Annotated in this window: 61 protein-coding genes and 2 tRNA genes (2 of these 63 only partly in view); 28 read left to right on the top strand and 35 right to left on the bottom strand. The window is 62.1% G+C overall.

What is annotated here, in order from left to right; genetic code table 11:
* The 4 genes from BUS06_RS38535 to BUS06_RS14265 form a co-directional block, all read left to right on the top strand.
* On the top strand, nt 1–21 hold the 3' portion of the coding sequence (locus tag BUS06_RS38535) for a hypothetical protein (protein ID WP_302050851.1). The gene continues 111 nt to the left of window position 1, outside the view; 21 of the gene's 132 nt are visible here — the last part of the coding sequence; its start codon lies beyond the left edge, outside the window; the stop codon is at nt 19–21.
* A 103-nt stretch (nt 22–124) separates the two neighbouring features.
* Complete coding sequence (locus tag BUS06_RS14255; RefSeq protein ID WP_074264847.1) at nt 125–1,981, top strand: PhoH family protein; 1,857 nt, start codon at nt 125–127, stop codon at nt 1,979–1,981.
* A 250-nt stretch (nt 1,982–2,231) separates the two neighbouring features.
* Nucleotides 2,232–3,464: a C40 family peptidase gene (locus BUS06_RS14260; protein ID WP_074264848.1), complete on the top strand. Its 1,233-nt coding sequence runs from the start codon at nt 2,232–2,234 to the stop codon at nt 3,462–3,464.
* Nucleotides 3,465–3,584: 120 nt separating this feature from the next.
* Nucleotides 3,585–4,391 (top strand): SDR family NAD(P)-dependent oxidoreductase, encoded by an 807-nt coding sequence (locus tag BUS06_RS14265; RefSeq protein ID WP_074264849.1) that lies wholly within the window; start codon nt 3,585–3,587, stop codon nt 4,389–4,391.
* A gap of 39 nt (nt 4,392–4,430) precedes the next feature.
* On the opposite strand, the gene BUS06_RS14270 is transcribed toward BUS06_RS14265, so the two are convergent.
* The 8 genes from BUS06_RS14270 to BUS06_RS14305 form a co-directional block, all read right to left on the bottom strand.
* On the bottom strand, nt 4,431–5,441 hold the full coding sequence (locus BUS06_RS14270; protein WP_074264850.1) for an inorganic phosphate transporter: 1,011 nt from the start codon (nt 5,439–5,441) through the stop codon (nt 4,431–4,433).
* Nucleotides 5,441–6,067: a DUF47 domain-containing protein gene (locus BUS06_RS14275; RefSeq protein WP_074264851.1), complete on the bottom strand. Its 627-nt coding sequence runs from the start codon at nt 6,065–6,067 to the stop codon at nt 5,441–5,443. Before BUS06_RS14275 ends, BUS06_RS14270 begins: the two co-directional genes overlap by 1 nt.
* Before the next feature lie 116 nt (nt 6,068–6,183).
* The gene (locus BUS06_RS14280; RefSeq protein WP_074264852.1) at nt 6,184–7,569 is read right to left on the bottom strand and encodes a replicative DNA helicase; all 1,386 of its coding nucleotides are present in this window, start codon (nt 7,567–7,569) and stop codon (nt 6,184–6,186) included.
* A gap of 193 nt (nt 7,570–7,762) precedes the next feature.
* Nucleotides 7,763–8,215 (bottom strand): 50S ribosomal protein L9, encoded by a 453-nt coding sequence (rplI, locus tag BUS06_RS14285; RefSeq protein ID WP_074264853.1) that lies wholly within the window; start codon nt 8,213–8,215, stop codon nt 7,763–7,765.
* A gap of 27 nt (nt 8,216–8,242) precedes the next feature.
* Entirely contained in the window at nt 8,243–8,518 is a 276-nt protein-coding gene (rpsR, locus tag BUS06_RS14290; protein ID WP_074264854.1) for a 30S ribosomal protein S18, read from the bottom strand.
* Between the two features lie 2 nt (nt 8,519–8,520).
* Nucleotides 8,521–8,820 (bottom strand): primosomal replication protein N, encoded by a 300-nt coding sequence (gene priB / locus BUS06_RS14295; protein WP_074264855.1) that lies wholly within the window; start codon nt 8,818–8,820, stop codon nt 8,521–8,523.
* A gap of 52 nt (nt 8,821–8,872) precedes the next feature.
* Nucleotides 8,873–9,250 carry a 30S ribosomal protein S6 gene (gene rpsF, locus BUS06_RS14300; RefSeq protein ID WP_074264856.1) on the bottom strand — a complete coding sequence of 126 codons (378 nt, stop codon included), beginning with the start codon at nt 9,248–9,250 and terminating at the stop codon, nt 8,873–8,875.
* A 201-nt stretch (nt 9,251–9,451) separates the two neighbouring features.
* On the bottom strand, nt 9,452–10,363 hold the full coding sequence (locus BUS06_RS14305; RefSeq protein WP_074264857.1) for a LysR family transcriptional regulator: 912 nt from the start codon (nt 10,361–10,363) through the stop codon (nt 9,452–9,454).
* A 166-nt stretch (nt 10,364–10,529) separates the two neighbouring features.
* Here BUS06_RS14305 and gcl point away from each other — a divergent pair, with 166 nt between their 5' ends.
* The 3 genes from gcl to BUS06_RS14320 all read left to right on the top strand — a co-directional run bounded on the left by gcl (nt 10,530) and on the right by BUS06_RS14320 (nt 14,185).
* On the top strand, nt 10,530–12,305 hold the full coding sequence (gcl, locus tag BUS06_RS14310; protein WP_074264858.1) for a glyoxylate carboligase: 1,776 nt from the start codon (nt 10,530–10,532) through the stop codon (nt 12,303–12,305).
* Nucleotides 12,306–12,409: 104 nt separating this feature from the next.
* Nucleotides 12,410–13,219 (top strand): 2-oxo-tetronate isomerase, encoded by an 810-nt coding sequence (gene otnI / locus BUS06_RS14315; protein ID WP_074266095.1) that lies wholly within the window; start codon nt 12,410–12,412, stop codon nt 13,217–13,219.
* A gap of 57 nt (nt 13,220–13,276) precedes the next feature.
* A complete protein-coding gene (locus BUS06_RS14320; RefSeq protein ID WP_074264859.1) occupies nt 13,277–14,185 on the top strand; it encodes a 2-hydroxy-3-oxopropionate reductase in 909 nt (302 codons plus the stop codon).
* Between the two features lie 437 nt (nt 14,186–14,622).
* Here BUS06_RS14320 and BUS06_RS14325 read toward each other — a convergent pair whose 3' ends face one another.
* The 6 genes from BUS06_RS14325 to BUS06_RS14350 form a co-directional block, all read right to left on the bottom strand.
* Nucleotides 14,623–15,717 carry an asparaginase gene (locus BUS06_RS14325; protein ID WP_143787517.1) on the bottom strand — a complete coding sequence of 365 codons (1,095 nt, stop codon included), beginning with the start codon at nt 15,715–15,717 and terminating at the stop codon, nt 14,623–14,625.
* 41 nt (nt 15,718–15,758) lie between these two features.
* Nucleotides 15,759–16,685, bottom strand: coding sequence for a CysB family HTH-type transcriptional regulator (locus BUS06_RS14330; RefSeq protein WP_074264860.1), 927 nt, complete (start codon nt 16,683–16,685; stop codon nt 15,759–15,761).
* 60 nt (nt 16,686–16,745) lie between these two features.
* Nucleotides 16,746–17,804, bottom strand: a complete 1,059-nt coding sequence (locus BUS06_RS14335) for a sulfate/molybdate ABC transporter ATP-binding protein (protein WP_074264861.1) — start codon at nt 17,802–17,804, stop codon at nt 16,746–16,748.
* A 26-nt stretch (nt 17,805–17,830) separates the two neighbouring features.
* Nucleotides 17,831–18,799: a sulfate ABC transporter permease subunit CysW gene (cysW, locus tag BUS06_RS14340; RefSeq protein ID WP_074264862.1), complete on the bottom strand. Its 969-nt coding sequence runs from the start codon at nt 18,797–18,799 to the stop codon at nt 17,831–17,833.
* Nucleotides 18,796–19,704 (bottom strand): sulfate ABC transporter permease subunit CysT, encoded by a 909-nt coding sequence (cysT, locus tag BUS06_RS14345; RefSeq protein WP_074264863.1) that lies wholly within the window; start codon nt 19,702–19,704, stop codon nt 18,796–18,798. The genes cysW and cysT overlap by 4 nt, the downstream gene beginning before the upstream one ends.
* A gap of 118 nt (nt 19,705–19,822) precedes the next feature.
* Nucleotides 19,823–20,863 (bottom strand): sulfate ABC transporter substrate-binding protein, encoded by a 1,041-nt coding sequence (locus tag BUS06_RS14350; RefSeq protein ID WP_074264864.1) that lies wholly within the window; start codon nt 20,861–20,863, stop codon nt 19,823–19,825.
* Nucleotides 20,864–21,193: 330 nt separating this feature from the next.
* Between BUS06_RS14350 and lexA the strand changes: the two genes are divergently transcribed.
* From lexA to BUS06_RS14365, 3 genes are all read left to right on the top strand, one after another.
* Nucleotides 21,194–21,847 carry a transcriptional repressor LexA gene (lexA, locus tag BUS06_RS14355; RefSeq protein WP_074264865.1) on the top strand — a complete coding sequence of 218 codons (654 nt, stop codon included), beginning with the start codon at nt 21,194–21,196 and terminating at the stop codon, nt 21,845–21,847.
* A 30-nt stretch (nt 21,848–21,877) separates the two neighbouring features.
* Nucleotides 21,878–22,222, top strand: coding sequence for a hypothetical protein (locus BUS06_RS14360; RefSeq protein WP_074264866.1), 345 nt, complete (start codon nt 21,878–21,880; stop codon nt 22,220–22,222).
* 182 nt (nt 22,223–22,404) lie between these two features.
* The gene (locus BUS06_RS14365) at nt 22,405–23,058 is read left to right on the top strand and encodes a DUF2939 domain-containing protein (protein WP_074264867.1); all 654 of its coding nucleotides are present in this window, start codon (nt 22,405–22,407) and stop codon (nt 23,056–23,058) included.
* A 121-nt stretch (nt 23,059–23,179) separates the two neighbouring features.
* Here BUS06_RS14365 and BUS06_RS14370 read toward each other — a convergent pair whose 3' ends face one another.
* Nucleotides 23,180–23,671 carry a universal stress protein gene (locus BUS06_RS14370; RefSeq protein ID WP_074264868.1) on the bottom strand — a complete coding sequence of 164 codons (492 nt, stop codon included), beginning with the start codon at nt 23,669–23,671 and terminating at the stop codon, nt 23,180–23,182.
* 212 nt (nt 23,672–23,883) lie between these two features.
* Here BUS06_RS14370 and nodI point away from each other — a divergent pair, with 212 nt between their 5' ends.
* Complete coding sequence (gene nodI / locus BUS06_RS14375; RefSeq protein WP_302050852.1) at nt 23,884–24,846, top strand: nodulation factor ABC transporter ATP-binding protein NodI; 963 nt, start codon at nt 23,884–23,886, stop codon at nt 24,844–24,846.
* 87 nt (nt 24,847–24,933) lie between these two features.
* Nucleotides 24,934–25,761, top strand: a complete 828-nt coding sequence (locus BUS06_RS14380) for an ABC transporter permease (protein WP_074264870.1) — start codon at nt 24,934–24,936, stop codon at nt 25,759–25,761.
* A gap of 18 nt (nt 25,762–25,779) precedes the next feature.
* On the opposite strand, the gene BUS06_RS14385 is transcribed toward BUS06_RS14380, so the two are convergent.
* From BUS06_RS14385 to mnmH, 3 genes are all read right to left on the bottom strand, one after another.
* Entirely contained in the window at nt 25,780–26,202 is a 423-nt protein-coding gene (locus tag BUS06_RS14385; protein WP_074264871.1) for a hypothetical protein, read from the bottom strand.
* Nucleotides 26,203–26,451: 249 nt separating this feature from the next.
* Complete coding sequence (locus tag BUS06_RS14390; RefSeq protein ID WP_074264872.1) at nt 26,452–27,510, bottom strand: permease; 1,059 nt, start codon at nt 27,508–27,510, stop codon at nt 26,452–26,454.
* A gap of 64 nt (nt 27,511–27,574) precedes the next feature.
* Nucleotides 27,575–28,816 carry a tRNA 2-selenouridine(34) synthase MnmH gene (gene mnmH / locus BUS06_RS14395; protein ID WP_083611519.1) on the bottom strand — a complete coding sequence of 414 codons (1,242 nt, stop codon included), beginning with the start codon at nt 28,814–28,816 and terminating at the stop codon, nt 27,575–27,577.
* A gap of 256 nt (nt 28,817–29,072) precedes the next feature.
* On the opposite strand from mnmH, the gene BUS06_RS14400 reads away from it, so the two are divergent.
* Entirely contained in the window at nt 29,073–30,473 is a 1,401-nt protein-coding gene (locus BUS06_RS14400) for a M20 family metallopeptidase (protein WP_074264873.1), read from the top strand.
* Between the two features lie 137 nt (nt 30,474–30,610).
* Here the strand turns inward: BUS06_RS14400 and BUS06_RS14405 are convergent, their stop codons facing one another.
* Entirely contained in the window at nt 30,611–31,663 is a 1,053-nt protein-coding gene (locus BUS06_RS14405) for an NADP(H)-dependent aldo-keto reductase (protein WP_074264874.1), read from the bottom strand.
* A gap of 126 nt (nt 31,664–31,789) precedes the next feature.
* Here BUS06_RS14405 and BUS06_RS14410 point away from each other — a divergent pair, with 126 nt between their 5' ends.
* The 3 genes from BUS06_RS14410 (at nt 31,790) to BUS06_RS14420 (ending at nt 33,270) form a co-directional block, all read left to right on the top strand.
* Nucleotides 31,790–32,002 (top strand): DUF3820 family protein, encoded by a 213-nt coding sequence (locus BUS06_RS14410; protein ID WP_074264875.1) that lies wholly within the window; start codon nt 31,790–31,792, stop codon nt 32,000–32,002.
* Between the two features lie 187 nt (nt 32,003–32,189).
* Nucleotides 32,190–32,456, top strand: a complete 267-nt coding sequence (locus BUS06_RS14415; protein ID WP_074264876.1) for a hypothetical protein — start codon at nt 32,190–32,192, stop codon at nt 32,454–32,456.
* A 121-nt stretch (nt 32,457–32,577) separates the two neighbouring features.
* The gene (locus BUS06_RS14420) at nt 32,578–33,270 is read left to right on the top strand and encodes a carbonic anhydrase (protein ID WP_074264877.1); all 693 of its coding nucleotides are present in this window, start codon (nt 32,578–32,580) and stop codon (nt 33,268–33,270) included.
* Nucleotides 33,271–33,329: 59 nt separating this feature from the next.
* Here BUS06_RS14420 and BUS06_RS14425 read toward each other — a convergent pair whose 3' ends face one another.
* The 3 genes from BUS06_RS14425 to BUS06_RS14435 form a co-directional block, all read right to left on the bottom strand.
* Nucleotides 33,330–33,980, bottom strand: a complete 651-nt coding sequence (locus BUS06_RS14425) for a trimeric intracellular cation channel family protein (protein ID WP_074264878.1) — start codon at nt 33,978–33,980, stop codon at nt 33,330–33,332.
* Between the two features lie 96 nt (nt 33,981–34,076).
* The gene (locus BUS06_RS14430; protein WP_074264879.1) at nt 34,077–35,603 is read right to left on the bottom strand and encodes a tetratricopeptide repeat-containing sulfotransferase family protein; all 1,527 of its coding nucleotides are present in this window, start codon (nt 35,601–35,603) and stop codon (nt 34,077–34,079) included.
* Nucleotides 35,604–35,902: 299 nt separating this feature from the next.
* Complete coding sequence (locus BUS06_RS14435; protein ID WP_074264880.1) at nt 35,903–36,157, bottom strand: hypothetical protein; 255 nt, start codon at nt 36,155–36,157, stop codon at nt 35,903–35,905.
* Between the two features lie 355 nt (nt 36,158–36,512).
* On the opposite strand from BUS06_RS14435, the gene dusA reads away from it, so the two are divergent.
* Both dusA and BUS06_RS14445 read left to right on the top strand, forming a co-directional pair.
* Nucleotides 36,513–37,514: a tRNA dihydrouridine(20/20a) synthase DusA gene (gene dusA, locus BUS06_RS14440; protein ID WP_074264881.1), complete on the top strand. Its 1,002-nt coding sequence runs from the start codon at nt 36,513–36,515 to the stop codon at nt 37,512–37,514.
* 88 nt (nt 37,515–37,602) lie between these two features.
* Nucleotides 37,603–37,678 (top strand) — tRNA-His (locus tag BUS06_RS14445).
* Between the two features lie 356 nt (nt 37,679–38,034).
* Here the strand turns inward: BUS06_RS14445 and BUS06_RS14450 are convergent.
* A complete protein-coding gene (locus tag BUS06_RS14450; RefSeq protein WP_074264882.1) occupies nt 38,035–38,862 on the bottom strand; it encodes an SH3 domain-containing protein in 828 nt (275 codons plus the stop codon).
* Between the two features lie 585 nt (nt 38,863–39,447).
* Between BUS06_RS14450 and BUS06_RS14455 the strand changes: the two genes are divergently transcribed.
* The gene (locus BUS06_RS14455) at nt 39,448–39,819 is read left to right on the top strand and encodes a hypothetical protein (RefSeq protein WP_074264883.1); all 372 of its coding nucleotides are present in this window, start codon (nt 39,448–39,450) and stop codon (nt 39,817–39,819) included.
* Between the two features lie 252 nt (nt 39,820–40,071).
* The gene (locus tag BUS06_RS14460) at nt 40,072–40,317 is read left to right on the top strand and encodes a hypothetical protein (RefSeq protein ID WP_074264884.1); all 246 of its coding nucleotides are present in this window, start codon (nt 40,072–40,074) and stop codon (nt 40,315–40,317) included.
* Between the two features lie 77 nt (nt 40,318–40,394).
* On the opposite strand, the gene BUS06_RS14465 is transcribed toward BUS06_RS14460, so the two are convergent.
* Genes BUS06_RS14465 through ssuD form a run of 4 tightly spaced genes read right to left on the bottom strand, consistent with a single transcriptional unit; the run spans nt 40,395 to nt 43,568 of the window.
* Complete coding sequence (locus BUS06_RS14465) at nt 40,395–40,610, bottom strand: TOBE domain-containing protein (protein WP_074264885.1); 216 nt, start codon at nt 40,608–40,610, stop codon at nt 40,395–40,397.
* A gap of 54 nt (nt 40,611–40,664) precedes the next feature.
* The gene (locus BUS06_RS14470; RefSeq protein ID WP_074264886.1) at nt 40,665–41,558 is read right to left on the bottom strand and encodes an ATP-binding cassette domain-containing protein; all 894 of its coding nucleotides are present in this window, start codon (nt 41,556–41,558) and stop codon (nt 40,665–40,667) included.
* Nucleotides 41,555–42,361 (bottom strand): aliphatic sulfonate ABC transporter permease SsuC, encoded by an 807-nt coding sequence (gene ssuC / locus BUS06_RS14475; protein WP_074264887.1) that lies wholly within the window; start codon nt 42,359–42,361, stop codon nt 41,555–41,557. Before ssuC ends, BUS06_RS14470 begins: the two co-directional genes overlap by 4 nt.
* Before the next feature lie 49 nt (nt 42,362–42,410).
* Nucleotides 42,411–43,568, bottom strand: a complete 1,158-nt coding sequence (gene ssuD, locus BUS06_RS14480) for an FMNH2-dependent alkanesulfonate monooxygenase (protein WP_074264888.1) — start codon at nt 43,566–43,568, stop codon at nt 42,411–42,413.
* A gap of 580 nt (nt 43,569–44,148) precedes the next feature.
* On the opposite strand from ssuD, the gene BUS06_RS14485 reads away from it, so the two are divergent.
* Complete coding sequence (locus BUS06_RS14485) at nt 44,149–44,574, top strand: hypothetical protein (protein WP_074264889.1); 426 nt, start codon at nt 44,149–44,151, stop codon at nt 44,572–44,574.
* A gap of 63 nt (nt 44,575–44,637) precedes the next feature.
* Here BUS06_RS14485 and BUS06_RS14490 read toward each other — a convergent pair whose 3' ends face one another.
* Complete coding sequence (locus BUS06_RS14490; protein ID WP_074264890.1) at nt 44,638–45,771, bottom strand: enoyl-CoA hydratase/isomerase family protein; 1,134 nt, start codon at nt 45,769–45,771, stop codon at nt 44,638–44,640.
* A 45-nt stretch (nt 45,772–45,816) separates the two neighbouring features.
* Nucleotides 45,817–46,695, bottom strand: a complete 879-nt coding sequence (locus tag BUS06_RS14495; protein WP_074264891.1) for a TetR/AcrR family transcriptional regulator — start codon at nt 46,693–46,695, stop codon at nt 45,817–45,819.
* Between the two features lie 130 nt (nt 46,696–46,825).
* Here BUS06_RS14495 and BUS06_RS14500 point away from each other — a divergent pair, with 130 nt between their 5' ends.
* Nucleotides 46,826–47,797 carry an NAD-dependent epimerase/dehydratase family protein gene (locus BUS06_RS14500; RefSeq protein ID WP_074264892.1) on the top strand — a complete coding sequence of 324 codons (972 nt, stop codon included), beginning with the start codon at nt 46,826–46,828 and terminating at the stop codon, nt 47,795–47,797.
* Nucleotides 47,798–47,828: 31 nt separating this feature from the next.
* On the opposite strand, the gene BUS06_RS14505 is transcribed toward BUS06_RS14500, so the two are convergent.
* Both BUS06_RS14505 and BUS06_RS14510 read right to left on the bottom strand, forming a co-directional pair.
* Nucleotides 47,829–48,116: a DUF1488 family protein gene (locus BUS06_RS14505; RefSeq protein WP_074264893.1), complete on the bottom strand. Its 288-nt coding sequence runs from the start codon at nt 48,114–48,116 to the stop codon at nt 47,829–47,831.
* Between the two features lie 137 nt (nt 48,117–48,253).
* A complete protein-coding gene (locus BUS06_RS14510) occupies nt 48,254–48,526 on the bottom strand; it encodes a hypothetical protein (protein WP_074264894.1) in 273 nt (90 codons plus the stop codon).
* 291 nt (nt 48,527–48,817) lie between these two features.
* Here BUS06_RS14510 and BUS06_RS14515 point away from each other — a divergent pair, with 291 nt between their 5' ends.
* Nucleotides 48,818–49,204: a hypothetical protein gene (locus BUS06_RS14515; RefSeq protein ID WP_074264895.1), complete on the top strand. Its 387-nt coding sequence runs from the start codon at nt 48,818–48,820 to the stop codon at nt 49,202–49,204.
* A gap of 11 nt (nt 49,205–49,215) precedes the next feature.
* Here BUS06_RS14515 and BUS06_RS14520 read toward each other — a convergent pair whose 3' ends face one another.
* The gene (locus BUS06_RS14520; RefSeq protein WP_074264896.1) at nt 49,216–49,554 is read right to left on the bottom strand and encodes a DMT family transporter; all 339 of its coding nucleotides are present in this window, start codon (nt 49,552–49,554) and stop codon (nt 49,216–49,218) included.
* Between the two features lie 4 nt (nt 49,555–49,558).
* Complete coding sequence (locus BUS06_RS14525; RefSeq protein WP_074264897.1) at nt 49,559–50,056, bottom strand: heme-degrading domain-containing protein; 498 nt, start codon at nt 50,054–50,056, stop codon at nt 49,559–49,561.
* Nucleotides 50,057–50,272: 216 nt separating this feature from the next.
* On the opposite strand from BUS06_RS14525, the gene BUS06_RS14530 reads away from it, so the two are divergent.
* Nucleotides 50,273–50,349, top strand: a tRNA-Met gene (locus BUS06_RS14530).
* Nucleotides 50,350–50,476: 127 nt separating this feature from the next.
* Here the strand turns inward: BUS06_RS14530 and BUS06_RS14535 are convergent.
* Both BUS06_RS14535 and BUS06_RS37840 read right to left on the bottom strand, forming a co-directional pair.
* On the bottom strand, nt 50,477–50,818 hold the full coding sequence (locus tag BUS06_RS14535) for a hypothetical protein (RefSeq protein WP_143787518.1): 342 nt from the start codon (nt 50,816–50,818) through the stop codon (nt 50,477–50,479).
* Between the two features lie 2 nt (nt 50,819–50,820).
* The gene (locus tag BUS06_RS37840; RefSeq protein WP_167379388.1) at nt 50,821–50,994 is read right to left on the bottom strand and encodes a hypothetical protein; all 174 of its coding nucleotides are present in this window, start codon (nt 50,992–50,994) and stop codon (nt 50,821–50,823) included.
* A gap of 226 nt (nt 50,995–51,220) precedes the next feature.
* On the opposite strand from BUS06_RS37840, the gene BUS06_RS14545 reads away from it, so the two are divergent.
* The 4 genes from BUS06_RS14545 to BUS06_RS14560 form a co-directional block, all read left to right on the top strand.
* Entirely contained in the window at nt 51,221–51,766 is a 546-nt protein-coding gene (locus BUS06_RS14545; protein WP_074264900.1) for an NUDIX hydrolase, read from the top strand.
* Nucleotides 51,767–51,776: 10 nt separating this feature from the next.
* The gene (aat, locus tag BUS06_RS14550; protein ID WP_074264901.1) at nt 51,777–52,514 is read left to right on the top strand and encodes a leucyl/phenylalanyl-tRNA--protein transferase; all 738 of its coding nucleotides are present in this window, start codon (nt 51,777–51,779) and stop codon (nt 52,512–52,514) included.
* A gap of 70 nt (nt 52,515–52,584) precedes the next feature.
* Nucleotides 52,585–53,412 carry an arginyltransferase gene (locus tag BUS06_RS14555; protein WP_074264902.1) on the top strand — a complete coding sequence of 276 codons (828 nt, stop codon included), beginning with the start codon at nt 52,585–52,587 and terminating at the stop codon, nt 53,410–53,412.
* A 112-nt stretch (nt 53,413–53,524) separates the two neighbouring features.
* Nucleotides 53,525–54,443, top strand: partial view of a quinone-dependent dihydroorotate dehydrogenase gene (locus tag BUS06_RS14560; protein WP_074264903.1) — the 5' portion only. 104 nt of this gene lie beyond the right edge of the window; the window shows 919 of its 1,023 coding nt (coding positions 1–919); the start codon lies at nt 53,525–53,527; its stop codon lies off the right edge, out of view.

The following is a 54,443-nucleotide window of genomic DNA, read 5'->3' on the forward strand; positions in this document are numbered from 1 at the left end:
CAGGCGAACCGGCATTTTTAGACCGAAGCGCGCCTCCGGGCGCAAACTGCGTGGGCCTTTTGGCACACCAGCAGAATGCGACAGGCGGCGCACGATATGTGACCCGATTATTTCGAGGGAAACCATGCCTTTGCCTACCGCACCCAGCAAGCTCGGCAATCTCTTACCGGCTGACGAATACAAGGCTAAAGCCACGCCGGCCCGGTCCGCCAAAAAACAGGCGGTTGACGGGGAGCAAGCAGAGTCGGCCGATTTCGGCCAAGCCAACGTCGCGACGCCGATGGCGCGCGCCGCCAATGCCGCTACCACCTTGCGGCCGGTTCCTGCGTCTTCTTCTGCCGATAGCGCCGCTGGACAGGCTGCACCCGCACGCAGCCGGAAAAGCAAACAAACCGCCGCGTTGCTGCAACCGGTGCCGGCGCCTGCCGCCCGTCAGCAGCCCGCGCAGGGCGAGCCTGAGCAACCCGCCACCGCGGAACCCGTGGTGGCGCGCGCCGGCAAGCAGCCTGCGGCCAATACGGCGGCCACGCCGGCGGCAGCGACCCGCGGCAGCGCCAAGAAGCGCGGCGGCGCAGCCGAACAGGTCGAAACCCGCAAGCTGTTCGTGCTCGATACGAACGTGCTGATGCACGATCCGACTTGCCTGTTCCGTTTCGAGGAACACGACGTCTATCTGCCGATGATGACGTTGGAAGAACTCGACAACCACAAGAAGGGCATGTCGGAAGTCGCGCGCAATGCGCGTCAGGTCAGCCGTACGCTGGACGCGCTGGTCGCCAACGGCGGCAATATGTCGGACGGCATTTCGCTGTCGCGCCTGGGCAGCCGGGAGGCTGCGGGACGTCTGTTTTTCCAGACCAAGCTGACGGATATCGAACCGGTCGAAGGCCTGCCGCAGGGCAAGGCGGACAACCAGATTCTCGGTGTCGTGCGGGCCCTGCAACGCGACCGCATGGACCGCCAGGTCGTGCTGGTGTCGAAAGACATCAACATGCGGATCAAGGCGCATGCGCTGGGTCTGCCTGCCGAGGATTACTTCAACGACCAGGTTCTCGAAGACAAGGATCTGCTCTATTCCGGTATTCGCGCGCTGCCGCAGGACTTCTGGACCAAGCATGCCAAGGGCATGGAAAGCTGGCAGGACACCAAGACGGGCACCACGTATTACCGCGTGACCGGACCGCTGTGCGCCTCGATGCTGGTCAACGAGTTCGTGTATCTGGAGCCGCAAAACGGCGAACCGGCGTTTCACGCGCTGGTGCGTGAGCTGAACGGCAAGACCGCCCTGCTGCAGACCTTGCGCGATTACGGCCACCACAAGAACAACGTGTGGGGCATTACGGCGCGCAATCGCGAGCAGAATTTCGCGCTCAATCTGCTGATGAATCCGGAGATCGATTTCGTCACGCTGCTTGGTCAGGCCGGTACCGGCAAGACGCTCGTCGCGCTCGCGGCGGGGCTTGCGCAGGTGCTCGACGACAAGCGCTACAACGAGATCATCGTGACGCGGGCTACCGTGCCGGTCGGTGAAGACATCGGCTTTCTGCCGGGTACGGAAGAGGAAAAGATGCAACCGTGGATGGGTGCATTCGACGACAACCTCGAAGTGCTGCAGAAGACCGACGACGCCGCCGGCGAATGGGGCCGTGCTGCGACCCAGGAATTGATCCGCTCGCGCCTGAAGATCAAGAGCATGAACTTCATGCGCGGCCGGACGTTCGTCGACAAGTATCTGATCATCGACGAAGCGCAGAACCTGACGCCGAAGCAGATGAAGACGCTCGTCACGCGTGCGGGTCCAGGAACGAAGATCATCTGCCTTGGCAACATCGCACAGATCGATACGCCGTATCTGACGGAAGGCAGTTCCGGGCTCACCTACGTGGTGGATCGCTTCAAGGGCTGGGCGCACAGCGGGCACGTGACGCTGGCGCGCGGCGAACGCTCGCGTCTGGCCGATTACGCGTCGGACATTTTGTAAGCAGAGCTCGAAGCAGGCCGTTTGCCGTTTCACGGCTTAAAAGTTGTTCCAAAGCCGCGCCCGGGTTACACCGGGCGCGGCTTTTTTCGTAAGGTCGGCCTGCTCGGGTCAGATGTTACGTCCAGGCGGCGCCACACTTAGCGCGTAAACTTCAAGTAATTTATCAACTTCTCTTGCTCATGCCATGGTGGACGGGCTACCATCCCGACATCGCCCGCTTTAAGCGAGTGTTTACGCTCGCCTTGTCTCAATGCGCCGACTTGGGTTTTCGCTGCTGATCCTTCTGCTGCTCGCCGCCTGTTCCAGCGAGCCGCAGCGGATTTCGCGCAACTCAAACGGTTCTTCTTCGGCGTCCAACGGCGCTTATCGCACTCCCCCGCCCGGTTTCCCGAACTTCGTCGATCACAGCGTCGGACGCGAGGAAATCTCTATTGAGGCAATGGGCCTGGTCGGAATTCCGTACCGTTGGGGCGGCAATACGCCGGATAGCGGCTTCGACTGCAGCGGCCTGGTTCGCTATGTCGTGTCGCGCGCAGCCTCGGTGAATCTGCCGCGCACCACGGCGGATATGAGCGGAAGCGGCGAATCGATCGAGCCCGATGAAGTTGCGCCGGGCGATCTGATTTTCTTCAACACCACGGGGCGCCCACACTCGCACGTCGGTATTTATGTCGGCAAACTGCGCTTCGTCAATGCACCGTCGACGGGCGGCACGGTGCGCATCGACTATCTGACCAATCCGTATTGGGCCAAACGGTTTGACGGCATTCGCCGGGTCGCCGCGCCGGCTCGCGCGCCAGCGCCGTTCGAAACGCCGACGTATCAGGCTTCGAATCCGCCGGAGAAGGTTGCTCCGGCGGTGCCGCAGGCTTCGTCTTCGTATGCGGGTACGGCGGGCGGTGCAGCTGTGGTCCCGACGCAGCAGCGGCCGCTATCGGAGCCGCAACAACCGGCTTATGCGGAAACTGCGCCTGCGGCCGTTCCATTGCAGCAAGTGTCTCAGCAGCGGGTTGCAGCCTCGATGCAGGCACCACTGGCGGACACCTCAGCTCGCGCTATGAACCAGCCCGCCGCCGCAGCGTCTGCGGATGCGTTCGAACCGCCGCCTCCGGCAATGAGCGCCGCACAGATGCAGGCGCGTGAAGCAGGTGCGGTTTCGCCGGCCGCGGTTCAGGCTGGACGGCCGCAGACGGACGCGGGCGCCATGGCAGCGACTTCTTCCACTGGGTATTCTCAAGCACCTGTGCGCTCGCCCGTGCCGGCGAGCGTCGCCCACGCACCAGACCCGATCGACGCCGCGGCCGATGCTTTCGAACCGCCGCCCCCCGCCTCCGTCGCCGTTCGCCAGGAACAGCAGGCAGGCGTGACCGGCTCCGCCGGCGGTGTGCAGATCATGCGAGCCTCGACTGGGTCACGCGCGATCCCCGCCCCCACGCAGTCCAGCGACGATCCCATCGCGCACTTCGCCAACGGCAACTTCTGACAGACACCGCCGGAAATGTAGCTGGTGGTCTGAAGGCCACTCGCCCCCGTCTGACACGCAGGATTAAGCTATCTGCTATCGTCTCCGATATTCCTAAGACAGGCAGGTAAGGTACTCACCATGGAACTTGGACTGAAAGACAAAGTGGTGCTGGTCACGGGCGGCAGCAAAGGAATCGGCCTCGCCTGCGCACGCGCCTTCGCAGCCGAAGGCGCCAAAGTTGCAATCGTCTCGCGCGATCCGGCGAATCTCGCCCGCGCCCGCGAACAGCTGGCGAGCGAGGGACTGCACGTGCATCTCACACGCGCCGACCTGCACGAGCCACACGGCGCGGCCGATATCGTCGAAGAAGTTACCACCGCGGTCGGTCCGATCGACGTGTTGATCAATAGCGCCGGCGCCGCCCGTCGCTACGACCCGGAAACGCTCAACGCCGAAGCCTTCCGGGCGACGATGGAAGCCAAGTACTTTCCGTACATTTACCCGCAGCAGGAAGTGTTGAAGCGCATGGCGGAACGGGTGAAATCGGGAGCCAGCGCCGAGCCGGGAACGATCGTCAACATCATCGGCATGGGCGGCAAGATGGCGAGCGATATCCATATCGCCGGCGGCGCCGCCAACGCCGCGCTGATGCTGGCAACGGTCGGGCTCGCGCATTACTACGCGCGCTATGGCATCCGCATCAACGCGATCAATCCGGGCGCGACGCTGACGGAGCGCGTCGAGGAAGCGTTGCAACTGGAAGCCGGCCAGCAAGGGATCGACACAAAGGAAGCGCTGGCACGCGGGGAGGCCAAGGTGCCGCTCGGGAGATTCGCGAAGCCGGAGGAGATTGCCGACGTCGCGCTGTTCCTGGCGAGCCGCCGCGCGAGCTACGTAACCGGCGCGATCGTCCCGATGGACGGATGCAGCGCGCCGCTCATCTGAGTGCGGGCGCGCCAGCCCGCATCGGAACAAAGGCCAGAATCAGAGGAAACGGTGACCGAGCCACCATCCCGCCCCAGCGAGCACCGCTGATGCGGGGATGGTCAGAATCCACGCCCAGACGATATTGCCCGCCACGCCCCAGCGCACCGCGCTGAGTTTTTGCGTCGCGCCGACGCCGACAATCGCGCCGGTAATCGTATGGGTCGTGGACACCGGAATGCCGAGGAATGAGGCAATAAACAGCGTAATCGCACCGCCCGATTCTGCGCAAAAACCGCCGACCGGCTTGAGCTTGGTGATCTTCTGCCCCATCGTGCGGACAATACGCCAGCCGCCGAACAGTGTGCCCAACCCCATCGAAAGATAGCAGCCGCCGATCACCCACAGCGGCGGCGCATCGGCGAACGACGATGCATAGCCGGTCGCGATCAGCAGCATCCAGATGATGCCGATGGTTTTCTGCGCGTCGTTACCGCCATGCCCGAGGCTGTACATGCCGGCTGAAATCAGTTGATAACGGCGAAAGCGTCCGTCGACCTTGCTAGGTGGAGTGCGGAAGTAGATCCACGACACTGCCAACATGAAGAACGAGCCGAGCACAAAACCCAGCAACGGCGAGATGAAGATGAACGCGACTGTCTTCATCAGCCCATCCAGGTTGAGCGAATGCCAGCCGGACTTGGCGAGCGCCGCGCCCACCAGACCGCCTATCAGCGCATGCGACGAACTCGACGGAATACCGTAATACCACGTGACGATGTTCCAGCCGATCGCACCGACCAGCGCGCCAAAAATCACGTAATGATCGACGATGGCCGGATCGATCGTGCCTTTGCCGACTGTCTGCGCAACTTTCAGGTGAAAGATGAAATAGGCGATGACGTTGAAAGCCGCGGCGAAGGCAACTGCTTGTTGCGGCTTCAGAACGCCGGTCGAGACGACCGTGGCGATCGAATTCGCCGCGTCGTGGAAACCGTTCATGAAGTCGAACACCAGCGACACGGCGACCAGGGTGGCGACCACCCAGATGGCGAGTTGTATCGATTGCATTAAGCGTTTTCCAGCACGATGCCTTCGAGAATATTCGCCACGTCCTCACATTTGTCCGTGATGGTTTCGAGCAGTTCGTAGATCGCCTTCAGCTTGATCAGCGTCTTGACGTTGTCTTCCTCGCGAAAGAGCTTCGAGATGGCCGAGCGCAACACGCGGTCGGCTTCGGATTCCAGACGGTCGATATCCTCGCAGGCTTTCAGGATCTGGCTTGCCTGCTTCATGTCCGACAGCAGGCTGACCGCAAACTGCACACGCTCGGCGGTCGCGGTGCAGATATGCGCCAACTGGCTAGCCTCAGAGGTCACCATCTGGACGTCATAGAGCGAGATTGCGGTGGCAACGTCCTCCATCAGGTCGAGGATGTCGTCCATCGTGGTGATCAACTTGTGGATTTCGTCGCGGTCGAGCGGCGTGATGAAAGTCTTGTGCAGCAGATCGATGGTTTCGTGCGTGAGCTTGTCTGCAGCCTTTTCGGCCTTTTGCACGTTTTGCTTATGGACCTCGGCGTCTTGCAGATTGTCGATCAGCAGCTCGAGTTCGTGGCTCGCGGAAACAATGCACTTTGCGTGCGCGTTGAAGATTTCAAAGAACTTGCCCTCGGTGGGCATGAATCGACCGAACATTGGAATCCCGGGAATTGGTCACATTGCGACTGACATAAAACCGCAATATTGTACCGTCCCCGGGATGGGGTCGCACTCTCGAAAATGCCGCTAAAGCCGCCGCGGCAGGTTGCTCCTTACTCCGCGTAGAAGTTTTGCGCACCCGCAAAATTATCGAACTTCGTGTATTGGCCATGAAACGTGAGGCGAACTGGACCGATCGGGCCGTTACGCTGTTTGCCGATGATAATTTCCGCCGTGCCCTTGTCCGGACTATCCGGGTTGTAAACTTCGTCGCGGTAGATGAACAGGATGACGTCGGCATCCTGCTCGATAGCGCCCGATTCCCGCAAATCCGACATGATTGGACGCTTGTTCGGACGCTGTTCCAGGCCCCGATTCAACTGCGACAGGGCAATTACCGGCACGTCGAGTTCTTTGGCAAGACTCTTCAGCGAACGGGAAATTTCCGAAATTTCTGTCGCGCGGTTTTCACCGGACGACGAGCCGCTCATCAGCTGCAAATAGTCGATGATGATCAGACCCAGCTTGCCGCACTGCCGCGACAACCGGCGCGCGCGCGATCGCAGTTCCATCGGGTTCAGACCGCCGGTTTCGTCGATGAAGATTTGCGCTTCGCTCATCTTCTGCACCGCGTGCGTCAGCTTCGGCCAATCCTCGTCGGTGAGACGGCCCGTACGCATCCGATGCTGATCGAGCCGGCCAACCGAGCCGAGCATACGCATGGTGAGCTGGGTGCCCGGCATTTCCATTGAGAACACCGCCACCGGCAAGCCGTACTCCACTGCCACGTACTCGCCCACATTCATCGAGAACGCTGTTTTACCCATCGATGGCCGCCCCGCGACGATGATCAGCTCGCCGCCGTGCATGCCCGAGGTCATCCGGTCGAGGTCGACGAAACCCGTCGGCGTGCCTGTCACATCGCTCGGATTGGCGGTGTGATACAGCGTGTCGATCCGCTCGACCACCTGCGTGAGCAGAGGCCCGATTTCCAGGAAGCCCTGCGTGCCGCGCGCGCCGTCTTCGGCGATCGAAAACACCTTCGATTCGGCCTCGTCCAGCAGTTGGCGGACTTCTTTGCCCTGCGGATTGAACGCGTCTGCGGAGATTTCGTCCGCGACCGATACCAGCCGGCGCAGCACCGCGCGATCGCGCACGATTTCTGCATAACGCCGGATATTCGCCGCGCTCGGCGTGTTCTGCGCCAGCGCATTCAGATACGCAAGGCCGCCCACCTCCTCCGCCTTGCCCGAGGTGCCCAGCGCTTCATAGACCGTGATCACGTCGGCCGGACGCGTCGCCGCGATCAGCTTGCCGATGTGTTCGAAGATGATGCGGTGGTCATACCGGTAGAAGTCGCTTTGCGACAGAAAATCGGCGATGCGGTCCCATGCGGCGTTGTCGAGCAGCAGGCCGCCCAGCACCGATTGCTCGGCCTCAATCGAATGCGGCGGGACTTTTAGCGACTCGATCTGGGGATCTTTGGACGGTGCGTTCATGGGATGGAATTATCGGGGTAAATGAGCGCGAAGGGAAAGCTAAAACATATGCCTTTCCAGGCCAAAACCTGCCAACAAAAAAGGCAGGGGCCGGTCACCCGGCCCCTGCCTTTCACCGGTGAGACTACCCGGCAAATATTGCTTCGATGCTTACGCGGTCAGCTTAGACGCGGTCGGCTTAGACGCGGTCAGCTTAGACGTGTTCGCCCAGCACCGACACCGTCACATCGACGAGAACGTCGGTGTGCAGCGAGATTTGCACTGCGTGGTCGCCGACCAGCTTCAGCGGGCCTTCCGGCAGACGCACCTGCGCCTTTTCCACTGCGAAGCCTTGCTTGACCAGGGCTTCAGCGATGTCGGCGTTCGTCACCGAACCGAACAGACGGCCGTCGACGCCAGCCTTCTGAGCGATCTGAACCGTCGAGCCTGCCAGCTTTTCGCCTTGAGCTTGAGCAGCTGCCAGCTTTTCAGCCGCAACCTTTTCCAGTTCTGTGCGGCGGACTTCGAATTCAGCGATTGCATCCTTCGTTGCGCGGCGTGCGTGCTTGTTCGGGATCAGGAAGTTACGTGCGTAACCGTCCTTCACCTTGACGATGTCGCCCAGGTTGCCCAGGTTGACGACTTTTTCCAGAAGAATAACTTGCATTCCGATGCTCCTTGTCGCGTCGTCGGGTTAGGCCTTGTGCTGGTCGGTGTACGGCACGAGCGCGAGGAAACGCGCGCGCTTGATTGCCGTATCCAGCTGGCGTTGATAGTGCGACTTCGTACCCGTGAGACGCGCCGGCGTGATCTTGCCGTTTTCGCCGATGAAGTCCTTCAGCGTTTCGATGTCTTTGTAGTCGATCTGATCGACACCAGCTGCCGTGAAACGGCAGAACTTCTTGCGCTTGAAGAGCGGATTTTGTTGCTGACGACGCTTGTCGAATTTCTTACCAGTCGGGCGGGGCATGTTCAGTCCTTTCCAATGTCCTGCAATGCTGTGATGTGAAATACCAGGGTTCTGGCGTTGCGGCTTTTCTTCGCCAGGAAGCCGGTGAAGAGCGTTTCCACGCCCATCGCACAGCTTTCCAGCTTGCCGCTCGCCTCACCGGCCGCCACCGCCGGCATCGTCAGTTCAACTTGCCGGGCGATGCCGGCTTCGACGACTTCAGTGCGGTGTTGCAACGTGCAGCTTGCGATCGGAACGCCGGCGGGGGTGTACCGCACCGGTTCGCGTTCAACGACGCTGGCCGTAAGTTGCAGCCGATTCATATACCTTTTGGCGAGAGCGACGCTTTTGCCTGGTAGCTTAAATTAGTGTGTCTTAAGCCTGCGCTTCCGACGGCTGCGTAGTAGCAGCTGCCTTCTTGGCTTCTTCGCGCTGCACTTCCTTCATCATCGGCGACGGGCCGGTTTCGGCCTTCTTCATCTTGACGATCAGGTGACGCAGAACGGCGTCGTTGAACTTGAATGCGTGTTCCAGCTCGTCGAGCGTGGCTTGATCGCATTCGATGTTCATGCAGACGTAGTGAGCCTTCGCGAGTTTCTCGATCATGTAGGCCAGTTGGCGACGGCCCCAATCTTCGATGCGGTGGACCTGGCCACCGTGCGAGGTGATCGTGGTCTTGTAGCGCTCGATCATGGCGGGCACTTGCTCGCTCTGATCGGGGTGCACAATAAAGACGATTTCATAATGACGCATACACACTCCTGTGGACTTGTGGATTAGAGCCACCCGGGCGTCTGAACCGGTGTGGCAAGTGAGAAGCCGAAGATTGTAGCCCGAATGGGGACGGGTTGCAAGATATCCCGTTAATTTGCCGCGTGATTCGGGTGTATTTTCAAGGGTTTAGGGTCATCTGGGGGCTCCGCGGCCGCCTGACGGTACGCGCTGCGCGCCCGCTCAGGCCTCGCCGCTCCAATATCCAGGCCGGGCATAGACCTCTTTCAGATAGTCGATGAAGTAGCGCACCTTGGCCGGCACGTAGCGCTGCTGCGGGTACACAGCGAGGATGTCGTAGTCGGGCAGCGCGAATTCATCCAGCACCGTTTCCAGTTCACCGCGTACAAGCTGCTGCTGGATTTCCCACGTCGAGCGCCAGCCGAGGCCCAGCCCTTCCGAGACCCAGCGGTGCAGCAACTCGCCGTCGTTGCAATCGAGCGTGCCGCCTACCCGCACTGTCGCCAGCTTGCCGTTGCGCCGGAAGTACCAGCCGCGGTTCTGGCCCCCTTGCAGATTGAAGGCGAGGCAGTTGTGCTGCGGCAGATCTTCGAGCGTCTTCGGTCTGCCGTGCTTGCGGAAATATTCGGGCGTTCCGCAGACCACGCGGCGGTTCGAGGCCAGCTTCACGGCGACGAAATTGGGATCGACCGCGCCGCCGATCCGGATCGACAGGTCATAGCCTTCGCGCACCAGGTCCACCACCCGGTCGGTCAGATTGAACGACAGCTGCAGTTCCGGCTTGTCCGCAAGAAACGGCGGTGCGAGCGGCGCGACATGTTTGCGGCCAAACGCTGCCGGCGCCGATACGATCAGGTGCCCACTCACCGCCCGGCGGCCCGCCGCGAGCTCGTTTTCCGCCTGATCCCATTCCGCCAGCAGACCGCGGCAGCGCTCGAGAAACGCCGCGCCGTCTTCGCTGACCACGAGACGCCGCGTCGACCGGTACATCAGCTTCACACCGAGGCGCTTTTCCAGCGCGTCGATGCGCCGTCCGAGAATCACCGGCGACACGCCCTCCTCCAGTGCCGCGGCGGCCAGACTGCCCGCGTCGGCCACCCGCACGAAGGTTTCGATCTGCTTGAAGCGGTCCATTTTTGTCTCCTTTCCTGCCGGGCTGCCGGCTCTCGCCGGTCACCGCCATTCCATACTTTTTGTTTCGAAATAAGCGACCCGGACTGATCTTATCAAACCTTTGGGTGAGGCCTAAAGTCTGTCTCAACCCCCTCGATCCGCGTTCAAAGACATTCAGGAGACATTCATGGCCAAGATGAGAGCCGTCGACGCAGCGGTACTGGTGCTCGAAAAAGAAGGCATCGACACCGCCTTCGGTGTGCCCGGCGCCGCTATCAACCCGTTCTACTCGGCCATGCGCAAGGCAGGCAACATCAGCCACGTGCTGGCGCGTCACGTCGAAGGTGCATCGCACATGGCCGAAGGCTATACGCGTGCTCAACCGGGCAACATCGGCGTGTGTATCGGCACGTCAGGCCCCGCCGGCACCGACATGATCACCGGTTTGTACTCCGCTCAGGCTGACTCGATTCCTATTCTGGCTATCACGGGTCAGGCGCCCCGCGCGCGTCTGTACAAGGAAGATTTCCAGGCCGTCGATATCGAATCGATCGCCAAGCCCGTCACCAAATGGGCCGTGACGGTGCGCGAGCCGGCGCTGGTGCCGCGCGCGTTCCAGCAGGCCTTCCATCTGATGCGCTCGGGCCGTCCGGGTCCGGTGCTGATCGACCTGCCGATCGACGTGCAGCTCGCCGAAATCGAATTCGATATCGACACATATGAACCGCTGCCGGTCTACAAGCCGAAGGCGAGCCGCAAGCAGATCGAAGCGGCCCTCACGCTGCTCAACGACGCCGAAAAGCCGCTGATTGTCTCCGGTGGTGGCGTGCTCAATGCCGCCGCGGAAGACCTGCTCGTGGAGTTCGCCGAGACCGTGGGCGTGCCGGTGATTCCGACGTTGATGTCATGGGGCGCGATTCCCGACGACCACCCGCTGATGGCCGGCATGGTCGGCCTGCAGACCTCGCACCGCTACGGCAACGCGACGATGCTCGCCTCCGACTTCGTGCTCGGCATCGGCAATCGCTGGGCGAACCGCCATACGGGCAGCGTCGAGGTCTATACGAAGGGCCGGAAGTTCGTGCACGTGGACATCGAGCCGACGCAGATCGGCCGGGTGTTCGGGCCGGACCTCGGCATCGTGTCTGACGCGAAAGCCGCGCTCGAACTGTTCGTCGAAGTGGCGAGGGAATGGAAAGCTGCCGGCAAGCTGAAAGACCGCAGCGCGTGGGTTGCAGACTGCCAGCAACGCAAGCGCACGCTGCAACGCAAGACGCACTTCGACAATGTGCCGATCAAGCCGCAACGCGTGTACGAAGAGATGAACCAGGTGTTCGGCCGCGATACCTGCTACGTGAGCACGATCGGCTTGTCGCAGATTGCCGGCGCGCAGTTTCTGCATGTCTACAAGGCACGTAACTGGATCAACTGCGGCCAGGCTGGGCCGCTCGGCTGGACGATTCCCGCAGCGCTCGGTGTACGCGCCGCGGACCCGCAACGTCCGATCGTCGCGCTCTCCGGTGATTACGACTTCCAGTTCATGATCGAAGAGCTCGCCGTTGGCGCGCAATTCAAGCTGCCGTACGTGCATGTGGTGGTGAACAACTCGTACCTCGGGCTGATCCGCCAGGCACAGCGCGCCTTCGATATGGATTTCTGCGTGCAGCTCGCGTTCGACAACATCAACGCGCCGGAAGTGAACGGCTACGGCGTCGATCACGTCGCAGTGGCGGAAGGACTCGGTTGCAAGGCGATCCGCGTGTTCAAGCCCGAAGAGTTGAAGCCTGCCTTGCAAAAAGCACAATCGATGCTCTCCGAATTCAACGTGCCGGTGATCGTCGAAGTGATTCTCGAGCGTGTGACGAACATCTCGATGGGCACCGAAATCGACGCCATCAACGAGTTCGAAGAACTGGCCATCAAGCGCGAAGATGCGCCGAGCGCCATCAGCATGCTCGATTAAATCTGCCTCGTTTCACCTGTCCGGTCCGGCGGTTCAGCGTGCGATTCGCGCTCGACCGCCAGATCGAAGCAGCTTCATTGACCGACCAGCGAGACCCCAGCACCATGCCAAAATTTGCAGCCAATCTCACCATGCTGTTCAACGAAGTCCCGTTCCTCGACCGCTTCGTAGCGGCAGCGGACGCGGGCTTCAACGCCGTCGAGTTCCTGTTCCCCTATCCGTACAAAGTGGCCGAACTGGCCGAACGTCTGCAGCAGAACCGTCTGAAGCTCGTTCTTCACAACCTGCCCGCCGGTAACTGGGAAGCCGGCGAGCGTGGCATTGCCTGCCTGCCGGATCGTATTGGCGAGTTCCAGGAAGGCGTGGGCCGCGCCATTGAATACGCGAAGGCGCTCAAAGTACCGCAACTGAACTGCCTCGTCGGCATTCCAGGCCCAGGCGTCGATGCCGGCCGCGCTCACGCGACGATGGTCGACAACCTCCGCTTCGCAGCCACGGCGCTGAAGAAAGAAGGCATCAAGCTGCTGGTCGAACCGTGCAATTCGTACGATATCCCAGGCTTTGCGTTAAACCGTTCCTCCGAAGGCCTCGATGTGATTCGCGCCGTCGGTTCGGACAACTTGTTCCTGCAATACGACATCTATCACATGCAACGGATGGAGGGCGAACTCGCCGCCACCATCAAGAAGAACCTGGCGTCGATCGCGCATATCCAGCTCGCCGACAATCCGGGCCGCAACGAACCGGGCACGGGTGAAATCAACTACCCGTTCCTGTTCGATCTGCTCGATTCGCTCGGCTATGACGGATATATCGGCTGCGAATACAAGCCGCGCACGACGACTACCGAAGGTCTGGACTGGGTGCAGCGCGTAGCCGGCCAGGCACGCGGCGCGGCGCATGTCGCTGCCTGATCGAACAGATCGCCCTCCTCAACACTTCGCCCCCAAACCCACTGGAGACATAGACACATGGCAAAGATTGGATTTATCGGCCTCGGCATCATGGGCGCGCACATGGCGCGCAACCTTCTCAAGGGCGGCCACTCGCTGTTCGTGAACGGCGCGTATCCGGTGCCGGAAGACCTGAGCAAGACGACCACCGTAGTGGCTAATTCGACGGCCGTTGCACAGGCTGCCGACATCGTCATCATCATGGTGCCGGACACACCGGACGTCGCCAACGTGCTGTTCGCCGACGACGGCGTCGCCAACGGTCTCGCGAAAGGCAAGCTCGTGATCGACATGAGCTCGATCTCCCCGCTCGACACGCAAGCCTTCGCGAAGAAGATCAACGCGCTCGGCGTGGATTATCTCGACGCGCCGGTTTCGGGCGGCGAAGTCGGCGCACGTGAAGCGTCGCTGACGATCATGGTCGGTGGTCCGGAAAAGGCCTTTGCACTCGCCAAGCCGCTGTTCGAACTGATGGGCAAGAACATCTCGCTGATCGGCGATAACGGCGCGGGTCAGACCTGCAAGGTCGCGAACCAGATCATCGTCGCGCTGAACATCGAAGCGGTTGCAGAAGCGCTGCTGTTCGCTGCGCGTTCGGGCGCCGATCCGGAGCGCGTGCGCAAGGCACTGATGGGTGGCTTCGCGTCGTCGCGGATTCTCGAAGTGCACGGCGAACGGATGACGAAACGTACCTTCGATCCGGGCTTCCGCATCGAACTGCATCAGAAGGATCTGAACCTCGCGCTCGACGGCGCACGCAAGCTGGGCATCGCCCTGCCTCATACCGCCAGCGCACAGCAACTGTTCAGCGTGTGTGCAGCGAACGGCGGCAAGGCATGGGATCACTCGGCAATGGTGCGCGCGCTCGAAATCATGGCGAACTTCGAAGTGGCTCAGGCACCGGGCAAGGAAGCGAAAGCGGCTTGATGCGATTGCAGGGATACACGGATACGCTGCTGAAGCGCCTCTGGTTTTTCATCTCTGTGGCATGACCACAGGTTTGGAGGCGCTCAGCGGCAGCAACATGGGTTGACGTGCGTGGGTTTCACGGCATTCACATCAACCGGCAAGTGGGGCGTCCGGTGCGATGCGCGGCACGCGTAGCGCATCGGACAAATCGTGCCGCTCTGGGCTGAGAGCGGCAAGTGGGGTCCGCAGCGGCACCCGTCGACGGCGGGGAAGCCTTGGTCGGTCAGACGTCGTCGTCGGGTGTCCGGCTGTCGGATAGTGCACACTGATAGCATGCAAAAACAACGCGGCGATAAGGCAATCAGCCCTTATCGCCGCGTTTTCTTTTTTGCACGGACGTTTCAAAGCGCGCTCGAAACTCAACCCGTATCGCGCACGCTTCGCAGGTCGCCGCCTCAGTACGTGTCGAAGATCTTCTGCAGCGCCACCGGTCCGGTGCCACCCGCCGCGAGCGCCAGCATCAGCAGCACGCGCGCCTTGTACGGATTGAGCGAGCCCGCTGTGACGAAGCCAAGCGCATCGTCGGAGGCCGCGCCGTTGCGCATCACATGGCCCGAGCCGACCCGCGACGAGCGCACCACCACCACGCCCTGGCTCACCGCATCGGCAAGCGCCTGTTGCACCGACGCGTGAATCGAACCGTTGCCGGTGCCGGCTACCACAATTCCGCGCACGCCCGCAGCTACCAGAGCATCGACGCCGATCCGCGATGCGCCCGCATAACTCACGACAATCTCCACATTCGGCCACTTCGTGCCGATCACGAATTCCGTATCGACGGTGTGCGGACGCACGACCTTGCGCTGGAATTCCACGCGTCCGTCCTGCACCCAGCCAAGCGCGCCCACTTCCGGAGACTGGAACGCGTCCACTGCGTAGGTGCTGGTCTTGACCACATCGCGCGCGCTGTGAATGCGGTTGTTGAATGCCACCAGCACGCCCTGCCCGTGCGCGGCCTGGCTCGCCGCTACAGTGACGGCGTTGAGCAGGTTCAGAGGACCATCGGCGGAGAGCGCCGAAGAAGGCCGCATCGCCGCGGTCAGCACGACCGGTTTGGTGCTTTTGACGGTCAGATGCAACAGGTACGCGGTTTCTTCTAACGTATCGGTGCCATGCGTAATCACGACGCCGTCGATGTCATCGCTTGCCAGCAGCGCATTCACGCGTTGCGCGAGGGTCGCCCACAGCGCAAGCGCCATGTCTTTGCTGTCTATGCTGGCGACCTGCTCGGGCTGAATCTGCGCGACGCCCGAGAGCACCGGAACCGCTTCGAGCAGGCGGTCGACGCCGACCACGCCGGCCTGATAGCCGGAGGTGTTGGCGGCATCGGCGGCAGAACCGGCAATCGTGCCGCCCGTCGCCAGTACTGCAATGCGCGGCAGCGCGTGCGCGGCTTCGGAAGCGGCGGACTGGGAGCCGCTGGCCGGCGAAGCGGCGGCGGCAGAGCCGGCGCCCTGCGCGCCGGATGAGGAAGGAGTCGAAGTATTCATGGCGGCGATTGTAAGCGATGCGCCGCGCCAGCGCGCCAGCATCAATCCACTGCGCGCAACTGCGCAGCGATCTCGGCTTCCTTCAGCTGCGGCGCGAACATTTCCAGCAGACGATACGCATAAGCGCGCAGGAACGCGCCCTTGCGCAAGCCGACACGGGTCGTGCTCGCCTCGAACAGATGCTGCGTATCGAGCGCGACCAGTTCGGTATCGCGCTTCGGGTCGTACGCCATCGCCGCCACCACGCCAATGCCCATACCGAGTTCGACATAAGTCTTGATCACGTCCGCATCGATCGCGGTCAGCACGACGTCGGGCAACGCACCCGCCTTCGCGAACGCCTGGTCGATATGCGAGCGGCCCGTGAAATCCTGGTCGTACGTGACGATCGGAAACTCGGCAATCTCGTCGAGCGTCAGATTTTCACGCCCGACCAACGGATGCCCCTTCGGCACGACCACTACGTGATGCCACGAATAGCACGGGAACGTCACGATGTCCGGGAAACGGTCAAGCGCTTCGGTCGAAATCCCGATGTCCGCTTCGCCGTTGATGATCATCTGCGCAATCTGTTGCGGGCTGCCCTGGCGCAGCGCCAGATGCACCTTCGGGAACACTTCGGTGAACTGGCGAATTACCTTGGGCAGCGCGTAGCGCGCCTGCGTGTGGGTCGTAGCGACGACAAGGTGGCCACTATCCTGATCCGCATACTGTCTCGCGACGCGGCGCAGGTTTTCCGCGTCGAGCAGCATCCGTTCGATCAGCTGATGCACGGCCTTGCCCGGCTCCGTGAGGCCCGTCAGGCGCTTGCCACGGCGAATGAAAATATCGACGCCGAGTTCGTCCTCGAGGTCCTTGATCTGTTTCGACACGCCCGACTGCGACGTGTACAGCACGTTCGCGACTTCCGTCAGGTTCATGTTCTGCCGCACGGCCTCGCGCACAAAGCGCAGTTGCTGAAAGTTCATCTGTGTGTCTCCGGTTCAGCCAGAGTTAAGTTATAGAGTAGTAGCCAGGCAAGCGCACGTTCAATGCGCTGGAAAAACGCGCAACGCGCGCGGCACCGCCGTCACGCCGTCGCCGATATTCAGTTGCAGCGCGCGCCACGCTTCGCGATCCAGTTCCGCTTCGAGCACACTGCCCTCGCGGCCGGCCAGTTCGACCCGCACTGAACCACCCAGCGTCACGACGCGACGCACATCCACGACAATCCCATCGCGATGACCCAACGCCTGCGGATAAAGCTGCAGGTCATGCGGACGCACATAGGCGAACGCCGGACCTTCGAAGCCTGCGGCGGCAGCTACCGGCAACGCGGCGCCGTCCACCACAAAACCGTTGCTGTCGACCTTGCCGTGCAGACGGTTGGCCGCGCCGAGAAACTCATAGACAAACGAAGTCTGCGGATGATCGTACACGTCTTGCGGGCTGCCCACCTGCTCGACGTGACCGCGATTCAGCACGACGATGCGGTCCGCCACTTCGAGCGCCTCTTCCTGGTCGTGCGTGACGAAGATCGTGGAGATATGCAGATCGTCGTGCAGACGCCGCAGCCAGCTACGCAGTTCCTTGCGGACTTTCGCATCAAGCGCGCCGAAAGGTTCGTCGAGCAGCAGCACCTTCGGCTCGACCGCCAATGCGCGCGCCAGTGCGATGCGTTGACGCTGCCCACCCGACAGTTCCGACGGATAGCGTTGCGCGAGCCAGTCCAGTTGCACGAGCTTGAGCAGTTCATGCACCTTCTCGCGGATCACCGCTTCCGACGGCCGTTCCTTGCGCGGTTTCACGCGCAGACCAAAGGCGACGTTTTCGAACACCGTCATGTGACGGAACAGCGCGTAATGCTGGAACACGAAGCCGACCTGGCGCTCACGGGCGCCCACCGTCGCGACGTCCTGTCCTTGTAGCACAACCTGACCCGAGTCCGCATATTCGAGGCCCGCAATCACGCGCAGCAACGTGGTCTTGCCACAACCCGACGGCCCGAGCAGCGCAACCAGCTCGCCTGGCGGAAAGTCGAGCGAGACGTTATCGAGCGCGGTGAAATCGCCAAAGCGCTTTTGCAGGTTACGAACGGTGATGCCCATTGACTACTCCCATGCAACTTTATTGCTTACTGGATCGGCTGTTGCTTCGGCGCAAGTGCCGCGGACGACTGCGAAACGGTTGGACCGGCGTGCGCGGGAACATCGCGCGAGTCCGCCAGTTCTGCCGACAGATGCCGCTCGGCGAGCAGCTTGAGGCCCAGCGTGACGAGCGCCAGTAGCGCCAGCAACGAGGCCACGGCAAACGCCGCCGAGAAGTTGTATTCGTTGTAAAGAATTTCGACGTGCAGAGGAATCGTGTCGGTCTGCCCACGAATATGGCCCGACACCACCGAGACGGCGCCGAACTCGCCCATCGCCCGCGCGTTACACAGAATCACGCCGTACAGCAGACCCCATTTGACGTTCGGCAAGGTGACGCGCCGAAAAGTCTGCCAGCCGGATGCGCCCAGCACGTGGGCCGCTTCCTCTTCGTCGTTGCCTTGCGCCTGCATCAACGGAATCAGCTCGCGCGCGACAAACGGAAAGGTGACGAAGATCGTCGCGAGCACAATGCCTGGCACCGCGAAGATAATCTGCACGTCGTGATCCTGCAGCCACGGGCCGAACCAGCCCTGCGCGCCGAACAGCAAAACGTAGACGAGCCCTGAGACCACCGGTGAAACGGAAAATGGCAGGTCGATCAGCGTCGTCAGCAACGCCTTGCCCTTGAATTCGAACTTCGCGATACACCACGACGCCGCCAATCCGAACACCAGATTCAACGGCACCGCGATCGCAGCGGTCAACAATGTCAGCTTGATTGCAGAGATCGCGTCGGGGTCGGCGAGCGCTGCGAAGTAAAAGCCAACGCCCTTGCTCAATGCCTGATAAAAGACCGCGACGAGCGGGACCACCAGAAATAGCGTGAGAAACAGCAACGCGATGCCCGTCAGAAGCCAGCGCACGAGACGCGGCTCGCTCACCGGATCGTTACGGCGCAAAGCGTTCAGGCCAGTACTCGACACCGGCTGCAACGCAGCAGAATCGTGACTCATTGGACACCTCCTGTCACGCCTGCCGCACCGATAGCAGCGCCCGGGACAGGCAGCGCCGGCGCCGCCGAACCACGACGTGTTCGACGCTGCAGATACCACTGCAGCGTATTGATCAGCAGCAGCATCAGGAACGACACGACCAGCATCACGACCGCAAGAGCCGTTGCCCCAGCGTAGTCGTATTGTTCGAGCTTGGTGATGATCAGCAGCGATGTGATTTCCGACTTCATCGGCACATTACCGGCAATGAAAATCACCGAGCCGTATTCGCCGAGCGCCCGCGCAAAGGCCAGCGCGAAGCCGGTCAACAACGCCGGCATCACCGCAGGCAGCACGACGCGGCGAAACGTCAGCCAGCGCGACGCGCCGAGGCACGCGGCCGCTTCTTCCTGCTCACGCTCGAATTCTTCGAGCACCGGTTGCACGGTGCGCACCACGAATGGCAGACCGATGAAAGTCAATGCGACCAGCACACCCAAAGGCGTAAAGGCGACCTTGATCCCGAGCGGTTCGAGGAACTGGCCTATCCAGCCATTACCGGAGTAAACCGCCGCGAGCGAAATCCCGGCCACCGAGGTCGGCAGCGCAAACGGCAGATCGACGACGGCGTCAACCAGACGCTTGAACGGAAACGAATAGCGCACCAGCACCCACGCCACCAGAAAACCAAATACCGCATTGACGAGCGCGCCGCCGAGCGCCGCAAAAAAGGTCAACCGGTACGACGCCAGCACGCGCGGCGAAGCGACCGCGTGCACGAACTGCGTCCAGTCGAGCGAGGCGGTCTTGAGAAAGGTCGCCGCAAGCGGAATCAGCACCACGAGGCTCAGATACGCCACTGTGATGCCGAGCGTCAGGCCGAAGCCCGGTAAGGCGCTTGGCTTGCGGAAGGTCAACGTTGTCATGCTCGATGCTCTTTCAGGGTGAAAACCGGGTCGCGCGGCTGGCCCAGGCTAAATGGCCAAACGGCGCGCCCCTTGAGGCGCGCCGGACGACAGCCTGACTGCCTTACCTCGTTACGCCTCATTGCGGCGAGTAGATCGAATCGAACACGCCACCGTCTGCGAAGTGCGTTTTCTGCGCATTCGTCCAGCCGCCGAACGTGTCATCCACGGTGTACAGCTTCAGCTTCGGAAACTTCGCGGTCAGCGCGGCCGGCACCTTGTCCGAACGCGGACGGTAGAAGTTCTCCGCGGCAATCTCCTGCCCCTGCTCGCTGTAGAGGAAGTTGAGATACGCCTCAGCCAGCTTGCGTGTGCCATGCTTGTCCACCACCTTGTCGACTACCGACACCGGCGGTTCAGCCAGAATGCTCACCGACGGCACCACGATCTCGAACTTGTCCGGACCAAACTCCTTGAGCGACAGAAACGCTTCGTTTTCCCAGGCAATCAGCACATCGCCGATACCGCGCTGCACGAAGCTCGTCGTCGCCCCACGCGCGCCCGAATCGAGCACGCCCGCGTTCTTGTACAGCTTCGTGACGAATTCCTTGGCCTTCTGATCATTGCCGCCCGGTTGATGCTCGGCATACGCCCACGCCGCCAGATAGTTCCAGCGTGCGCCGCCCGAGGTTTTCGGGTTCGGCGTGACGATCGACACGCCCGGCTTCACCAGGTCGTCCCAATCCTTGATGTGTTTGGGGTTGCCCTTGCGCACCAGAAATACGATCGTCGAGGTGTACGGCGCGGCGTTGTCCGGCAGACGCTTCTGCCAGTTCTTGTCGACGATGCCCTTGCTGGCAAGCGCATCGATGTCATAAGCGAGCGCGAGCGTCACGACGTCCGCCTGCAGCCCGTCAAGAACCGAGCGCGCCTGCGCACCTGAGCCGCCATGCGACTGCTTGAAGGTGATCGTGTCGCCGGTCTGGGCTTTCCACTGTTTGCCGAACGCCTCGTTGATCTGCTGGTACAACTCGCGCGTTGGGTCGTACGACACATTCAGCAGCGTCGTGTCCGCCGCCTGCGTCTGTCCGGCCAGCCCAAGTGCCGCTGCGGCGCCAAGCGCCAGCACCGTGATGAGCTTCCTGGTCCTGCGTGCGAGCCCCGTGCCCTGATCGATCATCCAGCTTCTCCGCGTGGTGGTCAGGCGAGGCAACGTGCCCCTTCCTGTCTGTTGTGTTTGGTGTTTGAGGTCTTGCGCGCGTCTTGCCTGCGTCGACTCGAGGCCCAGTCTATCGAAGGGCTTTCATCATTAAAAATAATGTTTCTTCATTTTTTAATACTCAAAAGTGGTAATGACAGCCAGACGCGGCGTTGCGGCACGAAAACCGGTGTTAGGACGCCGTCTGACGGCGTTCCACTGACACCCAGGGTCGAGAACTTAAAGTAAAGCTTGAATTGCGCCGGATACTGTATAAAAATACAGTCACCTGTCTATCCATACAGTGACCCCATGACCAAACTCACCGCACGACAGCAAGAAGTTTTCGACCTGATCCGCCGGGCCATCGAACGCACCGGTTTTCCGCCCACCCGCGCGGAGATCGCCGCCGAGCTGGGCTTCAGCTCGGCTAACTCGGCGGAAGAGCACTTGCGCGCGCTTGCTCGCAAGGGAGTCATCGAGCTCGCCGCGGGCGCGTCGCGCGGCATCCGGCTACTGCTGGCCAGTCAGGACGACGGGCCGCATCAGTTCACGCTGCCGCACGCCAGCATCATGCAGTTGTCGCTGCCGCTGGTTGGCCGGGTGGCCGCGGGTAGCCCGATCCTTGCGCAGGAACACGTCTCGCAGCATTACGCCTGCGACCCGGCGCTCTTTTCCAGCAAGCCGGACTACCTGCTGAAGGTGCGCGGGTTGTCCATGCGGGACGCCGGCATTTTCGACGGCGACCTGCTCGCCGTACAGAAGAAAAGCGAAGCCAAAGACGGCCAGATCATCGTCGCGCGGTTGGGCGACGACGTGACGGTCAAGCGTCTCAAGCGCCGGCCGAATGGCATCGAGCTGATCGCCGAGAACCCCGATTACGAAAATATCTTTGTTCAGGCCGGCAGTGCGGAATTCGCACTGGAAGGCATCGCAGTGGGGCTGATCCGCCCCACTGAGTTCTGAACCTTGCCTGAACAACGACTGGAGAGAATCATGGAACGCCTTGCCCGCCTGCTGCCCTTCCGTCAGTTCGGTCGCCTGCGCCATTTGCGCAATCTCGTACCGTGCGCGCCGATCGAGGCGTCCAGTGTTACTGCTTCGCTGTTCGACGACCCGCAGCCGCATGCTTCGACCTTGCCGTCGGCGCTGCCGGCCTTCGCACGGGTGTCGCTAAATTCAGGGCTCAATACGGCGGAGCCAGCCCGGCGCGCGCCGGTGCGGGTGTACCACGGGCCGTCGCGTCTGATCATGGTCGGCACGGTGGACGCCGTGTGCCGCATGATCGACCGCTGCATCGCCGAAGAAACGGCCGGCGTGCAGAATGCGATGTTCGAGTAAGCATCCGGAAGAAAGCCCAGAGGTGGGTGAACCGGCCGTCAGGCAGTTCGCGCACCCGGTAAAGATCATTACGTGAGGTTGCGCGCGGTTGGCTCAGGGATAATCGTGCATCGGTCGTATGGGGATCGTTTTCCCGCGAATGCGGTCCACGTTTGATCACACCTCACGGAGAAGCTCGCCCGATGGCTGTTTCAACACCTGCAAAACGCGGCGTCGCGCGGCCGCTGATCGTCACAGTGCTTGTCATTGTGGTCGTGGCTGTACTCGGGTACGGCTATGCGTCGCCGTATCTCGCACTCGATCGCCTGAAACGCGCCGCCGATGAACGTGACGCGCAAACCGTCAGCGAATATGTCGACTATCCCGCGTTGCGCGAAAGCCTGAAGGATCAGATTGCGGGTCTGCTGACGAGAAAGATCCAGGCGCGTGCCAACGGCAATCCGCTCGCGGCCCTCGGCGCGATGATAGGCGTCGCACTCATTGGCCCGCTGGTCGATGCTTACGCAACCCCAGATGGCGTCGCCGCACTCCTGAACGGAATGCCGCCGCGCGGCGATCCGACCCAACGGCCACCGGTACCGCCCGATGCGCCGGCGAACGCGCCAGCCAATGCGCCTGCCGGCAGCGCAGACTCGACGCCGACGGCGCCCGCTCCCGCGACGGCTGGCTCACCGACAACCCCGCCGCAACCGCCGCAGACAACGGCCGCCTATCGTGGCATCAATGAATTCGTCGTCACGTATCAGCACGGTGTCGGCGATACGCGCTATGCCGCGATTCTGCGGCGCGAAGGATTGTTCTCATGGAAGCTGGCCGCGGTAGATCTGAACGGCTAGCGCTCGCCGTGCGGCGAAGCAATGCGCCTTCACCAGTCAGGCCGCCCGCTCCCGCGCAGCCTGACTGTACCCAAGGCACGACCCGACCCGCAAAGGCGCGCCTCTGCCACTCCGCTCTATCTCAGGCCGCAGTGGTAGCTGCAGCAGCCGGTGCAGCGGCCTGCTCCTGCTCTTGCGCCGACGAACACGCCACCAGAATGCTGCACGAGATGCGGTCGAGCAGCGGCGTATTGCCCGCGCCCATCCACCAGCGCGAGAGGCCGGTGCGGCAACGGTGACCGACCACCACGAGATCCACATGCAGCTCGTTGGCGAGATTGGCGATTTCGTCTATGGGATGGCCGAACGCAAAATGACCTTGTGCGGTGACGCCCCGCTCCGTGAGCCACTCCACACCTTCCTGCAGGATGTCGCGAGCGGTTTTCTCGAAGCTGCCGCAGGCCACATCGGTCAGGAGACCGGCGCTTTGCGCAATGCTCGAGCGCATGTCGACAACCGACAGCAGATGTGTTTCCGCCTTCAGGTCCAGCGCCAGGTCGGCGCCGCAGCGCAGCGCCTTGCGGCCTTCGCGCGAGCCGTCGTAGCACAGCAGGATTTTCTTGTAGCTCGCCATGATGTTCTCCCTACCGCGTCGATCGCGGTCTCTGTCATGAATCATGGTGCGCCGCAATTCAGCTTGCAAGGGTTGGAAAACGCTAACTGGGTACTAACAGCACGCTAACAACACATCCGTTGTCCCCAGCCACCTCGCGCATCATGCCGCAGCGCAGGAACCCGCACCCGAGCAGTGCACGAGTGCCGACATGAAGCCGTCGATGCCCTAAAATGGGCAGCTTTACGGCCCTTCACATCTTTCGGAATCCACAACGACCCATGCCAGAAGCCGCCATCGAATTCGTACAGGTCCACAAGCGCTATGGTGGTAAGACTGTCGTTGACGGCCTGTCGTTCCATGTACATCCCGGCGAGTGTTTCGGCCTGCTTGGCCCAAACGGCGCAGGCAAGACCACCACGCTGCGCATGCTGCTCGGCATCGCGGCTCCGGACGCCGGCACGATCCGCCTAGGCGGTGAACCGATTCCATCACGCGCCAGGTATGCCCGCGCGCGAGTCGGCGTAGTGCCGCAGTTCGACAACCTCGATCCGGATTTCACCGTGCGCGAAAACCTTCTGGTGTTCGGCCGCTACTTCGGTCTGAGCGCGGCGCAAACGCGCGCCATGGTGCCGTCGCTGCTCGAATTCGCGCGGCTCGAAAGCAAGGCAGATGCGCGGGTCGGAGAGCTATCGGGTGGTATGAAGCGGCGTCTCACACTGGCCCGCGCACTCGTCAACGACCCCGACGTGCTGATCATGGATGAACCGACCACCGGGCTCGATCCGCAAGCGCGCCATCTGATCTGGGAACGCTTGCGCTCGCTGCTCGCGCGCGGCAAAACCATTCTTCTGACCACGCATTTCATGGAGGAAGCCGAGCGGCTGTGCCATCGCCTGTGCGTGATCGAAGAAGGACGCAAGATCGCGGAAGGCGCACCGAATGAATTGATCGTTTCGGAAATTGGCTGCGATGTGATCGAAATCTATGGACCGGACCCTGTCGCGTTGCGCGACGAACTGGCGCCGCTTGCCGAACGTACGGAGATCAGCGGCGAGACGCTGTTCTGCTATGTCACCGACGCGGAGCCGGTACATGCCCGCCTCAAGCAGCGCGCGGATCTGCGCTATCTGCACCGGCCAGCCAATCTCGAAGATGTGTTTCTGCGGCTCACAGGCCGTGAAATGCAGGACTGAGCCATCAATGCACGGGCAAACAAAAACAGCCATTGCATCGACCCACGCATAGACACAAGTTTCGACTCAATCACTCACCGACCCGCCATGGACGCACGCACCTACGACACCCCCAGCCAGGCTGCGCCTGCGAGCGAACCTTTCGCGGCCCTGCCCGCGAACGCGGTCAACTGGATCGCGGTATGGCGGCGCAATTATCTGGTGTGGCGCAAGCTTGCCATTGCGTCGATGTTCGGCAACCTCGCCGATCCGATGATCTATCTGTTCGGTCTCGGCTTCGGACTCGGCCTGATGGTCGGCCACGTCGACGGCGTGTCGTATATCGCGTTTCTCGCGGCCGGCACTGTTGCATCGAGCGTGATGATGTCGGCGAGCTTCGAATCGATGTACTCGGGTTTTTCGCGCATGCACGTGCAGCGAACGTGGGAGGCGATCATGCACACGCCGCTCACGCTAGGCGATATCGTACTGGGCGAAGTGATGTGGGCCGGCAGCAAGTCGATGCTGTCCGGCGTGGCGATCATGCTGGTCGCCGGAGCGCTCGGCTATGCGAGCTTTCCGTCGATGCTGCTGGCATTGCCTGTCATCGCGCTCACCGGCCTCGCCTTCGCCAGCGTCGCGATGATCGTGACGGCGCTCGCGCCGTCGTACGATTTCTTCATGTTCTATCAGACGCTGGCGCTCACGCCGATGCTGCTGCTCTCCGGCGTGTTCTTTCCGATCGCCCAGCTGCCACCCGTCGCGCAATTCGTCACGCAGTTGCTGCCGCTCGCGCATGCGGTCGATCTGATCCGCCCTGCGATGCTTGGCCGGCCGCTCGACCACGTAGCGTTGCACGTCGCCGTACTGGCCGCCTACGTGGTGGTGCCGTTCTGTATCGCAGCCGTGCTGTTTCGTCGACGGATGATGCGCTAAGGCGCATCTCGCTCGCGCTCAGTCTTCGTCGTCGGTCCAGGGTATATCGACGTCGGAGATGAACGCGACCGTCGCGAACGGTCCGCCTTCCTGGCGGCCGATCTTGCCGTCCGCGCGCTGCCACTCGACGCGAAACAGCGTGCCCGGATCATCGGCAATCAGGCGAACCGTGCGCACTTCGTCGGGATCGGACTCTTCTACCGGGCCGTCGAACGACACCAGCAGTTCCTGGGGCCACAGGCCGTCGGCCGGATCGTAAATGCGATCGCCATCGGGAATCAGCGTGAAGGCGTCGACGCCGATCGTCGCCGAGGCGTCGACGATCATTTTGCCCAAGGCGCGCAACAGCGCCGTAGCGCGCGCCGAGTTCGCCTGGCGGATCGCGAGGTCCCCGCGCGTCAGCGCCTGTTCAAGCTTCGGATTTGTTTTTTGTTGGGCCATTCGATTTCCTGATTGCAATTGCTCGAGTGTATGCGGCGGGTCGCCTGCGCACCGGTGACAAAGGTGCACGCCGCTTGTGCTTCGCTTATTGTTTTTTGGGCTGAAAATCGTACCACTAGTCGGCATCGCCATGACATCCAGGCCATCGCGCATTCGATCCCGGCACCTCCAGTTCCTCAGTTTAGGTCGTGATTCGACAACTGGCAGCGGGATTTGTCGGCCGCAATGGGGGCGAGCGCCCGCTCGCGCTCAGAATCCGAGCGCGACAGCCAGTCCACCCGCCAGCAAGCCAAACAGCACCACCGAAACGGCCACCACCGTCAGCAGACGCGGCCGGAACGAGCGTGCCAGCATCGCCAGCGAAGGGACGCTGATGGGCGGCAGGGTCATCAGCAGCGCACCTGCGGGGCCGACGCCCATGCCTAGCGAGAGCATCGCCTGAATGATCGGCACCTCGCCCGCGGTGGGGATCACGAACAGCATGCCGGCGACCGCCAGCGCGAGGATCCAGCCAAACTGGTTGCCGATCTCCGGGCCGACGTGCGGAAAGAGCCAGGCGCGCGCTGCACCGAGCAGCAGGATCAGGACGATATATTCGGGGATCAGGCGCACGGCCATGCGGGCAAACAGGCTGAGCCAGCGCACGAAGGGATTGCCTCGCTGCTGCTCCTGCGATGCAGCCAGTTGCGCCAGTTGCCCGTCGGCCGCGGCGGCCTCTTGTGGCGTCACGAGCCGGTTCACCAGATAGCCGAGGCCGAACACCATCAGTACGCCCAGTACGAGACGCAGAGCCGCCCAGTTCCAGCCAAGCACGAAACCCATGAAGACAAGCGTGGCCGGATTGAGCACCGAATTGCCGAGCCAGAAGGCGATGGCGCCGCCGGGCGAGGCCTGGCGCTGCCGCAAGCCGACCACCACCGGCGCCGCGCAGCAGGTGCACATCATGCCGGGGATGGCCAGCAGGCCGCCCGCCGCCACACTGCCGAAGCTGGTCTTGCCGAGCACGCGGGCGATCCATTGCACCGGCAAGAGCACCTGCACGGCCGAGCCGAGCACGAGGCCGAGCACCATCGCCTGCCAGATCGCCTTGCCGTAGGCGAGCGCGTAGCCGAGTGCCGCCGCCAGCGACGGCGCGGGCGGACTGGCGTCCGTACCCATCAGGATGGATTTGCCGATCGAATGCGTCTCCGCGGCCGTGAAGGCGCGGTGATAGTACGGAAACCACTTCACATAAAAGAGCCCGGCGACGGCGACCAGCAGAAAAATCAGCCATCCTGAGGCGGGTTGGGTTGAGCGTGTGGTGTTCATTGTTATCGTTTGTTTGGGTTTGAACCGGAAACTGGGCTACCTGGGTTTAAACTGGAAACTCGGGCTAGCCGGGTTTGATGGCCACAGGACGCGGCGTAGCGCCATTCGTCGAAGCGCTTGCTGACGATGCCGCCGACGTGGCAGAGACCGCTGAGGCGGCCTGAACAACCGCCTCAGCGCCCTGCTGCGCGCCCGCGAGCGCCTTTCCCTCCGTCGCGGCCAGTTTCGCCAGCAACGCCGTTGCCTGTCCGACGCTGTCGGCCGCGTTTGGCCTGAAGCTGAAGTGCAGCGCCTCGCCGAGGCGCTTGAAATGCTGCCGGCTGCTACGTTGATAAGCAGGATCGTAGTGCCGTTCGATCAGTTCCCCGAACAGCTCGGCGCGTGTGGCTGCAATATCCGCGCGGTCTACGCCTTCCATGGCAGGCGTGCTGCCCGCGTCGATCAACTGCTGCCAGTGCCTGACCTGCTCGCGACTATGCAAGCCAATCAGTCGTTCGAGCTGATGCTTGAACGATGCCGGGTCGTCGAACAGATGCGCATAGTCCTGCAGCAAAAACGTGATGCGGTCGTCATGCGTAGTGTCGACTTCCACACAGGCGCCGCGATGAAAACGCTCGAACAGCGCTTGAGGCAGCGTGATCGTGCCGATGCGCCGGCTTTCCGCTTCGACGAACACTGGCCGGCGCACGTCGAAGCCCGACAGCACGCCGATCAGCGCGGTATCGAAGCCCTTTTGCGCGGGCTGCGGCTGATCGGGCAACGCGCCGAGCAACGAGCCGCGATGACACGCAAGCGCTTCCAGATCGAGCACCTGCGCGCCGGCTGCGTGCAGTGCCTGAAGCAGCCGCGTCTTGCCGCTACCGGTATGGCCGGTCAGGACGACGTACTCGAACTGCTCCGGCAAGCTCGCGAGCGCCGCGACCACCGAGCCGCGATAGGCCTTGTAGCCGCCGTCGAGCTGACGCGCCTGCCAGCCGATCAGGTTGAACCAGGTCGTCATCGAGCCGGAGCGTTTGCCGCCGCGCCAGCAATAGATCAGCGGGCGCCAGTTGCGCGGACGCTCGGCAAAGGTCGTCTCGAGATGCGCCGCGATATTGCGCGCGACCATTGCCGCGCCGACGCGAGTGGCCTCGAACGGCGAGACCTGCTTGTACATCGTGCCGACGATCACGCGCTCCTCGTTGCTCAGCACCGGCGCGTTGATCGCACCCGGGATGTGGTCTTCGGCAAACTCGAGCGGCGTGCGAACGTCCACGATCTCATCGAATCGCGCCAGTTGATCGAGCGGAACAAGCAGATTTTTCAATTGAACGACGCGTGAAGAGGGGCCGAATTCGAATGAAATAGCCGGAATGGCGGCAATCGGCAAGCCAGAATTATCGCATGGGGTGGACGGGCGGCGGCAGGGACGCCTTGAGCGCTGCAATCGGGCAATCTCGTCAAACGCCCCGGGCTTTGCCATTTCGGCAACGCAAGCTTCTAAAGACAATGATTGTGACAAAACAGGCACCCTCCTAGAATCGATCGCACCCCTGCCCTCTATCGCCCCACCGGAGACGACCGTGACCCGCGACCAGGCTATCCAGCACGCAACCCACCACTTCGATTCGGGCGCGTTTCTCGCCGACCTCAATCGCCGCGTCGGCTTTCGCACCGAGAGCCAGGAGCCTGAACGTGCTGCCACCCTGCTCGCCTATCTGACCGGCGAGATCGTCCCGGAGGCTGAGCGCCTCGGCTTCGAAACGCGCATCTTCGACAACCCGGTGGCTGGCGCCGGCCCGCTCCTGATCGCCACGCGGCACGAAGGCGACGACCTGCCGACCGTGCTGATCTACGGCCACGGCGACGTGGTCCGCGGCTACGACGACCAGTGGCGCGAGTCGTTGACGCCATGGACCGTGAAGGTCGAGGGCGAGCGCTGGTACGGCCGCGGCACCGCCGACAACAAAGGCCAGCACAGCATCAATCTGGCGGCGCTCGCCAGCGTGCTCGACGCACGCGACGGCAAGCTCGGCTTCAATGCCAAACTGCTGATCGAGATGGGCGAGGAAACCGGCTCGCCGGGACTCGACGCCTTCTGTCACACGCACAAGGAAGCGCTCGGCGCGGACGTGCTGATCGCCTCGGACGGCCCGCGCCTCGCGGCGCGGCGCCCCACGGTCTTTCTCGGCTCGCGCGGCTCGATCAATTTCCGGCTGGAGTTGAACCTGCGCGAGGGTGCGCATCACTCGGGCAACTGGGGCGGGCTGCTCCGCAATCCCGCCACGGTCCTTGCCAATGCGCTGGCAAGCCTTGTGGACGCACGCGGCGTGATCGCCGTCGAAGGCCTGCGACCGCCGCCGATTCCGGACGCGGTACGCCGCGCGCTCGCCGATATCAGCGTAGGCGGCGGTCCGGGCGACCCCGCCGTCGACAACAACTGGGGCGAGCCCGGCCTCACCCCGCCGGAACGCGTGTTCGGCTGGAACAGCTTCGAAGTGCTGGCGCTCAAGGCCGGCAATCCCGAGAATCCAGTCAATGCGATTCCCGCGTCCGCCTTTGCGTATTGCCAGTTGCGCTTCGTGGTGGGCACCGACTGGCAGAACCTCGCTGGGTATCTGCGCACCCATCTCGATGCACACGGCTTTCCGATGGTCGAGATCAAAGTCGAGCGCGGCGCGCCGGCCACGCGACTCGATCCTGACGACCCGTGGGTCACGTGGGCCATCGCATCGCTCGAACGCACTACCGGCAAAAAGACGGCGGTCCTGCCGAACCTCGGTGGCACGTTGCCCAATGAGGTGTTCGCCGACACGCTAGGCCTGCCGACCATCTGGGTGCCGCACTCATATCCGGCCTGCTCGCAGCATGCGCCGAACGAGCATCTGCTCGGACCGGTGGCGCGTGAAGGACTGCAGATCATGGCGGGGCTGTTCTGGGACCTCGGCGAGAACGCACCCAAGGTGCCGGCAGCGAGCGCCTGAGACCAGCACTTGCCGAGTCGACGCGAGGACCGCGCCAGGACGGCGCCACGACAATGCCACGCAGCACGCAGCACGCCACAATAAACAACGGGCCCGCTTGCATACGCAACCGGGCCCGCTTCTTTTCCTACCGCAACTTACGGCGCAGGATTCGGCTGCCGCTCGTGCAATGCGTCGATTTCAGCCAGCACTTCCGGCGAGAGCTTCACGTCCACGCTCGCGATATTCTCCTTCAACTGCTCGAGCGAGGTCGCGCCGATCAGATTGCTCGTCACGAAAGGCCGGCTATTGACGAACGCCAGCGCGAACTGCGCGGGCGACAGGCCATGCTGTTTCGCGAGTTCGACGTAACGGCTGGTCGCCTGCACGGCTTGCGGCTTGCTATAGCGCTGGAAGCGTTCGAACAGCGTGATGCGGGCACCCGCCGGACGCGCTCCACCTTCGTACTTGCCTGAGAGCCAGCCGAAGGCAAGCGGTGAATACGCCAGCAGACCAACGCCATCGCGATGCGTGAACTCGGACAGCCCGGCTTCGAACGTGCGGTTCAGCAGGCTGTACGGATTCTGGATGCTGACAATGCGCGGCAAGCCGAGCTTCTCGGACGCGTGCAGGAACTGCGCGACGCCCCAGGGCGTTTCGTTCGACACACCGATATGCCGCACCTTGCCTTCCTTGACGAACTCAGCGAGCACCGACAAGGTTTCTTCGATCGGCACCGTATAGGCATCTTCAACCCACGGATACGCGCTACGGCCGAAGGTCATCGTGCTGCGATCGGGCCAGTGCAACTGGTACAGATCGACGTATTCGGTTTGCAGGCGCTTGAGACTGTCGTTGAGTGCCTCAGTCAGATTCTTGCGGTCGAACTGATTACCCTCGCCGCGAATATGGCGTGGATTATGCGGCTGACGCGCCGGGCCGGCGATCTTGGTCGCGAGTACGATTTTTTCGCGCGCGCTGCGATGCTGCGCGAGCCAGGTGCCGATACAGCGTTCGGTCGCGCCCTGGGTCTCCGGACGCGGCGGCACCGGGTACATTTCGGCGGCATCGACCAGCGTAACGCCGTGGTCGAGTGCATAGTCGATCTGCTCGTGCGCTTCGCGCTCGCTGTTCTGCTCGCCCCAGGTCATGGTGCCGAGACCGATCAGGCTGACCTCGATGTCGGAGTTGCCTAGTCTGCGGTATTCCATCGAACTGTTCCTGTTGGTTGGTTGATTGTACGAAAGGCCACGAAGTTACCATGCCGGCAGAATGCTTGCAGCGCAGCTAAAATGCAGGCCTCACGTCACTCCGGTAAGCTCACCTCAACCCTCGCGATGAATCCAGAACACCTCGAATTGCTGGTCACTCGCGTCATGCCTTTCGGAAAATATAAAGGCAGATTGATTGCGGATTTGCCGGGTCACTATTTGAACTGGTTTGCGAGTCAAGGCTTCCCTCCAGGCGAAATCGGCCGCCTGTTGGCGCTTATGCACGAGATCGATCACAACGGCCTCAAGTCGTTAATCGAACCACTACGCAAACGTTGATCGTCGAGCTTTCAGTTCTGCAAAATCAGTCGACAGTTTCATCACCAAAGCAATACAGAATGAAAGCTGTCGGGCGTGCTGTTTCTTCTGTAAAAAATATTAACGTTTTGCGGCTTGACCCATCGGATTCATCGCGTTGTAATCAGCACCACTGATCCGTTTCTCAGTTCAGATCCCGTTTGCTTCTATGCACAATCTCAGCCTCATTCATCTGCTGGAATACATCGGTCACGACATGTCGCCCGTATGGGCCGTCATTGCATTCTTCATGTTCGGCTATGTCATCGTGGGCCTGCCTGTCCACTTCCGCCAGGGTGCTGCGTCGCGCGACGTCTGGGGCACGGCGGCCGGTGTGACAATGGCCGCGTTGTACGCCGCGTTCCTCGTGTGCGTGTACCCGATGTTGCATCATGCGTTGCATTTGCCACCGCCAGCGATCAGTGTGACGCACTAGCACTGCAACATAACCGCCCAGCTATAGGATTGACTCATTCGATCCGTCATAATCCGGTCTTGGACCCCGTAGCCAAAGGGGGACATGCTCGCGTCATGGTTCCACGCCCGGAGAAACACACATGCAGGACATCATCGAAGGCTTTCTGAAGTTCCAGCGGGAAGTGTTCCCCGCCCGCTCCGCGCTCTTCAAGCGCCTCGCCAGCAGCCAGCAACCTGGGGTGCTGTTCGTCACCTGCTCCGATAGCCGCGTGGTACCCGAACTGCTGACGCAACGCGAGCCTGGCGATATGTTCGTGATTCGCAATGCCGGCAATATCGTGCCGTCGTATGGACCGGAACCGGGCGGCGTCTCGGCAACCGTCGAATATGCGGTGGCGGTGCTGGGCGTCAGAGACATCGTCATCTGCGGGCATTCGGACTGCGGAGCGATGACCGCCATCTCGAGCTGCATGGACCTCGATAAGCTGCCCGCCGTGGATGCGTGGTTGCGGCACGCCGATGCGGCCAAAGCCGTCAACGCCGCCCACAATCATGCGACGCCCCAGGCGCGCCTGAACGCACTGGTGCGCGATAACGTCGAGGCACAACTCGCCAACATCAGGACCCATCCGTCGGTTGCGGTGGCGCTCTCGCAAGGGCGCCTCAACCTGCACGGCTGGGTGTATGACATCGAGCGAGGCGCAATTGACGCTCTCGACGGTTCAGCCAACCCGCCAAAGTTCGTTTCGCTAGGCGAGCATCCCGATGTCCGCGCAGTGCGCACACGTCCCGATGACGCCGCCAAGCCGCGGCCAGCCGGTCAGGCCGGATAGTCGCCGGTGTTTGAGCGAAGGAAGATTGTCCGTAGGTATCCTTATCAACTCCGTTGCGCCTAGTAACCCGAAGCCTTCGGAAGATGCCAGCCAAACGTGACGGCCGCCATTCGCAGCGCGAAACACGCCAACCCGCCTGCGAATGCGGCCCAACCCGGCGACACGCCGGCGCGACGCGCAAGCACCACCACCAGCGCACCGAAAAAAGCCGCGCTCGCGTAGATATCCGCCCGCAGTACAAGGGGCACACGGGCCAGCAGGATATCGCGGATCACGCCGCCACCCACCCCCGTGATGGTGCCCATCAGCATCGCAACAAACGGACGGATCTTGTAGAGCAGCGCTTTCTCAACCCCGGCCACGGCGAACAACGCGAGGCCCGCGGCGTCCAGCACGGTCACCACCAGACCCGCAACCGGCGGCACAAACGAATGAAGCACGAAGGTGAGCAGACCCGCTGCGAACGTCAGCGCCGGATAGCGCCAATCGCGGATGGCGCTTGGCGGTGTCGCGCCGAGCAGCAGGTCGCGGATCACGCCGCCGCCGAGTGCGGCGACGAACGATATGACCATCACCCCCAGCAGATCGAGACTGCCGCGCATCGCGCTGACCGCCCCCTCGACTGCAAATACAAACGTGCCGGCCAGATCGGCCGCCCAGATGACTGTCTCGACGTTTAACCTTGTTTTGCTGATCGACAGTGTTGGCATTGCCCTGTCACCCCTACCCTCGTTTGAGTTGTCGAAAGGTATCGCGGAAACAGGCCAAAGAGGGAAATTTTTTCAGTCGCAGGCGGACGGCCCGCGTCAGACGGCACTCCGCTTGCGATCTGCCTCCATCAGCGCGGGGCCAAGGCCATCGTAGAGAGGCTGAAGGAGTTCCGCGGCCGGACGCCAGCGTTCGAGCGAGGTGCGGAACAACGGCTTGCGCACCTGCGAAGCGCTCGCGGTATTCACCTGACGCTGGGTCTGGTGGAACGCGAGACAACGTTCGTCCCAGTCGAGCCCGCAGTGCGCGAGCATGCGTCGCACGTTGCCCTCGAGATCGTTCACGAGGTCCTCGTATTGCACCTCGATCATCACGCCCGGAGGTAGCGCCTCGCGCCAGTGGGCCATCAGTGCATCGTACGCACGGTAGTAGCGGCCCAGTTCGCCCAGGTCGTAGCCAAACGGGACGTCCTGGAAGATGCGCGAGTAAATCGACAGGCAGACTTCTACCGGCGAACGGCGGCTATGGATGAACCGTGCATTCGGCAACGCCAGATGGATCAGGCCGACGTTGATGAAGTTGAACGGATACTTGTCGGTAATGCGCCCGTAGCTCGATGCGTCAGGCACCTCGACGCCAATGCGGCGCACGTAGTCCGCGCCGAGCGGAGCCAGCTGCACAGCAGTCGCCGAACGCATGTCGTCGAAGTTGAGCTTGTGTTTGTCCGCCTCGCTGCGCGCGAGCGCGTTCACCAACGCCTTGCCGAAATCCGGACGCTCTCCCGCACCGAAGACCTGCGGATGGCTCGCCAGGATCTGCTCGATCAGCGTCGATCCGGAACGCGGCATCCCAACGATAAAAACCGGCGACGTGGACGGATCGCCGAGACCTCGTTTGGCTTTCAACACCTCTGCGTTCAGCAGGCGAGGCAGATGACCGAACAGGTCCAGCGTCATGGCCTCGTTGTAGTTCACGCCACGGCGATACATCGTATTGGCTTTCAGCAGATGCTCGAACGACTGGTCATGCTGGCCGAGATCGCCTAGCGCGTGACCCATGGCGAAATGCAGTTGCGCCTGATTGTCCGGGGTCATCGCAGCGGCGTGCCGCACCAGCTTTTGCATCGTGACGAAGCATGGATCGTCGAGCGTCATGCGCTTCGACTGAACGAAATTGCGGTAGTACACCATGCTGTGCGGCGCGATCTCGATCGCACGGCGGTAAGCCGCATGCGCCTCGTCGAAACGACCCAGCGATTGGAGACAGTTCGCCATGTTGTTGTACGAACCGTCGACCAGCGTGCCCAGTTGCGCCGCCCGCCGATAACTGAGCACCGCCTCTTCGAGTTGATGCATCTGCTCGAGAATCCAGCCGATGTTGTGATGGATGTCCGCGTTGTTGGGGTCGAGCGCCTGCGCCTGGCGGTAACGCTCCAGCGCTTCCGGGAGGCGCTCCATTCTGGCGAGCGTCGAGCCGAGGTTGTTGTAGACGCCGGGGTCTGCCGGCCGCTCGAGTCGAACCTGTTCGTAGCACGCGAGCGCTTCCTCGAACTCACCGCGTTCGGCGCACGCGTTACCACGGGCGAACCAGTCGTCCGCTGTTGCCAGCTGTTTGTCTTGCGTCATGGACGGCCAGAAATCGCGACTAAAAGCACCGTTGAGCGGCGGGCGGCGTACGTCGTACCAATAGAGCGCGAACTTAGCAGGAATGCGTCAGAACTTGATTTCCAAATTTCACAAACTGTTACAGGAGGAGTAACGGTGTGAGGTAGCGGCGAACACGACGTGAGGATGCGGTAGCTGCCAGGATAAAATTGCATGCAGCCAATAAAAAACGCCAGGCTCTGCCGGCGATTGCCTCCAGAGTCTGGCGTTTCTTCACAAGGCGTTCCTTGCGAACGCCTTGCGTTACCCGATTACTGCAATTACTGAGCTTGCTGGCCGTTCGAAACCTGATGCGAGCCCGATTGCGACGACGTTGCGTTCACACCGCCGTATGCGTTCTGGTCTGCAGCAGCGCGCTCGGCGGCAACGGTTTGCACGCTTTGGCCTTGTTGCGAAGCCGGAGCACCAACGCCCGGACGATAGAATGGTGCCGGGCCGTAGCCGCTGGCGAAAGCAGGTGCTGCGAGCGAGGCGGAAGCGGCAACCAACAGGGCGGCGATAAGCTTGTTCTTCATGATGACTCCAATAAATGTTTCGGATTTCGTTTCAGGAAGACGTCGCGACATGGTGCTGCTAAGGCTGTCTGCAACATCGATGGGAATAAGTGTATTCCCTTACTATCGAGAATTTATACTGATAATCCGAAATAACTTTTCTTGTGGCTGAAACAATCCGTCAGCGCCTTACCTGAGGCGGATGACAAGGGGGTCAGGACTACCCAAAAAGATGTCAGGGTCAATTTTCTTCTGGCCCTTCTTTTATCTGTCACGCCCCCAACAAGCCGGCTCCGCAACACCGGCGGCGCGCCGCTCGGACTCTTGCCGGCTTGCGGTAAAATTGCGGTTTGATTTCCGCCGCCGGCCGTTTCCCATGTCTCTCGCCCTACCCGCCAATCCACGTCGCGTCAGTGTTGCGCCGATGATGGACTGGACTGATCGCCACTGCCGTTCGCTGCATCGCGTGCTGTCGCGCCATACGTGGCTTTACACGGAGATGGTGACGACCGGCGCGCTGCTGCATGGCGACGTCCCCCGCCATCTGGCATTCACGCCTCACGAAGCCCCGGTTGCGCTGCAACTGGGCGGCAGCGAACCCGACGATCTCGCCCGCTCGGCAAAACTCGGCGAACAGTGGGGCTACGACGAAATCAACCTGAATTGCGGCTGTCCGTCGGAGCGGGTGCAGCGCGGCGCATTCGGTGCATGCCTGATGAACGAACCGCAACTGGTGGCCGACTGCGTCAAGGCGATGCGCGACGCTGTTTCGGTGCCGGTGACGGTCAAACATCGGATCGGTGTCGACGCGGTGGAGGAATATGGCTTCGTGCGCGATTTTGTCGGCACGATTGCCGAGGCCGGCTGCGAAGTGTTCATCGTGCATGCGCGCAATGCGATTCTGAAAGGCCTCAGCCCCAAAGAGAATCGCGAGATTCCGCCGCTCAAATACGATTTCGCGTATCAGCTAAAGCGTGATTTTCCGCAGCTCGAGATCATCATCAACGGTGGTATCAAGACGCTCGACGAAGTCGAACTGCATTTGCAACACGTCGACGGTGTAATGCTGGGCCGCGAGGCTTATCACAACCCGTATGTGCTGGCCGATGTCGACGCGCGCTTTTATGGCTCGACCGCTGTCCCGGTGACACGCGAAGAGGCCGAAGCGAAACTGATCGAATATTGCGCGGCTGAACTCGCGCGCGGCACGTTCCTTGGTGCGATCACGCGTCATGCGCTTGGACTGTACCGCGGTGTGGCCGGCGCACGCGGCTGGCGTCGCGTGCTTTCGGACAGCAAAAAACTGGCCGCGCGCGATCTCGCGATTTTCGACGAAGCAAGACAGCATCTGCGCGAGCCCGCCGAAATCTTTGAATAAAGGGCTAGGCAAATACAGATCATGTTTGTATAATCTCGCTTCTTGATCGGCAAGCCAGTTCTTGGTGAGCCAAGCAGATGTTCCAGTGGTGGCTGTAGCTCAGTTGGTAGAGTCCAGGATTGTGATTCCTGTCGTCGTGGGTTCGAGTCCCATCAGCCACCCCACTTTCCCCAAAGCTGTTGCGTGCTAGTTCCTCCGTCAGGGATATTTGAGCTTTTTCGGCTTGCGACTTCGTTATGGCTTTTTGTCGTCCGGCGAAGCTCATCATTCGCGCCTGTTACCAGAACCCAGTTGTCGCTTTTGTCCTTGCGATAAAACTCGCGCACGTACACCTTCCGCTTTATTCCTCTGCATTCATTTCGCACTCCATCGCGTCTGCGATAAAACTCATCTCCCAAACGAAATACGCCGCGATGGCATCGTCTACCAACGCGGCGCATGTAAGTCGGCTGACCGCAGCGACATAAGCCACTGCAAAGAAGACCGCATCTCTACCGTCTTCCTCGTTTAGCCAACCACCCTAGTTGTGCTGCTCATGTCCCTCATGACCGCCTCCATGCTCCTGTGGAGCAGGACCATGGGCCGGCGGCGGACCCGCGTGTTGCGGCGGCGGGGCAGCGTGCTGCGCGGGCGGCCCTCCGGGCGCCCCACCGTGTTCCGGCGGCGGACCCGCGTGGACCGGCGGCTGCGCGACATGCGCCGGAGGCGCGCCGGCTCCCGGAGGAAGACCACCATGGCCAGGCGGCGGCCCTTCATGTCCCGGCTGTGGCTCACCACGCCCAGGCGGCGGCCCTTCATGTCCCGGCTGCGGCTCACCATGGCCAGGCGGCGGTCCTTCGTGTCCGGGTGGCGGACCACCATGCCCAGGCGGCGGTCCTTCATGCCCAGGGGGCGGGCCGCCATGGCCCGGCGGAGGCCCACCGCGTCCGGGCGGCGGCGGTGGGTGATGCGCCCAACGCTGCTGGTCGTTATACCAGGGCCGTCCGCGGTAATGGCTGCCCCAATATGAGCCGATCGAAAACGTCACAATAGGCAGGCCAATCGCCGTTCCATAAGTGAGGATCGGCACGTTGCTCCCCTGATACGGATAACTGAGACTGCCTGCGTAGACCCAGCCACGCACATCCGGCGCCGCCACGTCGCACCAGCTATACCCGCTGACGCAACCCATCACCGTCACTGGCGCGCCGGGAGGTAACTGGGACACTGCGGGGTAATCATCCGCCGGTCCCGCATAGAGATTCACCGGACTATTGGTGTAAGCCTGCGACTGTGCGAACGCCACGCCTGGTAAGGTCAACAGGCCGGCAGCGCCGGCCAGCAATCCGCTAACGACTCGTTTTCGCATCGCCCTTCCCCTGTGATTCATTTATCTTCACGTCCTGCATGATGCGAACGCTCCCTTGGTAATGCCTTATGTGCCGGGCAGCAATAACCGTTCCCAGCACTCGGGACGCGGGGTTGGGCGCATGGTCCATGCGTCGTTCGTATGAGGAGGCTTTCCTGAGATAAACCGTCGATCGACAACTAACCTTCAATCAATTGCTCGCGGCGCCCGCCCGCTCCACTCAATCAGGATTCCTTTGTATATTCATACAAGTGATGCGACTACATCCCGCCTCGTCAACCCGGTATCCGTTCCAGTCCTTCACCGCCTCGCGGTGTCACGTCGGGACGGCACGGGGTAAACAAAAGCTCTCCACAGAATCGCGCGGCGTCAGGTGCCGTAAGGCGCGTTAAGCTGCGGTGAAACCTGCGGCATCGCCACCGGCTCTACACTAGGTACTCCTCTTCCCTGAGAGGGTTTGTCTCTCACACTCTTGCGGCCCACTTCCCCTGGTGGGCCTTTTTTTTGCCCTTGCCAAAACCTGCAGGCATACGGGCGCCTGCCCTACAATAGCCGGCTAATCGATCTGGTATGAGGATGTAGCACATGCAGTCAAGAATCAGAACACACGCCCGGACGCTCGCGCTGACGTTGCTCACGGCGTGCTTCACGCTCAACGCGAAAGCCGAAATGACGGCGGACCAATACAAGAAGTGGGCGCACGCGGACAACAGCTCGGTCTACGCCGCCTACATCACCGGCGCGATCAATGAACTGGGCTGGGCAAACGGCGACCTGATAGCGAAAAAGCGCCCTCCGCTCTTCTGTCCGCCCGAACAGCTGCCTATCGGCGCGCAGACCGTGTACCCGCTGCTGGATGAGTTTTTCACCAACCACCCGGGCCTCTCCGACGACTTCCCGGTCGGCCTTGCGATCCTGCGCTCGCTGCAGGCAGCGTTTCCGTGCCCGACCAAGTAAGCCCAACGTGACTTGTGGGCGCGCCCCTGTTTTGCGGGCACCGCCGAAGGCGGCATAGGACGGGCTGGATCGACCTAAGCCGACCTCAGCCTATAAAAACGGCATCCGCGGAAAATCCCGCCGCGAGGAATCTGAAAGGGAAGCGAATTTTCCTGTCAGGCCGTGGTCTACCCGAGACGGACAGCGGATCGCTTGACAGGGCCGGGCGCGGCCGCTGATCAGGCACCGCAAGGCACGGCCAAGGAGGATCGGATGAAACCAGGCAAATCTGCATTGCTCGCAGCGGCTTGCGCGCTCGCTGTATTGACCGTCGCACCCCAGGGGGCGCTCGCGCAGACGCCGCCGAAGGATAGCGGCGCTTCGATGGTAAAACCGCCTGACGCGGCCGGCACGACCAATCCGGCGAATCCCGACAACATGCCGGTCAAACGTCCTCCCGCCCCTACGCACGACAAGATGACGCATGAGCCGCCTGCCAGCGCAGCCGTCGCCAAATAAAACGCGGCAAAGGTAGCGATGCGGCATATCCCTGCCGCACGACTACCCCTGCCGCGCGAATGCAAAACTGCGTGGCCTCAGAGCCGCGCGATCGACACCTCGGTCGACTTCACCAGCGCCACCACTTCGGAGCCGACCTGAAGGTCGAGCTCGTCGACCGAACGCGTCGTAATCACCGAGGTGACGATACCAAACGGCGTTTCCACGTCGACTTCGGACACCACCGATCCGCGGATGATTTCCTTGACCTTGCCCTTGAACTGATTACGTACGTTGATTGCGGAAATGCTCATTTCGAGTGACTCCAGTAGATCGATAAATCGAGAAAAAAGCTCAGGCAAGGACTGTCAGACAGCCCAACGGACTTCGCTAGGCCGCACGAGGCGGTCGTCGTGATGCGGATCGGGACGATAAGGAAGTGCATCGTCGTTCGACGTAGTCTTCAGCACGCGCTGCAGCACGTGATCCTCAAGCGCGGCGAATCCCGCCGACGCACGTGCACGCGGCCGCTCGAGCGGCACGGGCTGATCAAGCGCAATACGGCCGTCTTCGATCAACAGGATCCGGTCGCCCAGCGCAACCGCTTCATGCACATCGTGGGTGACAAGCAGCGCGGTAAAGCGATGCTCGAGCCACAGGCGTTCGATCAGCGCATGCATTTCGATCCGCGTCAGTGCGTCGAGCGCGCCGAGTGGCTCATCGAGCAGCAGCAGTTGCGGACGGTGCACCAGCGCACGCGCGAGCGCCACCCGTTGACGCTGACCGCCGGACAACTGCGCCGGCCAGTCGTTGGCGCGTTCGAGCAGACCGACTTCATTGAGGACCGCTCGCGCATCCTCGCGCGCGCCGCGTCCTAGCCCCAGCATCACGTTGTTCAAAACACTCTTCCACGGCAACAGACGCGCGTCCTGAAACATGATGCGGGTATCGAGAGGCTGACCATCCTCGGCGCGCTTTTCCAGCACACCGGCAGTAGGCTTCTCGAGTTCGGCGACGAGCCGCAGCAAGGTGGATTTACCGCAGCCGCTGCGGCCGACAATCGCGACGAAGCTGCCACGCTCGATCGACAGATCGAAGTCCGTCAGTACGGCGCGTTCGCCATACCGTTTGCCGACGCCGCGCAATTCGACCGCGTGATCGGTGCCGCGCTGTGCCTGCCGCGCAAGCGGTGCGGCGCCAGCGGCGTCCACCACACCTGCGATACCGCCAAAGCTCGTCGTCGAAAAGGTCGGGCTGCTCATGCTTTCGCTCCTCGTTGATAGGCCGGATGCCAGCGCAACGTGACGCGTTCAAGCGTTTTCGCCAGCAGGTCGGCGAGCTTCCCAAGCCCCGCATACAGCAGAATGCCGACCACCACGACATCGGTCTGCAGGAATTCGCGCGCATTCATCGTCATGTAGCCGATGCCCGATTGCGCAGAGATCGTTTCAGCGACGATCAGCGTGACCCACATCAAGCCGAACGCAAACCGCACGCCAACGAGAATCGACGGCAGCGCGCCCGGCAGGATCACATCCCAATACAGCCGGAAACCTTTCACGCCATAACTGCGCGCCATTTCGATCAGGTTGGCATCGACCGAGCGTATGCCGTGGAACGTATTCACATAGACCGGGAAAAACACGCCGAGCGCGACGAGAAACACCTTCGCCTCTTCCTCGATCCCGAACCACAGGATCACGAGCGGGATCATCGCCAGCGCGGGAATGTTGCGGACCATCTGTACGGTCGAGTCGAGCACGACTTCGACCGGCCTGAACAATCCTGTCGCCAGCCCGAGCGCAAGGCCGATACCACCGCCGACCGCGAAACCCGACACAGCGCGCCAGGTGCTGACCTTCACATCGGCCCACATTTCGCCGGACTGGATCAGCGACCAGGCCGCCTTCACCACAGCGAGCGGCTCGGGCAATACGCGCGTCGAGAGCAGACCGCTGCGCGCAGCGACTTCCCACGCGAGCAGGATCACAAGCGGGGCAATCCACGGCACAGCATGCCCGCCGATACGCCGCCAAACATTTTCGGTTCCACTGGATCGAGCCATGATTGCTTACTCCACTCCTTCTTGATACAGGGGCCACGCCGGGACGCAATTAGCTGGCGCTGACCTTGGGCAAATGGATATTGCCGACGATTTCACCAAACGGTCCGGAGAGCGGCCCGCTCGCGCTGGTGCGCTTGCGGTTCGGCAACAGCGGGAACACCAGTTCGGCGAAGCGGTACGACTCTTCCAGGTGCGGGTAGCCGGACAGAATGAACGTGTCGATGCCGAGATCCGCATACTCTTTCATACGTGCGGCAACCTGCTCAGGACTACCGACCAGCGCCGTTCCTGCCCCACCGCGTACGAGCCCCACGCCTGCCCATACGTTCGGATAGACCTCGAGATCTGCGCGACCGCCGCGCTTCCCGCCATGCAACGCAGCCATGCGGCGCTGTCCTTCCGAATCCATCTTGGCAAACGACGCCTGCGCACGCGCGATGGTTTCGTCGTCCAGCTTGCTGATCAGCTTGTCGGCGGCGGCCCATGCTTCCTCTTCCGTCTCACGCACGATGACGTGAAAGCGAATCCCGAACTTGATCTTGCGGCCATGCGCTTCGGCGCGCGCACGAATGTCGGCGATCTTCTTCGCGACCGCTTCCGGCGGCTCGCCCCAGGTCAGGTACGTATCGATATGCTCGCCGGCCATCTCATGGGCAGCCGGCGACGAACCGCCGAACCACAGCGGCGGATGCGGGTTCTGCACCGGCGGATAGAGCAGCTTGCCGCCCTTCGACTGCAGATGCTTGCCTTCGAAGTCGATCGTATCGTTGGTATGCGCGGCGGCCAGCATCTTGCGCCAGATGTGCAGGAACTCGTCGGTGATCTCATAGCGCGTGTCGTGACTGACGAACACGCCGTCGCCTTCCAGTTCCGCTGCATCGCCGCCGGTCACCACGTTGATCAGCAGGCGCCCGCCCGACAGACGGTCGAACGTCGATGCCATGCGCGCCGCCAACCCCGGCGACGTGATGCCCGGACGGATCGCGACGAGGAACTTCAGACGCCGCGTCGCGGCGATCAGGCTCGAGGCGACCACCCACGCGTCTTCGCATGAACGGCCTGTCGGCAGCAGCACGCCCTCGTAGCCGAGCGTATCGGCGGCGACGGCGATCTGCTGGAAGTAGTCGTAATCGGCTGCGCGTGCGCCTTGGGACGTACCGAGATATCGGCTGTCGCCGTGAGTCGGGATGAACCAGAACACATTCATTTGCTGCTCCTGCTTGTTCGAGACTGGATTGATGAAGGACGAAAGGGCCGGCGGCCACACGCTACCGGAGCGCGGCGGACCGGACCTGCGACGCTGGCCCGGGCGGTTGCCGGAGCACGCGTCGAGCGATAAACCGGAAAAGCGTGTCTACAGGACCGCGAAGATCGCGAGCGTCGTGCGATGCGGACTAGCGGCAGAGCCGGCCTTAGGACCCGATGCGTGGCTACCGGCAGACCAGACAGCAAGGCTCGGCGCGCCCGGGTGCCGCAGCGAGGATGGCGGAGATCGGCTTCAGAGAGGACATCGCGACAGCTTCCCTTGACGAAACGTGCACCTCAGCGGGGCACGAAAAGTGGACGACGGCAGTCATGCCGTCTACATGGAGAAACAGTCTATGGATCGGCCCCAGGCTTTTGAACGATTTTTTTTAGCTTAGGTTTTCCACTTTCGTGATTAGCCTGACGCTAAAGCATACAAGCGGCTTGGCTGAAACCTGCCGGAGCGTCTATATAATGACGCGTCTTTCGATAATCCGGCGCGGGCCGCGTCAGTTGCGCCCGGGTCCTTGGCGCTGCATTGCATGCAAAAAATCATCCTGCCGTTCGTCTCCGGCTTTCTGGCTTCGCTGTTTTTTCATGAGTCCACCCTCGGACTGCTGCATGCAGCCGGGCTGATCGATCCGGCAGGTTTCTCGACCGCGCCGTTTCAGCCGCTAGGGTTGCCGGAGTTCATCGCCAACGCCGTCTGGAGTGCCGTTTGGGCCGTGCTGATGGCGTGGCTGCTGCGCGTGGCGCCCGAGCGGCGTGCGCCGTGGATTCAGGCCTTCGTATTCGGCGGCATCGTGCTGACCGCGGCAAGCGTCTTCGTGGTGGATCCGCTGCGGGGCATCTGGCCGAGCGGCAACATGCTGCCGCGCCTCGCCATGGGATTCGCGGCAAACGCCATGTGGGGATGGGGCGCGCTCGTGTTCATGCGTGCCTTTATGGCGTTCGAAGACGAGGAATGACGCTGACACCGGCGCGGCTGCGATTTCGCTGATGCGGCGCCGGTACTCCGGAGATTCGGGGGTTTAGCCCTGCAGATCGGCCAACGGATGCTCGGCGGCCGGCCACGGACTGTCGAACATCCGCGCAACGTCGTCGGCGCCGACGTCTTCAATACGGGTGAAACGCCAGTGCGGCGCGTTGTCCTTGTCGATGATGCGGGCACGAATGCCTTCCACCACGTCGCCGTGTTCAAAGCTCGTACGGGTCAGATCCAGATCGCGACGCAGACAATCGGCCATCGCCCCCTCCGCGCGCGTCACCACTTCCAGCGAAACGGCCATCGACAGCGGCGAGCGTTCACGCAGCACGCCGATGGTCTGCTCGGCCCAGTCGGCGGCCTCGCAGCCGGTTTGTTCCGCTTCGAGCGAAGCCAGAATCTGCTTCATGTCCGGCAGCGCAAAATGCCCGTCGATCAAGGCGCGGGCACTGGCCAGCGGCGAAGTATCGGGCGTTGGAACGACCTTGTGGGCCGAGGTTTCGCGCTCGACGCACGCCACCACATCCGCGCCATGCTCGAACACCTCGGTACGCAACGTTTCGACGAGCGCGGGCAAGGCTTCATCGTCGATGTAGGTATCGGCGAGACCTGCGTACAGGGCATCGGCCGCCCCGATCGTCTCACCGGTCACGGCCAGATAGCGGCCGAGCGCGCCCGGTGTGCGGGCCAGGAACCAGCCCGCGCCGACGTCGGGAAAGAGCCCGATGCGGGTTTCCGGCATCGCCATACGGGTCGACTGGGTCACCACGCGCAGGCCGCCCGTACGATGCGCCCCTTGCGAAATGCCCATCCCACCGCCCATCACCACGCCGTTCATCAGCGCAATGTAAGGCTTCGGATAGGTGAAGATGCTGTGATTGAGACGGTATTCCTCGATGAAGAACGTATCGCGCGCCGCCCCATCCCCGCGCTGAACGGACTCGTACAGGAAGCGGATATCGCCGCCCGCGCAGAACGCGCGCGGATGCTGGCTGCGCACCACGACGGCGAGCACACCGGGTTCCTCGCGCCACGCATCGAGAGCGGCCTGGATCGCGCGAATCATGCCGGTCGACAGTGCATTCAACGCTTTCGGGCGTTCGAGCTCGATAAAACCGATCCGGTTGGCAATGTAGGTGGTGACTTCTTCGCTGACGGCGGCGGCTTCAGAAATTGACATGACGTGACAGGTGAAAAGACCGATGGATGGGAAGGGTGAACGTTATCACGCACCCGCCGCTTTACGCTTTGCGGCGGGGCGCCGTGCGCGCGGTGCCGTTGCAGATGGGGTGGCTGGTGCGGCCGGGCCATCGGCCGGGATGTCGTTGGCCGCGGTCGCGACAACCACTGGCGCATCCCGGGACGCCGCCGGCGGCTCCCGCTCGCCGAACCAGGCGTCCAGCGCGGCGTCGATGATGGTTCCGAGCGGTGCAGTCGGAAACACCGGGCACGTGAGATTGAGCGCGACGATACCGTGCAGCGTGGCCCACAACACCTGGGAAAATACCGCACCTTCCGCCGACGTGCGCAGGCGCCCTGCCGCTTTCAATTCGTCGAGCGCGCTGACCATGAGACGCATCGCTGCGTCGCTCGAGTCGTCGGACGCCGCCGGGTTGATCAAGGCGGCCACGGCCTGAGTATGACTTTCGGGGTGCTTGTCAGCCGCTTTATCCGCCCCTTTATCCGCCCCTTTGTCAGGCTCGCTGCCGGCGCACTGTTCCGCTTCGGACGCCGCCCCGAGCGCGGCACCCATATACGTTGGATCTTCCATGAAGATCAGCCGGTATGTCTGCGGATGCGCGACGCCGAACCCCACATAGGCGTGCGCCATCGCCTTGAGGCGCTCTGCCGGATCGGCAATCTGCGCGAGCGGCTCGAACGTGGCAAGAAGCTGCGCATACCCTTCGGTGCACAACGCGCGCGCAATCTCGTCGCGGCTTGCGAAGTACAGGTAGAGCGTGGCCGGTGAATATTCGATGGCGTCGGCAATCTTGCGCATCGACAGCGCAGCGAAGCCTTCGCGCACCACGATGCGCCGCGCCGCATCGAGGATGCGTTCGCGTAGCGCCTGCTTCTGGCGAGTCTTTCTTTCTGTGATTCCCATGGCATGCATTTTCCGGTTGACAAACTGAAAAGTCAAATTAAACTGAACACCGTTTACTGAACATCGTTCATAAAATTTTGACCGGCCACTCAAGGGTAGTGTCCGGCAGCCACCTGTTCAAGGAGTCGTCATGGAGAATGCAGGAAAAGTCGGGCTGTTCGGCGCCGCGGGCGCTATCGGGCAAAGCATTGCTGTCGCGCTCGCCGCGGCCGGCCGTCACTACCGGGTCATCGGACGCTCGCGCAGTGCGCTCGAGGCGGCCTTCGGCCACGATCCGTATGCGGAAATCGTCACCTGGAACCCGGAAGATCCGGCGTCGGTTACAGCCGCGGCCCAAGGTCTGCAGACCGCGGTATATCTGGTCGGGGTGCCCTATAACCAGTTCGAGAAGCATCCGCCGCTGATGGAAAAAACTTTGGCCGGCCTGAACGCAGCGGGCGTCGAGCGCCTGATCCTGATCGGCACGGTCTATCCCTATGGTCGCGCACGCAGCGAATTCGTGACGGAGAAGCATCCACGTGAGCCGCACACTTTCAAAGGAAAGATGCGGCTCGCCCAGGAAAATCTGGTGCTCGAGGCGCACGGTCGCAAGGGACTGTCGACGCTCGTGCTGCGCCTGCCGGACTTCTACGGCCCGGGTATCGAACGCAGCGTTCTGAATGGCGCCTTCGAAGGCGCGGCGCATGGCACGCGCGCGCAGATGGTCGGCCCCATCGATGTGCGGCACGAATTCGTGTTCGTGCCGGATGTAGGCCCGGTAGTCGAGACGCTCACGCGTACCCCTGAGGCCTACGGGCGCTGGCTGCACCTCGCCGGCCCCGGCACGATTACGCAGCGTGAGGTTGCCGAGAAAGCGTACGCACTAGCCGGACATAAGCTCAAGATGATGGTGGCCGGCAAGCCGATGCTGCGCGTGCTCGGTCTCTTCAATCCGATCATGCGCGAACTGGTGGAGATGAACTACCTGATGAGCGAGCCGCTTGTGCTCGACGACAGCGCGCTGCAAACGTTGATCGGTCCGATCCGCAAGACCTCCTATGACGATGGGATCCGCATCGCGTTGGCAGGGGCCAGTTCGCAGCCACAACCGAACAGGCACTAAAGACGCGCGGTTTGACGCTTGGCCGGCAGCCTCACAGTCCGGCGACGTTGCCTGGCGGAAAGTGACCGCTCTTCAGCAACACCGGGGTGCCGTTGCTGATCTGCAAATGCTCGCGCGCCACTTCTTCAATACGGCCGCGCCCGGCATCGAATGCGCGCATCCAGCCTTCGAGATCTTCAGAGCGCGCGCCGAAATGGTCCTCGAGCGCTTCGACCGAGATCGCGCACGGCACGGTCTCGCCGTCGACCAGCGCGCGGAATACGACAGTCAGATTGGAATCGCGGTAAGCGGGCGCGTCCGCGGGAAACCGAATTTCCATGGTTGCCTCATCAGAAGAATCCGTCGGAAAAGCAGGCATCGGAACACGCAGTCCCGCGCGTTCGGGTGTCGCGCTTATGGTACTCGCCCGAACGGAATGTGGTCCACTCCCTACAGTCGACACCGGGAGCACTTGCTTCAATCATGCTCGATCAACCGGTCGATGTAAGCTCTCGCAGACTGCTCGACGTGTTCGAGCGCCTCTGCTTCTGTAGCGAAGCGATGTTCGCCGCCAAGGTCAAGCAACGTCTCGATACGATGCGAATCATCCGGACCACGCTGCGAGAGGCTCACCGAGCCCACGTAAATCGCGTCGGGCGCGTTCGCCTCCGCTGCCTCATATGTGACAACGAGGCGCGCAGCGGCACTGATGAAGTAACCGCGGTACGGACCGCTCACACGTTCTGCCATATGCGTTCTCCTCGTTAATTTTCGCGGGTCCACCACGTTCGGCGCAGACCGGCGGGCGCGCATCGTTGCGCGCCGAGGTGTTCCTCTAAGGTATAAGTCGCTTTTGAGCCCAATAAGTTCTGCGCGCGAGAACATGCTGTTGCCTTACGGACAACGCACGATCCCCAAGCGCAGCGCGGACGCATCCTGGGGTCGGGTACGATCTGTGCGTCGGCCCACACGAACCTTGAATCGGCGATATGGGAGAATGTTTTTAGACTTCCGTCGTCATCCGTCTAAAAAGGAAACACCATGAAGCTACTTACGCGGGGCTGTCTCCCGTTTAGCCGACGCCTGGCCGCCATCGCCGCATGCGGCACCCGCCGCGGCCTTGCGCGCTACGCTGCGCTGCCCCTCGCCGTGCTGGCCACTGTCGGTCTCAGCGCATGTGCGTCGTCAAATACAACCTCGCTGATCAACCTGCCAAACGGAGAAACCGGCTTCGCGGTTAACTGCAGCGGCGCGGACGCCGACTCGAGCTGGGCATCGTGCTACGTGCAAGCGGGCCAGGCATGCGGCGCCACCGGCTACGACATCATCTCCAAAGACAACGACCAGGGCGGCCCGACAGGCGGCGGCGTCACCAACGTCGTTACGGCGAATGTGAAAAACCGTTCGATGATCGTCCGCTGCAAATAAAACGCGAGGCGTCAGTGCGCCTGCATCTTCGAGAACAGGTTGAGCACGACGACGCCGCAGATGATGAGCCCAAGTCCGAAAATGGCGGGCCAGTCGGGCACCTGACCGTAGAGCACCACGGCAACCAGCGTAATCAGAACAATGCCGACGCCCGACCAGATCGCATAGACGATGCCGACGGGAATGCTTCTGAGCGTCAACGAAAGACAGTAGAACGCCACGCCGTAACCCAGCACCACGACGACTGCGGGTAAAAGACGCGAGAAGCCCTCCGAGGCGCGTAGTGCGGAAGTGGCAATCACTTCGGCGACGATGGCAATGGCGAGCAGCACATACGGTGGCAAGCGCATCGGTTCAGGCCTTCGCAAGCGCGAGCTTGCTGTAGTCGTGACCGAGGTGCGCGCACAACGCCTCCACGACCAGTTCGTGATCCGATCGCTGCGGCAAGCCCGACACCGTCACCGAACCGATCACACCGGCACCGGCGACAGTCAACGGAAACGCACCGCCATGCGACGCATACTCGTTGAGCGACAAGCCGTGCTTTTCGGCGAGCGTGCTGCCCGCCTGCTGCATACGCAAACCGATTGCATAAGAGCTGCGCCGGAAATGCGCAACGGTGTTGCCCTTGCGGCGCACCCAGTCGACATTGTCAGGTGTCGCACCGGGGAGCAGGTTGAAGAACAGCGGCTGACCGAACGTGCGTATGTCGATGGCCAGCGCGAGTCCGCGCGCATTGGCAAGCTCGTGCAAATAAGCGCCGAGTTGCCACGCACGGTCGGCATCGAATTGAGGAAACACCAGCGCGTTTTCCTGAGCGACAATCGACTGCAGATCGTGAACGATGTCCATGAGCGGGAAAGGAATGAAGGAAGGACACGCTGCAATCACTTGCCGATGACCGACGAAGATCAACGGAGCGGCAACGCAGATGGAACACGGATTCTAGCTGCAACAAGCCACTTCGCGAGCACGTAACAGCACCGCCATCATCTGTGCGTTGAAGTCGATTCTTAAAAAGGTATTGCACGGACAACCTGGTTCCGCTATAATCTTTTCTTCGACGGACGCGGGGTGGAGCAGTCTGGCAGCTCGTCGGGCTCATAACCCGAAGGTCGTAGGTTCAAATCCTACCCCCGCAACCAAGTAACTCACGTCGAACAACATCAAGGGCTTGCCAAACCGGCAGGCCTTTTTTGTTTGCGTCTCTTCTGCCTGCTTCCCTCTTCTTCTTGCTTTGCGCCCCACAGCTTTTCTTCCTTCGCGGCTTCGCTAAAAATTCTCGAGCATCGCATATAGCGCGATGATTCCAGCCGCACTCAAAAGCAAACGGTTACCCGACAGCAGCGCCTGCACCAGCGAACTTGAAAACACCGACACGGCCAGTACACACAGCGGGAAAAGACCGAGGCCGCCGAAAAAGTCCGCCGCAGTCATTTTGCAGAAAAACGCCCGCATTGGATGCACCCGCCTCGCAGAACGCCGCGTCGGCAAGCACACGCGTTTGACATAGCGGGCCCACGACCACGCAACCGCCATCAAGTAGGAAAATTCATCAACCCAACCTCCATCAATCTGTAGTCCGAACAGAGTTATGCCAACTTGTAGCGCCATGCTCAGACGATATCAAATTCTGTGAGCGTCGCCGCTCCTGCGCCAATCACAATGCCTATTGTCTGCATATCAACCGACCGGTCGATCCAGCCAAAGAACATGCTGGCCGTGACCCCGCCAATCACCCCACAACCGAAGATAAACCGAAGCTGTTCAAAGATTTTCCACTTGCGCATAATGCCCTTCCCCCACTGCGTGACAAGTGCCCTTACGAGGGCAACCAAATAGAGTAGCAATCCTAACGCAATCGCTCACCCCTTGCTAAGCGATTCTTTCGGATTAGCCATCCGGCCAGGGCCAGCGCTACTGCTCCGCGCTCCTGCTTTTCTCCAACTCAATCGCTCCCATCTTCAAAGCTCGCCCTGGTGATAAACTCCTATCACCATTCTTCGTCCCCTTCCTATGAAATTCTGTTCTGTCTGCGGTCACCCGGTCAGCCTGAGCATTCCGCCGGGCGACAATCGCGAGCGTTTTGTCTGCGCCAGTTGCGGTACCGTGCACTATCAGAATCCGCGCAACGTGGTCGGCACCATCCCCGTCTGGGACAACAAGGTGCTGCTTTGCCGCCGCGCGATCGAGCCGCGCTACGGTTACTGGACCTTGCCCGCCGGCTTCATGGAAATGGGTGAGACGACCTCCGAAGGGGCATCCCGCGAAACGCTGGAGGAAGCCGGCGCGCGCGTCGAGGTGCAAAACCTGTTCTCGCTGCTCAACGTGCCGCATGTGCATCAGGTGCATATTTTCTACCTCGCGCGGCTGCTCGATCTCGACGTGGATGCCGGCGAAGAAAGCCTCGAAGTAAAGCTGTTCGAGGAACACGAGATTCCGTGGGACGACATCGCGTTTCCCACCGTCGGCCAGACCTTGCGCTTCTATTTCGCTGACCGTCAGACCGGCAGTTACGGCCTGCACACCGGCGACATCTTCCGTTCGCTGCGCGAAGGCTGAGCGTCCCGGCATGGTTCCCTGGCTCGGACCCGACGATCCGTTCCCTGCCGTGGAGCGTGCGCTCGGTGCGGCCAGCGGCGCGCCGGGCCTGCTTGCCGCCAGTGCGGACCTGCTGCCCTCGCGCCTGATCGACGCCTACCGGCGCGGCATTTTCCCGTGGTATTCAGACGGTCAGCCGGTGCTCTGGTGGAGCCCGGATCCGCGCATGATCCTGCGTCCGGCCGAATTCAAGGTATCCCCGTCGCTACGCAAGACCTTGAAGCGGGTCTTGCGCGAGGACGCCTGGGAAATCCGCGTCGACCACGATTTCCCCGCTGTGATGCGCGCCTGCGCCCAGGCGCCGCGCCGCGGCCAGCGCGGCACGTGGATCACCGCGGACGTCGTCGATGCCTACACGTCGCTGCATCGCACGGGCGATGCGCACAGCATCGAAACCTGGTTCGAAGGCGAGCGCGTAGGCGGTTTGTATGGCGTGTCGTTCGGGCACATGTTCTTCGGCGAGTCGATGTTCGCGGAGGTCACGGATGCGTCGAAAATGGCGCTCTCCGCGCTCATCGGACACTTGCGACGTCACAAAATAGAAATGATAGACTGCCAGCAGAACACGTCGCATCTGGCGTCGCTGGGCGGTCGCGAGATAGCGCGCAAGGCGTTCATCGCGCATGTCCGCGCGTCTGTCGATGCCGCGCCCATCCCCTGGCGCTTCGACAAGACGGTCCTGCTCGATGTCGTCGCGCCTGCGGCGTAGCGAGCATAGCCGGGCCCGTTGTTGGTAAAACGGGTTTGAAATACTCAGAGACGCTTCGAGAGCTGCCAACGTGACGCACCCCAACGAGCTGCCGCTTTCACCCCTTTCCGCGCTGCAATTCTATGCAACGGCGCCGTATCCTTGCAGCTATCTGGAGGGGCGCGTGGCACGCTCGCAAGTCGCCACGCCAAGCCATCTGATTAATTCCGACGTCTACACCGACCTGGTCAAGGCGGGCTTCCGGCGCTCGGGCGTGTTCACCTACCGCCCGTATTGCGACGGCTGCCGCGCCTGCGTGCCGGTGCGCGTGCCGGTCGACCAGTTCGAGCCGAACCGCACCCAGCGCAAGGTGTGGAAAAAACACGGCGGTCTCGTCGCCACGGTTGCACCGCTGCACTACGACGAAGAACATTACGCGCTCTACATGCGCTATCAGTCGGCACGGCACGCCGGCGGCGGCATGGATCGCGACAGCCGCGATCAGTACGAGCAGTTCCTGCTGCAAAGCCGGATCAACTCGCGGCTGGTCGAATTCCGCGAGCCGCTCGCGGGACACCCTGACGCGCCGGGCGTGCTGCGCATGATCAGCATGATCGACATCCTCGGCGACGGGCTCTCGTCGGTCTATACCTTCTTCGAACCGGATCTCGCGCACAGCAGCTTCGGCACCTACAACATCTACTGGCAGATAGAACAGGCGCGCAGCCTGCGTCTGCCTTACGTCTACCTTGGCTACTGGATCCGCGAGAGCCAGAAAATGGCGTACAAGGCCAACTTCCGACCGCTGGAAGGCCTCGTTGACAGCACATGGCGCACGCTCGATCCGCAAAGCCTCGAGCTGGCGCCTGTCGACGCCGCGATTCAGGGCCGGCGCGGCCCCGTCAAGCTGCCCCGCTGAACCTCCCTGCCGATTGCCAGCGCGGCGAACTCTCCCCCGCCTCTGCGCCCTGCCATCCCGTTAAAGCCGGTAAAATACCGGGTTCCCATTTCCAGCCGTCCGGCTCCGCCCCGTGTTCAGTTCCCTCTACCCGCTCGTACGCGCCCAACTCTTTCGCATGGACGCGGAAGACGCTCACCACCTGACCTTGCGCCTGCTCGGCGCGGCCGGCCGCACGGGCGTCGCAAGCGCGCTCGCGCCGCGCGTGCCCGACGCGCCGCGCACCGTGATGGGGCTGACGTTCCGCAACCCGGTGGGACTTGCAGCCGGACTCGACAAGGACGGCGCGTGCATCGACGGGCTGGCCGCGCTGGGCTTCGGTTTTATCGAGGTAGGTACGGTCACGCCACGCGCGCAGCCTGGCAATCCGCGGCCGCGCATGTTCCGCCTGCCGCAGGCGAACGCTGTGATCAACCGGATGGGCTTCAACAACGCCGGGGTCGACCAGTTCGTGAAGAACGTGCAGGCCGCGCGCTATCGCGGTCCGCTGGGACTGAACATCGGCAAGAACGCCGATACGCCGATCGAGCGCGCCGCCGAGGACTATCTGTACTGTCTCGAGCGCGTCTATCCGTTCGCGAGCTACGTGACGGTCAACATCTCGTCGCCGAACACGAAGAACCTGCGCCAGTTGCAGGGTGCCGGCGAACTCGACGCCCTGCTCGCCGCGCTGAAGGACAAGCAGCAGCGTCTCGCGGATCTGCACGGCAAGCTGGTGCCGCTCGCACTGAAGATCGCCCCGGACCTCGACGACGAGCAGATCAAATCGATTGCCGACACGCTGCTGCGTCATCGCTTCGAAGGCGTGATCGCCACCAATACGACGCTTTCGCGTACGGCGGTCACGGGTCTGCCGCATGCCGAGGAAACCGGCGGCCTGTCGGGCAAGCCGGTATTCGATGCCTCCAATGAAGTGATCCGCAAACTGCGCGCCGAAGTCGGCGAGACCGTGCCGATCATCGGCGTCGGCGGCATCTTTTCCGGCGCAGACG

Source organism: Paraburkholderia phenazinium (assembly GCF_900141745.1).
GTDB classification, from domain to species: domain Bacteria; phylum Pseudomonadota; class Gammaproteobacteria; order Burkholderiales; family Burkholderiaceae; genus Paraburkholderia; species Paraburkholderia phenazinium_B.

Bases quoted from the DNA above. Each gene is read 5' to 3' on its own strand.
- dusA (WP_074264881.1), top strand. From the start codon at position 36,513: ATGTCTCTCGCCCTACCCGCCAATCCACGTCGCGTCAGTGTTGCGCCG.
- cysT (WP_074264863.1), bottom strand. From the start codon at position 19,704: ATGACAACGTTGACCTTCCGCAAGCCAAGCGCCTTACCGGGCTTCGGC.
- gcl (WP_074264858.1), top strand. From the start codon at position 10,530: ATGGCCAAGATGAGAGCCGTCGACGCAGCGGTACTGGTGCTCGAAAAA.
- priB (WP_074264855.1), bottom strand. From the start codon at position 8,820: ATGAATCGGCTGCAACTTACGGCCAGCGTCGTTGAACGCGAACCGGTG.
- BUS06_RS14500 (WP_074264892.1), top strand. From the start codon at position 46,826: ATGGAGAATGCAGGAAAAGTCGGGCTGTTCGGCGCCGCGGGCGCTATC.
- BUS06_RS14495 (WP_074264891.1), bottom strand. From the start codon at position 46,695: ATGGGAATCACAGAAAGAAAGACTCGCCAGAAGCAGGCGCTACGCGAA.
- BUS06_RS14320 (WP_074264859.1), top strand. From the start codon at position 13,277: ATGGCAAAGATTGGATTTATCGGCCTCGGCATCATGGGCGCGCACATG.
- BUS06_RS14485 (WP_074264889.1), top strand. From the start codon at position 44,149: ATGCAAAAAATCATCCTGCCGTTCGTCTCCGGCTTTCTGGCTTCGCTG.
- nodI (WP_302050852.1), top strand. From the start codon at position 23,884: ATGGGCAGCTTTACGGCCCTTCACATCTTTCGGAATCCACAACGACCC.
- BUS06_RS14545 (WP_074264900.1), top strand. From the start codon at position 51,221: ATGAAATTCTGTTCTGTCTGCGGTCACCCGGTCAGCCTGAGCATTCCG.
- BUS06_RS14460 (WP_074264884.1), top strand. From the start codon at position 40,072: ATGAAACCAGGCAAATCTGCATTGCTCGCAGCGGCTTGCGCGCTCGCT.
- aat (WP_074264901.1), top strand. From the start codon at position 51,777: ATGGTTCCCTGGCTCGGACCCGACGATCCGTTCCCTGCCGTGGAGCGT.
- BUS06_RS14525 (WP_074264897.1), bottom strand. From the start codon at position 50,056: ATGGACATCGTTCACGATCTGCAGTCGATTGTCGCTCAGGAAAACGCG.
- BUS06_RS14420 (WP_074264877.1), top strand. From the start codon at position 32,578: ATGCAGGACATCATCGAAGGCTTTCTGAAGTTCCAGCGGGAAGTGTTC.
- BUS06_RS14365 (WP_074264867.1), top strand. From the start codon at position 22,405: ATGGCTGTTTCAACACCTGCAAAACGCGGCGTCGCGCGGCCGCTGATC.
- BUS06_RS14405 (WP_074264874.1), bottom strand. From the start codon at position 31,663: ATGGAATACCGCAGACTAGGCAACTCCGACATCGAGGTCAGCCTGATC.
- BUS06_RS14465 (WP_074264885.1), bottom strand. From the start codon at position 40,610: ATGAGCATTTCCGCAATCAACGTACGTAATCAGTTCAAGGGCAAGGTC.
- BUS06_RS14505 (WP_074264893.1), bottom strand. From the start codon at position 48,116: ATGGAAATTCGGTTTCCCGCGGACGCGCCCGCTTACCGCGATTCCAAT.
- otnI (WP_074266095.1), top strand. From the start codon at position 12,410: ATGCCAAAATTTGCAGCCAATCTCACCATGCTGTTCAACGAAGTCCCG.
- BUS06_RS14455 (WP_074264883.1), top strand. From the start codon at position 39,448: ATGCAGTCAAGAATCAGAACACACGCCCGGACGCTCGCGCTGACGTTG.
- BUS06_RS14415 (WP_074264876.1), top strand. From the start codon at position 32,190: ATGCACAATCTCAGCCTCATTCATCTGCTGGAATACATCGGTCACGAC.
- BUS06_RS14430 (WP_074264879.1), bottom strand. From the start codon at position 35,603: ATGACGCAAGACAAACAGCTGGCAACAGCGGACGACTGGTTCGCCCGT.
- BUS06_RS14390 (WP_074264872.1), bottom strand. From the start codon at position 27,510: ATGAACACCACACGCTCAACCCAACCCGCCTCAGGATGGCTGATTTTT.
- BUS06_RS14450 (WP_074264882.1), bottom strand. From the start codon at position 38,862: ATGCGAAAACGAGTCGTTAGCGGATTGCTGGCCGGCGCTGCCGGCCTG.
- BUS06_RS14260 (WP_074264848.1), top strand. From the start codon at position 2,232: ATGCGCCGACTTGGGTTTTCGCTGCTGATCCTTCTGCTGCTCGCCGCC.
- BUS06_RS14360 (WP_074264866.1), top strand. From the start codon at position 21,878: ATGGAACGCCTTGCCCGCCTGCTGCCCTTCCGTCAGTTCGGTCGCCTG.
- BUS06_RS14270 (WP_074264850.1), bottom strand. From the start codon at position 5,441: ATGCAATCGATACAACTCGCCATCTGGGTGGTCGCCACCCTGGTCGCC.
- BUS06_RS14520 (WP_074264896.1), bottom strand. From the start codon at position 49,554: ATGCGCTTGCCACCGTATGTGCTGCTCGCCATTGCCATCGTCGCCGAA.
- BUS06_RS14435 (WP_074264880.1), bottom strand. From the start codon at position 36,157: ATGAAGAACAAGCTTATCGCCGCCCTGTTGGTTGCCGCTTCCGCCTCG.
- BUS06_RS14370 (WP_074264868.1), bottom strand. From the start codon at position 23,671: ATGGCGAGCTACAAGAAAATCCTGCTGTGCTACGACGGCTCGCGCGAA.
- ssuD (WP_074264888.1), bottom strand. From the start codon at position 43,568: ATGAATGTGTTCTGGTTCATCCCGACTCACGGCGACAGCCGATATCTC.
- BUS06_RS14265 (WP_074264849.1), top strand. From the start codon at position 3,585: ATGGAACTTGGACTGAAAGACAAAGTGGTGCTGGTCACGGGCGGCAGC.
- BUS06_RS14380 (WP_074264870.1), top strand. From the start codon at position 24,934: ATGGACGCACGCACCTACGACACCCCCAGCCAGGCTGCGCCTGCGAGC.
- lexA (WP_074264865.1), top strand. From the start codon at position 21,194: ATGACCAAACTCACCGCACGACAGCAAGAAGTTTTCGACCTGATCCGC.
- BUS06_RS14385 (WP_074264871.1), bottom strand. From the start codon at position 26,202: ATGGCCCAACAAAAAACAAATCCGAAGCTTGAACAGGCGCTGACGCGC.
- BUS06_RS14490 (WP_074264890.1), bottom strand. From the start codon at position 45,771: ATGTCAATTTCTGAAGCCGCCGCCGTCAGCGAAGAAGTCACCACCTAC.
- BUS06_RS14510 (WP_074264894.1), bottom strand. From the start codon at position 48,526: ATGGCAGAACGTGTGAGCGGTCCGTACCGCGGTTACTTCATCAGTGCC.
- BUS06_RS14280 (WP_074264852.1), bottom strand. From the start codon at position 7,569: ATGAACGCACCGTCCAAAGATCCCCAGATCGAGTCGCTAAAAGTCCCG.
- BUS06_RS14515 (WP_074264895.1), top strand. From the start codon at position 48,818: ATGAAGCTACTTACGCGGGGCTGTCTCCCGTTTAGCCGACGCCTGGCC.
- rplI (WP_074264853.1), bottom strand. From the start codon at position 8,215: ATGCAAGTTATTCTTCTGGAAAAAGTCGTCAACCTGGGCAACCTGGGC.
- cysW (WP_074264862.1), bottom strand. From the start codon at position 18,799: ATGAGTCACGATTCTGCTGCGTTGCAGCCGGTGTCGAGTACTGGCCTG.
- BUS06_RS14325 (WP_143787517.1), bottom strand. From the start codon at position 15,717: ATGAATACTTCGACTCCTTCCTCATCCGGCGCGCAGGGCGCCGGCTCT.
- BUS06_RS14470 (WP_074264886.1), bottom strand. From the start codon at position 41,558: ATGAGCAGCCCGACCTTTTCGACGACGAGCTTTGGCGGTATCGCAGGT.
- rpsF (WP_074264856.1), bottom strand. From the start codon at position 9,250: ATGCGTCATTATGAAATCGTCTTTATTGTGCACCCCGATCAGAGCGAG.
- BUS06_RS14275 (WP_074264851.1), bottom strand. From the start codon at position 6,067: ATGTTCGGTCGATTCATGCCCACCGAGGGCAAGTTCTTTGAAATCTTC.
- BUS06_RS14410 (WP_074264875.1), top strand. From the start codon at position 31,790: ATGAATCCAGAACACCTCGAATTGCTGGTCACTCGCGTCATGCCTTTC.
- BUS06_RS14305 (WP_074264857.1), bottom strand. From the start codon at position 10,363: ATGGACCGCTTCAAGCAGATCGAAACCTTCGTGCGGGTGGCCGACGCG.
- rpsR (WP_074264854.1), bottom strand. From the start codon at position 8,518: ATGCCCCGCCCGACTGGTAAGAAATTCGACAAGCGTCGTCAGCAACAA.
- BUS06_RS14350 (WP_074264864.1), bottom strand. From the start codon at position 20,863: ATGATCGATCAGGGCACGGGGCTCGCACGCAGGACCAGGAAGCTCATC.
- BUS06_RS14425 (WP_074264878.1), bottom strand. From the start codon at position 33,980: ATGCCAACACTGTCGATCAGCAAAACAAGGTTAAACGTCGAGACAGTC.
- BUS06_RS14535 (WP_143787518.1), bottom strand. From the start codon at position 50,818: ATGGCGCTACAAGTTGGCATAACTCTGTTCGGACTACAGATTGATGGA.
- BUS06_RS14255 (WP_074264847.1), top strand. From the start codon at position 125: ATGCCTTTGCCTACCGCACCCAGCAAGCTCGGCAATCTCTTACCGGCT.
- BUS06_RS14335 (WP_074264861.1), bottom strand. From the start codon at position 17,804: ATGGGCATCACCGTTCGTAACCTGCAAAAGCGCTTTGGCGATTTCACC.
- BUS06_RS37840 (WP_167379388.1), bottom strand. From the start codon at position 50,994: ATGCGCAAGTGGAAAATCTTTGAACAGCTTCGGTTTATCTTCGGTTGT.
- BUS06_RS14330 (WP_074264860.1), bottom strand. From the start codon at position 16,685: ATGAACTTTCAGCAACTGCGCTTTGTGCGCGAGGCCGTGCGGCAGAAC.
- ssuC (WP_074264887.1), bottom strand. From the start codon at position 42,361: ATGGCTCGATCCAGTGGAACCGAAAATGTTTGGCGGCGTATCGGCGGG.